The 57,418-nt window shown below is 64.9% G+C and carries 48 protein-coding genes, 1 tRNA gene and 5 pseudogenes (1 of these 54 cut by a window edge); 27 read left to right on the top strand and 27 right to left on the bottom strand.

The annotated features are described in order from the left end of the window. Positions 1–340: the beginning of an A/G-specific adenine glycosylase gene (mutY, locus tag AC1RQF_RS17855; protein WP_492872623.1), read on the bottom strand. 770 nt of this gene lie to the left of the window's left edge; only the first 340 of its 1,110 coding nucleotides appear in the window; it begins with the start codon at positions 338–340; its stop codon lies beyond the left edge, outside the window. 4 nt (positions 341–344) lie between these two features. Beyond that, a complete protein-coding gene (mutM, locus tag AC1RQF_RS17850; protein ID WP_273999191.1) occupies positions 345–1,175 on the bottom strand; it encodes a bifunctional DNA-formamidopyrimidine glycosylase/DNA-(apurinic or apyrimidinic site) lyase in 831 nt (276 codons plus the stop codon). Positions 1,176–1,263: 88 nt separating this feature from the next. Here mutM and AC1RQF_RS17845 point away from each other — a divergent pair, with 88 nt between their 5' ends. From AC1RQF_RS17845 to AC1RQF_RS17825, 5 genes are all read left to right on the top strand, one after another. Next, positions 1,264–3,090 (top strand): tetratricopeptide repeat protein, encoded by a 1,827-nt coding sequence (locus AC1RQF_RS17845; protein ID WP_492872622.1) that lies wholly within the window; start codon positions 1,264–1,266, stop codon positions 3,088–3,090. Continuing rightward, the gene (gene lolB, locus AC1RQF_RS17840; protein ID WP_492872621.1) at positions 3,090–3,719 is read left to right on the top strand and encodes a lipoprotein insertase outer membrane protein LolB; all 630 of its coding nucleotides are present in this window, start codon (positions 3,090–3,092) and stop codon (positions 3,717–3,719) included. The genes AC1RQF_RS17845 and lolB overlap by 1 nt, the downstream gene beginning before the upstream one ends. A 31-nt stretch (positions 3,720–3,750) precedes the next feature. Further along, complete coding sequence (gene ispE, locus AC1RQF_RS17835; RefSeq protein ID WP_273999195.1) at positions 3,751–4,632, top strand: 4-(cytidine 5'-diphospho)-2-C-methyl-D-erythritol kinase; 882 nt, start codon at positions 3,751–3,753, stop codon at positions 4,630–4,632. Between the two features lie 52 nt (positions 4,633–4,684). Next, positions 4,685–4,761 (top strand) — tRNA-Gln (locus AC1RQF_RS17830). A gap of 42 nt (positions 4,762–4,803) precedes the next feature. Next, positions 4,804–5,760: a ribose-phosphate pyrophosphokinase gene (locus tag AC1RQF_RS17825; RefSeq protein ID WP_492872620.1), complete on the top strand. Its 957-nt coding sequence runs from the start codon at positions 4,804–4,806 to the stop codon at positions 5,758–5,760. A 151-nt stretch (positions 5,761–5,911) separates the two neighbouring features. Here AC1RQF_RS17825 and AC1RQF_RS17820 read toward each other — a convergent pair whose 3' ends face one another. After that, on the bottom strand, positions 5,912–6,037 hold the full coding sequence (locus AC1RQF_RS17820) for a ribose-phosphate pyrophosphokinase (protein WP_407655512.1): 126 nt from the start codon (positions 6,035–6,037) through the stop codon (positions 5,912–5,914). Between AC1RQF_RS17820 and AC1RQF_RS17815 the strand changes: the two genes are divergently transcribed. The 3 genes from AC1RQF_RS17815 (at position 5,981) to hisC (ending at position 8,396) form a co-directional block, all read left to right on the top strand. Then, positions 5,981–6,532: a 50S ribosomal protein L25/general stress protein Ctc gene (locus AC1RQF_RS17815; RefSeq protein WP_443111600.1), complete on the top strand. Its 552-nt coding sequence runs from the start codon at positions 5,981–5,983 to the stop codon at positions 6,530–6,532. The two genes, AC1RQF_RS17820 and AC1RQF_RS17815, sit on opposite strands and share 57 nt — an antisense overlap. A 115-nt stretch (positions 6,533–6,647) precedes the next feature. Beyond that, positions 6,648–7,247, top strand: a complete 600-nt coding sequence (pth, locus tag AC1RQF_RS17810; protein WP_273999198.1) for an aminoacyl-tRNA hydrolase — start codon at positions 6,648–6,650, stop codon at positions 7,245–7,247. Between the two features lie 72 nt (positions 7,248–7,319). Continuing rightward, complete coding sequence (hisC, locus tag AC1RQF_RS17805) at positions 7,320–8,396, top strand: histidinol-phosphate transaminase (protein ID WP_492872619.1); 1,077 nt, start codon at positions 7,320–7,322, stop codon at positions 8,394–8,396. Positions 8,397–8,421: 25 nt separating this feature from the next. On the opposite strand, the gene AC1RQF_RS17800 is transcribed toward hisC, so the two are convergent. From AC1RQF_RS17800 to rsmD, 3 genes are all read right to left on the bottom strand, one after another. After that, on the bottom strand, positions 8,422–8,688 hold the full coding sequence (locus AC1RQF_RS17800; RefSeq protein WP_273999200.1) for a YfhL family 4Fe-4S dicluster ferredoxin: 267 nt from the start codon (positions 8,686–8,688) through the stop codon (positions 8,422–8,424). Positions 8,689–8,746: 58 nt separating this feature from the next. After that, positions 8,747–9,247, bottom strand: coding sequence for a pantetheine-phosphate adenylyltransferase (gene coaD, locus AC1RQF_RS17795; RefSeq protein WP_252983341.1), 501 nt, complete (start codon positions 9,245–9,247; stop codon positions 8,747–8,749). A gap of 96 nt (positions 9,248–9,343) precedes the next feature. Continuing rightward, on the bottom strand, positions 9,344–9,958 hold the full coding sequence (gene rsmD, locus AC1RQF_RS17790; protein WP_492872618.1) for a 16S rRNA (guanine(966)-N(2))-methyltransferase RsmD: 615 nt from the start codon (positions 9,956–9,958) through the stop codon (positions 9,344–9,346). A gap of 227 nt (positions 9,959–10,185) precedes the next feature. On the opposite strand from rsmD, the gene ftsY reads away from it, so the two are divergent. Further along, positions 10,186–11,355: a signal recognition particle-docking protein FtsY gene (gene ftsY / locus AC1RQF_RS17785; RefSeq protein ID WP_492872617.1), complete on the top strand. Its 1,170-nt coding sequence runs from the start codon at positions 10,186–10,188 to the stop codon at positions 11,353–11,355. A gap of 27 nt (positions 11,356–11,382) precedes the next feature. Here the strand turns inward: ftsY and maiA are convergent, their stop codons facing one another. Further along, positions 11,383–12,027 carry a maleylacetoacetate isomerase gene (maiA, locus tag AC1RQF_RS17780; protein ID WP_273999204.1) on the bottom strand — a complete coding sequence of 215 codons (645 nt, stop codon included), beginning with the start codon at positions 12,025–12,027 and terminating at the stop codon, positions 11,383–11,385. Between the two features lie 198 nt (positions 12,028–12,225). On the opposite strand from maiA, the gene ybiB reads away from it, so the two are divergent. Both ybiB and leuA read left to right on the top strand, forming a co-directional pair. Continuing rightward, positions 12,226–13,194, top strand: coding sequence for a DNA-binding protein YbiB (gene ybiB, locus AC1RQF_RS17775; RefSeq protein ID WP_492872616.1), 969 nt, complete (start codon positions 12,226–12,228; stop codon positions 13,192–13,194). A 421-nt stretch (positions 13,195–13,615) separates the two neighbouring features. Beyond that, entirely contained in the window at positions 13,616–15,268 is a 1,653-nt protein-coding gene (gene leuA / locus AC1RQF_RS17770) for a 2-isopropylmalate synthase (RefSeq protein ID WP_492872615.1), read from the top strand. A 124-nt stretch (positions 15,269–15,392) separates the two neighbouring features. Here leuA and AC1RQF_RS17765 read toward each other — a convergent pair whose 3' ends face one another. Both AC1RQF_RS17765 and AC1RQF_RS17760 read right to left on the bottom strand, forming a co-directional pair. Beyond that, positions 15,393–15,779, bottom strand: a complete 387-nt coding sequence (locus AC1RQF_RS17765) for a nuclear transport factor 2 family protein (RefSeq protein WP_273999207.1) — start codon at positions 15,777–15,779, stop codon at positions 15,393–15,395. Between the two features lie 46 nt (positions 15,780–15,825). After that, the gene (locus tag AC1RQF_RS17760; protein ID WP_492872614.1) at positions 15,826–16,395 is read right to left on the bottom strand and encodes an acyloxyacyl hydrolase; all 570 of its coding nucleotides are present in this window, start codon (positions 16,393–16,395) and stop codon (positions 15,826–15,828) included. A 360-nt stretch (positions 16,396–16,755) separates the two neighbouring features. Here AC1RQF_RS17760 and rpoH point away from each other — a divergent pair, with 360 nt between their 5' ends. The 8 genes from rpoH (at position 16,756) to AC1RQF_RS17720 (ending at position 25,665) form a co-directional block, all read left to right on the top strand. Next, a complete protein-coding gene (gene rpoH / locus AC1RQF_RS17755) occupies positions 16,756–17,691 on the top strand; it encodes an RNA polymerase sigma factor RpoH (protein ID WP_273999210.1) in 936 nt (311 codons plus the stop codon). A 304-nt stretch (positions 17,692–17,995) separates the two neighbouring features. Beyond that, the gene (gene cydP / locus AC1RQF_RS17750; RefSeq protein WP_273999211.1) at positions 17,996–18,262 is read left to right on the top strand and encodes a cytochrome oxidase putative small subunit CydP; all 267 of its coding nucleotides are present in this window, start codon (positions 17,996–17,998) and stop codon (positions 18,260–18,262) included. Then, positions 18,252–19,829, top strand: coding sequence for a cytochrome ubiquinol oxidase subunit I (locus AC1RQF_RS17745; protein ID WP_273999213.1), 1,578 nt, complete (start codon positions 18,252–18,254; stop codon positions 19,827–19,829). Before cydP ends, AC1RQF_RS17745 begins: the two co-directional genes overlap by 11 nt. A gap of 37 nt (positions 19,830–19,866) precedes the next feature. Then, the gene (gene cydB / locus AC1RQF_RS17740; protein ID WP_273999214.1) at positions 19,867–21,003 is read left to right on the top strand and encodes a cytochrome d ubiquinol oxidase subunit II; all 1,137 of its coding nucleotides are present in this window, start codon (positions 19,867–19,869) and stop codon (positions 21,001–21,003) included. Positions 21,004–21,056: 53 nt separating this feature from the next. Continuing rightward, positions 21,057–21,179, top strand: coding sequence for a cytochrome bd-I oxidase subunit CydX (gene cydX, locus AC1RQF_RS17735; RefSeq protein WP_273999216.1), 123 nt, complete (start codon positions 21,057–21,059; stop codon positions 21,177–21,179). A gap of 453 nt (positions 21,180–21,632) precedes the next feature. Continuing rightward, entirely contained in the window at positions 21,633–24,131 is a 2,499-nt protein-coding gene (locus AC1RQF_RS17730; protein WP_492872613.1) for a family 20 glycosylhydrolase, read from the top strand. Between the two features lie 462 nt (positions 24,132–24,593). Then, a complete protein-coding gene (locus AC1RQF_RS17725; protein ID WP_492872612.1) occupies positions 24,594–25,082 on the top strand; it encodes a hypothetical protein in 489 nt (162 codons plus the stop codon). Further along, positions 25,072–25,665 carry a hypothetical protein gene (locus tag AC1RQF_RS17720; protein ID WP_492872611.1) on the top strand — a complete coding sequence of 198 codons (594 nt, stop codon included), beginning with the start codon at positions 25,072–25,074 and terminating at the stop codon, positions 25,663–25,665. Before AC1RQF_RS17725 ends, AC1RQF_RS17720 begins: the two co-directional genes overlap by 11 nt. 222 nt (positions 25,666–25,887) lie before the next feature. Here AC1RQF_RS17720 and nagE read toward each other — a convergent pair whose 3' ends face one another. The 6 genes and pseudogenes from nagE to AC1RQF_RS17690 form a co-directional block, all read right to left on the bottom strand. Continuing rightward, complete coding sequence (gene nagE, locus AC1RQF_RS17715; protein ID WP_273999221.1) at positions 25,888–27,636, bottom strand: N-acetylglucosamine-specific PTS transporter subunit IIBC; 1,749 nt, start codon at positions 27,634–27,636, stop codon at positions 25,888–25,890. 81 nt (positions 27,637–27,717) lie between these two features. Next, entirely contained in the window at positions 27,718–30,321 is a 2,604-nt protein-coding gene (ptsP, locus tag AC1RQF_RS17710; protein ID WP_492872610.1) for a phosphoenolpyruvate--protein phosphotransferase, read from the bottom strand. 16 nt (positions 30,322–30,337) lie between these two features. After that, positions 30,338–31,345 (bottom strand): SIS domain-containing protein, encoded by a 1,008-nt coding sequence (locus AC1RQF_RS17705; RefSeq protein ID WP_274004383.1) that lies wholly within the window; start codon positions 31,343–31,345, stop codon positions 30,338–30,340. Further along, positions 31,338–32,441 (bottom strand): N-acetylglucosamine-6-phosphate deacetylase, encoded by a 1,104-nt coding sequence (gene nagA, locus AC1RQF_RS17700; protein ID WP_273999223.1) that lies wholly within the window; start codon positions 32,439–32,441, stop codon positions 31,338–31,340. The genes AC1RQF_RS17705 and nagA overlap by 8 nt, the downstream gene beginning before the upstream one ends. An 85-nt stretch (positions 32,442–32,526) precedes the next feature. Further along, on the bottom strand, positions 32,527–33,261 hold the full coding sequence (locus tag AC1RQF_RS17695) for a GntR family transcriptional regulator (protein ID WP_273999224.1): 735 nt from the start codon (positions 33,259–33,261) through the stop codon (positions 32,527–32,529). Positions 33,262–33,596: 335 nt separating this feature from the next. Then, positions 33,597–33,777, bottom strand: a pseudogene (locus AC1RQF_RS17690) (hypothetical protein); the annotation flags it as partial. A 153-nt stretch (positions 33,778–33,930) separates the two neighbouring features. On the opposite strand from AC1RQF_RS17690, the pseudogene AC1RQF_RS17685 reads away from it, so the two are divergent. From AC1RQF_RS17685 to AC1RQF_RS17655, 7 genes and pseudogenes are all read left to right on the top strand, one after another. After that, positions 33,931–34,223, top strand: a pseudogene (locus AC1RQF_RS17685) (transposase); the annotation flags it as partial. 221 nt (positions 34,224–34,444) lie between these two features. Next, positions 34,445–34,852, top strand: a pseudogene (locus AC1RQF_RS17680) (MFS transporter); the annotation flags it as partial. A gap of 98 nt (positions 34,853–34,950) precedes the next feature. Next, the gene (locus tag AC1RQF_RS17675; RefSeq protein WP_492872609.1) at positions 34,951–36,462 is read left to right on the top strand and encodes a TolC family protein; all 1,512 of its coding nucleotides are present in this window, start codon (positions 34,951–34,953) and stop codon (positions 36,460–36,462) included. A 243-nt stretch (positions 36,463–36,705) separates the two neighbouring features. Beyond that, positions 36,706–38,970 (top strand): type VI secretion system Vgr family protein, encoded by a 2,265-nt coding sequence (locus tag AC1RQF_RS17670; RefSeq protein WP_492872608.1) that lies wholly within the window; start codon positions 36,706–36,708, stop codon positions 38,968–38,970. Positions 38,971–39,075: 105 nt separating this feature from the next. Further along, positions 39,076–41,265 (top strand): type I secretion system permease/ATPase, encoded by a 2,190-nt coding sequence (locus AC1RQF_RS17665; protein ID WP_273999228.1) that lies wholly within the window; start codon positions 39,076–39,078, stop codon positions 41,263–41,265. Beyond that, entirely contained in the window at positions 41,262–42,752 is a 1,491-nt protein-coding gene (locus AC1RQF_RS17660; protein ID WP_273999229.1) for an HlyD family type I secretion periplasmic adaptor subunit, read from the top strand. Before AC1RQF_RS17665 ends, AC1RQF_RS17660 begins: the two co-directional genes overlap by 4 nt. Positions 42,753–42,932: 180 nt before the next feature. After that, positions 42,933–44,234 carry a hypothetical protein gene (locus AC1RQF_RS17655; protein ID WP_492872607.1) on the top strand — a complete coding sequence of 434 codons (1,302 nt, stop codon included), beginning with the start codon at positions 42,933–42,935 and terminating at the stop codon, positions 44,232–44,234. Between the two features lie 288 nt (positions 44,235–44,522). Here AC1RQF_RS17655 and AC1RQF_RS17650 read toward each other — a convergent pair. The 5 genes and pseudogenes from AC1RQF_RS17650 to imuA form a co-directional block, all read right to left on the bottom strand. Next, a pseudogene (locus tag AC1RQF_RS17650) lies at positions 44,523–44,789 on the bottom strand (hypothetical protein); the annotation flags it as partial. 304 nt (positions 44,790–45,093) lie between these two features. Further along, positions 45,094–48,243, bottom strand: coding sequence for an error-prone DNA polymerase (locus tag AC1RQF_RS17645; RefSeq protein ID WP_273999232.1), 3,150 nt, complete (start codon positions 48,241–48,243; stop codon positions 45,094–45,096). Between the two features lie 212 nt (positions 48,244–48,455). After that, positions 48,456–49,283 (bottom strand): annotated as a pseudogene (locus tag AC1RQF_RS17640) (PHP domain-containing protein); the annotation flags it as partial. Between the two features lie 6 nt (positions 49,284–49,289). After that, positions 49,290–50,768, bottom strand: a complete 1,479-nt coding sequence (locus tag AC1RQF_RS17635; protein ID WP_492872606.1) for a Y-family DNA polymerase — start codon at positions 50,766–50,768, stop codon at positions 49,290–49,292. Next, entirely contained in the window at positions 50,692–51,414 is a 723-nt protein-coding gene (imuA, locus tag AC1RQF_RS17630) for a translesion DNA synthesis-associated protein ImuA (protein ID WP_273999234.1), read from the bottom strand. The genes AC1RQF_RS17635 and imuA overlap by 77 nt, the downstream gene beginning before the upstream one ends. Before the next feature lie 204 nt (positions 51,415–51,618). Here imuA and AC1RQF_RS17625 point away from each other — a divergent pair, with 204 nt between their 5' ends. After that, the gene (locus AC1RQF_RS17625; RefSeq protein ID WP_492872605.1) at positions 51,619–52,635 is read left to right on the top strand and encodes a sensor histidine kinase; all 1,017 of its coding nucleotides are present in this window, start codon (positions 51,619–51,621) and stop codon (positions 52,633–52,635) included. Here AC1RQF_RS17625 and AC1RQF_RS17620 read toward each other — a convergent pair. The 7 genes from AC1RQF_RS17620 to AC1RQF_RS17590 form a co-directional block, all read right to left on the bottom strand. Next, positions 52,602–52,784, bottom strand: coding sequence for a hypothetical protein (locus AC1RQF_RS17620; protein WP_492872640.1), 183 nt, complete (start codon positions 52,782–52,784; stop codon positions 52,602–52,604). The genes AC1RQF_RS17625 and AC1RQF_RS17620 overlap by 34 nt on opposite strands. Beyond that, a complete protein-coding gene (locus tag AC1RQF_RS17615) occupies positions 52,733–52,966 on the bottom strand; it encodes an FkbM family methyltransferase (RefSeq protein WP_492872604.1) in 234 nt (77 codons plus the stop codon). The genes AC1RQF_RS17620 and AC1RQF_RS17615 overlap by 52 nt, the downstream gene beginning before the upstream one ends. After that, complete coding sequence (locus AC1RQF_RS17610) at positions 52,950–53,261, bottom strand: FkbM family methyltransferase (protein WP_492872603.1); 312 nt, start codon at positions 53,259–53,261, stop codon at positions 52,950–52,952. Before AC1RQF_RS17610 ends, AC1RQF_RS17615 begins: the two co-directional genes overlap by 17 nt. A 570-nt stretch (positions 53,262–53,831) precedes the next feature. After that, positions 53,832–54,626 (bottom strand): ABC transporter ATP-binding protein, encoded by a 795-nt coding sequence (locus AC1RQF_RS17605; RefSeq protein WP_273999240.1) that lies wholly within the window; start codon positions 54,624–54,626, stop codon positions 53,832–53,834. 1 nt (position 54,627) lies between these two features. Beyond that, positions 54,628–55,524, bottom strand: a complete 897-nt coding sequence (locus AC1RQF_RS17600; RefSeq protein WP_273999242.1) for an ABC transporter permease — start codon at positions 55,522–55,524, stop codon at positions 54,628–54,630. Positions 55,525–55,680: 156 nt separating this feature from the next. Then, positions 55,681–56,646 carry an ABC transporter substrate-binding protein gene (locus tag AC1RQF_RS17595; protein WP_273999243.1) on the bottom strand — a complete coding sequence of 322 codons (966 nt, stop codon included), beginning with the start codon at positions 56,644–56,646 and terminating at the stop codon, positions 55,681–55,683. Between the two features lie 172 nt (positions 56,647–56,818). Then, positions 56,819–57,418, bottom strand: a 600-nt coding sequence (locus AC1RQF_RS17590) for an ISL3 family transposase (protein ID WP_492872602.1), incomplete at its 5' end; no start/stop codon positions are given.

Raw genomic sequence — 57,418 nt, 5'->3', positions numbered from 1 at the left:
GCTGCTCGACCACCACCTGCGCGCAGCGGTGCAGGTTGCGCGCCCGCGAGTAGTAGCCGAGCCCGGCCCACAGCGCCATCACGTCGTCGGCGGGGGCCGCCGCGAGCGCCGCGACATCGGGAAAGCGTTCGAGGAAGCGCAGGTAGTACGGCACGACGGTCGACACCTGGGTCTGCTGCAACATGATTTCCGACAACCAGATCCGGTAGGGATCGCGGGTGTTCTGCCACGGCAGGTCGTGGCGGCCGTGCGCGCGCTGCCACGCGATCAGCCTGGCGGCGAACCCGGCATGCAGCGGGGTGACGGGAAACGGAGCGGGGGGAATGCGGGGTGGCTTCAAGTTTTCAACGCTGACAATTCGGACAGTAATAGGTCGACCGCTGTCCCTGCACGATCTGGCGCACCGGCGTGCCGCAGACCCGGCACGGCGCGCCCGCGCGATCGTAGACGAAACAGTCGAGCTGGAAATAGCCGCTTTCGCCGTTGCTGCCGACGAAATCGCGCAAGGTGCTGCCGCCGCGCTCGATCGCGGCGGCGAGCGTCTCGCGCACCGCGTCGGCCAGGCGTTCGTAACGGGGCAGCGACACCCGGCCGGCCGCGGTGGTCGGCCGGATGCCCGCGCGGAACAGGCTCTCCGACGCGTAGATGTTGCCCACGCCGACCACGATGTCGCCCGCCAGCAGCGCCTGCTTCACCGACACGCTGCGCCCGCGCGTGCGCCGATGCAGCAGCACGCCGTCGAACCCCGCCTCGAGCGGCTCGACGCCGAGGCCCGCGAGCAGCGGATGGGTGCGCACGTCGCCCGCGCTGCGCGGATGCCAGAGCACCGCGCCGAAGCGACGCGGATCGCGAAAGCGCAATACAAAATCGTCAAACAACCAATCGATGTGATCGTGCCGCGCGGCGGCGGGCACCTGCGCGAGGTCCGGCAGGATGCGCAGGGTGCCCGTCATGCCGAGGTGGACGATGAACCAGCCGGCGTCGACCTCGAACAGCAGGTACTTGCCGCGCCGCTCGACCCGGAGCACCTCGCGGGCCTCGAGCGTGCGCGCCAGTTCGGCGGGCACGGGCCAGCGCAACATGGCGGTGCGCACCTCGACGCGGCGCACGCGCTGCCCCGCGACGAACGGCTCGATTCCACGGCGCGTGACTTCAACTTCCGGCAACTCTGGCATGGTTCGGTGGTCTGTATCTTGCTGGTAACGATTCTGCGCGTATTGTAGCGGGCGCGTTACAATCGACTGAAACATCGAACGGATTTCCATGACCTTGCCCTCGAAGCTGTTCCAGAAGCGCCGCACCGCACTTGCGCGCGGCCCGCTCGCTGCCCCGGTGCGTCGCGCGATCGGCGCGGCCCTCCTCGCGGCAACGGCGTTCGCCGCCCTGCCTGTGCAGGCGCAGGATCCGGTCCCGGACGACGACGTCGCCGAGGGCCTGCAGATCCCCGCGCTGCCCGAGGAGAAGAAGGATCTCCCGAACCTCCCGCTGACGGCCCAGATCGTCTACCAGGTGCTCGCGGCCGAAGTGGCGCTGCAGCGCGGCCAGCCCGCGCCCGCATACCAGACCTACCTGGCGCTCGCGCGCGACACGCAGGATCCGCGCAACGCGCAGCGCGCCACCGAGATCGCGCTCGCGGCGCAGAGCCCGGCGGATGCGCTCGTCGCCGCGAACCTGTGGCGCAAGTACGCGCCCGATTCGAACCGCGCAGCGCAAGTCGACGCCGCGCTGCTCGTGCTCGGCGGCAAGCCGGCCGAGGCGCAGCCGATGCTCGCGCGCGGGCTCGCGCGCGCGACCGACGATACGCGCAGCGATGCGATCCTCGCGCTGCAGGCGATGCTGATGCGCGGGCCGAACCGCGTGGAAGGGCTCGCCGTCCTCCAGGACCTGCTGAAGAATGACCTGAACCGGCCCGAGGCACAGCTCGCGCTCGCCCGCCAGCAGCTGGCGACGGACGACAAGGCCGCCGCCGCGCAATCGCTGCGCCAGGCGCTGCAGCTCAAGCCCGACTACCTGCCGGCCGCGCTGATGCTGTCGCAGATGGGGCCGGACGAGCGCGCGGTCGGCATCGCGTCGTTCGAGAAGTACGTGCAGCAGAATCCGAAGTCGCGCGACGGGCGCCTCGCGCTCGCGCAGCTGTATCTCGCAGACGATCGCCTCGACGACGCGCAGAAGCAGTTCGAGGCGATGCGCAAGAACGACTCGAAGGATGCGACGCCGCTGATGGCGATCGCGCTGATCAAGATCCAGCAGAAGCAGCTCGACAACGCGACCACCTACCTGAAGCAGTACATCCAGGTCGCCGAGAAGAAGCCCGGCGCCGATGTCGGCCAGGCCTACATCTATCTCGCCCAGATCGCTCTCGATCAGGACAACGACGCACTCGCCGGCCAATGGCTCGACAAGATCGACCAGACGAGCCAGCACTACGTGCCCGCCCAGGTCACGCGCGCGCAGCTGCTGCAGAAGCAGGGCAAGACCGACGAGGCGCGCAAGGTGCTCGCCGACCTGCAAGTCGTCGATCCGCGCGATGCGGCGGTGATCGCGCGCACCGACGCGTCGATCCTGTTCACCGCGAAGCGTTACAAGGAGGCGTCGGACCGCCTCGCGCAGGCGGTCGAGGATTTCCCGGACGACCCCGACCTGCGCTACGACTACGCGATGGCGAGCGAGAAGCTCGGCCAGTTCACGACGATGGAAAAGCAGCTGCGGATCCTGATGCGCGCCCAGCCGGACAACCCGCAGGCCTACAACGCGCTCGGCTATTCGCTCGCGGACCGCAACCAGCGGCTGCAGGAAGCGAGCAAGCTGATCGAGAAGGCCAGCGCGCTCGCGCCCGATGATGCGTTCATCATGGACAGCCTCGGCTGGGTCAAGTACCGCCTCGGCGACAACGCGAGCGCGACGCGGATCCTGCGGCAGGCCTACGACCTGCAGCCGAACGCCGAGATCGGCGCGCACCTCGGCGAGGTGCTGTGGAAGAGCGGGTCGCAGGATCAGGCGCGCGCGGCGTGGCGCGAGGCCCAGAAGCTCGAACCCGACAACGACACGCTCGTGCAGACGCTCAAGCGCTTCCAGGTCAACGGGCTCTGATGATCGCAGCACCTTCGTCCTTCCGGTTCGCGCCGGCCCTGCGGCGTGCGGCGCTGACCGCCGCCGCCCTCGCGGCCCTCGTGCTTGCCGGCTGCGCCACCCCGCAGCGCCCTCCCGCCGCGACGCACGTCCAGGGCGCGCTCGCCACCGCCGCGAACCACGCCTACACGGGCCGTTTCTCGGTGCAGTACAGCGATCAGCTCGGCAACGCGCGCAACGTGTACGGCAATTTCGATTGGCAGGAAGACGGCGACGATGTCTCGCTCGAATTGCGCAGCCCGCTCGGACAGACGCTCGCGGTCGTGAAATCGTCGCCGCGCGAAGCGTCGCTCGAACTGCCGAACCGCCAGCCGCAATACGCGACCGACGTCGGCGAACTGATGCAGAATGCGCTCGGCTTCGCGCTGCCCCTCAACGGGCTGCGCTACTGGCTGCAGCCGACGCCCGCGCCCGCCACGCCGGCGACCACCGTGCGCGATCCGGGAAATGCGAGAATCACGCAGATCCGCCAGGACGGCTGGACCATCGATTACGTCGCGTACGCCGACGCACCGGCCACGGGCGTGAAGCGCATCAACCTGGTGCGGCAGGAGCCGCCGCTCGACATCAAGCTCGTGCTCGACCGCTGAACCCGCGCCTTTTGCCTGACTCTTTGCAAGCATGACCGATACGAACCGCTCGCTGCGGGGCTGCCTGGCCCCGGCGAAACTCAATCTCTTCCTGCACATCACGGGCCGTCGCCCCGACGGCTACCACGACCTGCAAAGCGTGTTCCAGCTGCTCAACTGGGGCGACCTGCTCGACTTCGCGCTGCGCGACGACGGCCGCATCGTGCGCCAGACCGACATCGAGGGCGTGCCGGCGCATACCGACCTGGTGGTGCGCGCGGCGATGCTGCTCAAGACCCATACCGGCTCGCCGCTCGGCGTCGACATCGCGATCGACAAGCGCCTGCCGATGGGCGCCGGCCTCGGCGGCGGCAGCTCGGACGCGGCCACCACGCTGCTCGCGCTCAATCGCCTGTGGCAACTCGATCTGCCGCGCGAGGAACTGCAGTCCCTCGCGGTCAAACTCGGCGCGGATGTGCCGTTCTTCGTTTTTGGAAAAAATGCGTTCGCAGAGGGTATCGGAGAAGAACTGAAGCATGTAGAATTGCCGACTCGCTGGTTCCTGGTTGTGACACCGCGGGTTCACGTTCCGACTGCTTCGATTTTTTCAGATAAATCGTTGACAAGAGATTCGAAACCCATCACAATTACGGACTTTCTTGCACGGCAAAGCTGCGATGCAGGATGGCCGGAAAGCTTCGGTCGGAATGACATGCAGCAGGTTGTGACAAGGCAGTACGCGGAAGTTGCGCAGGTGATCGAATGGTTGTATGATTTGACCCCCGCGCGGATGACCGGCTCCGGAGCTAGCGTGTTTGCAGCGTTCCGCAGCAGAGCTGAAGCAGAAGCGGTGCAAGCCAAACTGCCGGCAGGCTGGAACAGCGCGGTAGCCGAGAGCATGAACGAGCATCCACTCTTCGCTTTCGCGTCATAAGTTTTACTGTGTCGGATGTCCTGCACTTCCGGCAGAGTTCAAAGTTGAGTGTAGGGGAGTCGCCAAGTTGGTCAAGGCACCGGATTTTGATTCCGGCATGCGAGGGTTCGAGTCCTTCCTCCCCTGCCAAAATTTCTCGCATTTCCCGCCCAAGCCCGAAGCAGGTGCACGATGAGCAGCCATGACGGCCTGATGGTTTTTACTGGCAACGCAAATCCCGCGCTTGCTCAGGAAGTCGTCAAAATCCTTGGTATTCCCCTCGGCAAGGCAATGGTCAGCCGTTTTTCCGACGGCGAGATCCAGGTCGAGATTCAGGAAAACGTGCGCGGCAAGGACGTCTTCGTCCTGCAGTCCACTTGCGCACCGACCAACGACAACCTGATGGAACTGATGATCATGGTCGATGCGCTCAAGCGCGCATCCGCCGGCCGGATCACCGCTGCCATCCCCTACTTCGGCTACGCCCGCCAGGACCGCCGCCCGCGTTCGGCGCGCGTCGCGATCTCGGCGAAGGTCGTCGCGAACATGCTGGAAATCGCCGGCGTCGAGCGGATCATCACGATGGATCTGCACGCCGACCAGATTCAGGGCTTCTTCGATATCCCCGTCGACAACATCTACGCGACGCCGATCCTGCTGGGCGACCTGCGCAAGCAGAGCTACTCGGATCTGCTGGTGGTGTCGCCCGACGTCGGCGGCGTGGTGCGCGCCCGTGCGCTCGCGAAGCAGCTCAATTGCGACCTCGCGATCATCGACAAGCGTCGCCCGAAGGCGAACGTCGCCGAAGTGATGAACATCATCGGTGAAGTCGACGGCCGTACCTGCGTGATCATGGACGACATGGTCGATACCGCCGGCACGCTGTGCAAGGCCGCCCAGGTGCTGAAGGAGCGCGGCGCGAAGCAAGTGTTCGCCTACGCGACGCACCCGGTGCTGTCGGGCGGCGCGGGCGACCGGATCGCCGCTTCGGCGCTCGACGAGCTCGTCGTCACCGACACGATCCCGCTCAGCGAGGAATCGCTCAACTGCCCGAAGATCCGCTCGCTGTCGAGCGCCGGCCTGCTGGCCGAAACGTTCTCGCGGATCCGTCGCGGCGACTCGGTGATGTCGCTGTTCGCGGAATCCTGAACCGCCACTGCCGCAGCAAAGCATGCGTGAAAAGCGAAGCGTCCTGCTTCGCTTTTTGCACAATCGGCCCGGGCTGACGAAACCCTGGCCGTTCGTTCGGGGGTCCGACGTCATCGATGCGGACCCCGTCTTACTACCTGGTCGCGGGTAGTTATTGGAGATTGTTATGAAAGTCGTCGCTTTCGAGCGCCAACAGCAAGGTACGGGTGCGAGCCGCCGCCTGCGCAACACCGGTAAGACCACGGGTATCGTGTACGGTGGTGAAGCAGCGCCCCAAATGATCGAACTCGATCACAACGCCCTGTGGCACGCCCTGAAGAAGGAAGCCTTCCACGCGTCGATCCTCGACCTCGAAGTGGCCGGCCAGTCGCAACAGGTTCTGCTGCGCGACGTGCAATACCACCCGTTCCGCCAGCTCGTGCTGCACGTGGACTTCCAGCGCGTCGACGCGAAGAAGAAGCTGCACACCAAGGTGCCGCTGCACTTCCTGAACGCGGAAATCAGCCCGGCAGTGAAGCTGTCGAGCGCGATCGTCTCGCACGTCGTGAACGAAATCGAAGTCGAGTGCCTGCCGGCTGCCCTGCCGGAGTTCCTCGAAGTCGATCTGTCGAAGATCGAAGCAGGTCAGTCGCTGCACGCGAAGGACGTCACGCTGCCGGCAGGCGTCGCGCTGGTCGCGCACGTCGACGCTGAAAACCCGGTGGTCGCCTCGGCGACGATCCCGGCGGGCGCAGTCTCGGACGCGGCTGAAGGCGAAACGCCGGCTGCCTGAGCGCCCTTTCGATCCGTTTCCTGAAACGGTCGACGCAACCCGCCGCGGCTTGCCCGGCGGGTTTTTCTTTTTCCAGGACGGGCCGCCTCCGCGCGGACGCGCCCTTTCGAACATCATGATCAAACTGATCGTCGGCCTCGGCAATCCCGGGGCGGAATACACGGCAACCCGCCATAACGCGGGCTTCTGGCTCATCGACCAGCTCGCGCGCGAAGCCGGCGCGACGCTGCGCGACGAGCGGCGCTTCCACGGCTTCTACGCGAAGGCGCGCCTGCATGGCGAGGAAGTGCATCTGCTCGAACCGCAGACCTACATGAACCGCTCCGGCCAGTCGGTCGTCGCCCTCGCCCAGTTCTTCAAGATCCTGCCCGACCAGATCCTCGTCGCGCACGACGAGCTCGACCTGCCCCCCGGCGCGGCCAAGCTCAAGCTCGGCGGCGGCAGCGGCGGCCACAACGGGCTCAAGGACATCTCGGCGCACCTGTCGTCGCAGCAGTACTGGCGCCTGCGTCTCGGCATCGGCCATCCGCGCGACCTGATCCCCGAGGGCGCGCGCGCGGGCGCCAAGCCCGACGTCGCGAACTTCGTGCTGAAGCCGCCGCGCCGCGAGGAGCAGGAGGTGATCGACGCCGCGATCGAGCGCGCGCTCGCGATCATGCCGCTCATCATCCAGGGCGAACTCGAACGCGCCATGATGCAGCTGCATCGCAACTGAGCCCGTCGCGGCGGGCCGCGCGCCCCCGGCTGGGTTAAGCTCGTGGTTTTTCCCAGCGTCAGGAGCCAAGCGGTGAGCCGTTACTGGAGCGACATCGTTCAGGAACTCGTGCCCTACGTGCCGGGCGAACAGCCCGCATTCGCGCACCCGGTCAAGCTGAACACCAACGAGAATCCCTATCCGCCGTCGCCGCGCGTCGTCGAGGCGATCCGGCGCGAGCTGGGCGAAACCGGCGACGCGCTGCGCCGCTACCCCGATCCGGCCGCACGCGCGCTGCGCGAGACGGTGGCCGCGCATCACGGCATCGACCCGGCCCAGGTGTTCGTCGGCAACGGCTCCGACGAAGTGCTCGCGCACGTGTTCCAGGCCTTGCTCAAGCACGCGCGGCCGATCCGCTTTCCCGACATCACCTACAGCTTTTATCCGACCTATGCGCGCCTCTACGGCGTCGCCTACGAGACGATGCCGCTCGCGGACGACTTCTCGATCCGCCCCGACGACTTCCTCGGCGACAACGGCGGCGTGCTGCTCCCGAATCCGAACGCGCCGACCGGCCACGCGCTGCCGCGCGCGGACATCGAGCGGATCGTCGCGGGCAATCCGGATGCGGTGGTGGTGATCGACGAGGCGTACGTGGATTTCGGCGCGGAGTCGGCGCTGCCGTTGATCGGGCGCTATCCGAACCTGCTCGTGGTGCACACGGTGTCGAAGGCGCGTTCGCTCGCCGGCATGCGGGTCGGCTTCGCGTTCGGCGACGCCGCGCTGATCGAGGCGCTCAACCGCGTGAAGGACAGTTTCAACTCGTATCCGCTCGACCGTCTCGCGCAAGTCGCCGCGCAGGCCGCCTACGAGGATCAGGACTGGTTCGAGGCGACCCGCGGCCGGGTCGCGGCGAGCCGTGCGCGCCTCGCGGCCGAGCTGGCCGCGCTCGGCTTCGAGGTCGTGCCGTCGGCGGCCAATTTCGTGTTCGCGCGCCCTCCCGGCCGCGATGCGGCGACGCTCGCGGCCGCGCTCAGGCGACGGGAGATCATCGTCCGGCATTTCCGGCTGCCGCGCATCGAGCAGCATCTGCGCATCTCGATCGGCACCGACGCCGAATGCGACGCACTCGTCGCCGCGCTGCGCGAACTGCTCGCGCAGCCGGCCTGACGCGCCGGCCGGCGCGCCCCGCGCGTCAGGCGTCGCCGTCCTGCGCGGCGGCCGTCAGCGCGCGGTACTTCGCCATCAGCGCGTCATGGGTTTCCGGATGCTGCGGATCGCGCGGGATGCATTCGACCGGACACACCTGCTGGCACTGCGGCTCGTCGAAATGGCCGACGCACTCGGTACACTTGCTCGGATCGATCACGTAGATTTCCGGGCCCATCGAAATCGCGCCGTTCGGGCACTCGGGCTCGCACACGTCGCAATTGATGCACTCGTCGGTAATCATCAGGGACATACAGGTCTCGCTTCCGCCGGCGTGCGCCGGCGCTTGAATCAGCCGGCTGCGTCGCGTGTCACGCGGCCGGCCCGTGGCCCATCGCGGCCACTTTTTCCGTCAGCCATTTCTCGACCGACGGGAACACGAACTTGCTGACGTCGCCGCCCAGCTGCGCGATCTCGCGCACGATCGTGCCCGAGATGAACTGGTACTGGTCGGACGGCGTCATGAACATCGTCTCGACGTCGGGCAGCAGATAGCGGTTCATCCCCGCCATCTGGAACTCGTACTCGAAATCCGACACCGCACGCAGCCCGCGCACGATCACCCGCGCGTTGTTCGCGCGCACGAAATCCTTCAGCAGGCCGGTAAAGCCCATCACCTTCACGTTCGGGTAATGACCGAGCACTTCGTTCGCAATCTCCAGCCGTTCCTCGAGCGAGAAGAACGGCTTCTTCGCGCGGCTGTCCGCCACGCCGACGACCAGCGTATCAAAAATGCTCGATGCGCGCCGCACGAGATCCTCGTGGCCGCGCGTCAGCGGATCGAACGTACCGGGGTACACGGCGACTACCATGTCGCTCCTCCTGTCATCACGCAAATGGGGGCACGGCTACGCGCCGTGCCCGCCAGCCTGGACGCATCGCGCCCGGCGCCTCGTTTGGAACGCGCATTATTCATCATTTTCGCGTTGCAGCAAATGATAGTGGACTGCGCCCGCCTTGCCATGCCGCGCGACTTCCCACCCGGCCAGCACCTCATGCGCCTGCGGATCGAGTGCCTCGCCCGCCTCGACGTACAGCTGGCCGCCCGCGGCCACGAGCGGCAGGGCGAGCGCGAGCGCGCGCTCGAACAGCGCCGCGTCGCCGAACGGCGGGTCGAGGAACACCACGTCGAACGAGCCCGGCGCGAGCCCCGCCGCGAGCCGCAGCGCGTCGGCCTCCGCGACCTCGATCGCGCGCGCGGCCAGCTTGTCCTTGTTCGCGCGCAGCTGCTGCGCCGCGCGCGGATGGCGCTCGACCATCACCACGCTCGCCGCGCCGCGCGACGCCGCTTCGAAGCCGAGCGCGCCGCTGCCCGCGAACAGGTCGAGACAGCGCCGGCCGTCGAGGTCCTGGCCGAGCCAGTTGAACAGCGTCTCGCGCACGCGATCGGGGGTGGGGCGCAGGCCGTCCAGGTCGAGCACCGGCAGCGGTGTGCGCTTCCAGTCGCCGCCGATGATGCGGATCGTGTGCGGCTTGCCGCGCGCGGACGACGCGGACGGACGGGCGGAGGACGGACGGGACATACGAAAATTCGATTCGGAAAAGGTCGGCGAGAGGGCGGCGGGACGGGCCCGCCGCCGCGAACAGGCGCACGTTACCACAAGCCGCGCGCGGCTTCGCCGGTGGCGACGCGGCGCGCCTGATAAAATGGCGGGCTTCGGGCCTCCCGGCCCTGGACGCCAGCCGGCGCGCGCGCCGGCCCGGCCGTGCCGCCGGCAGCGCGGTGCGCCTTCTTCCTCCAAGCCAGACCATGTTCAGTTTCTTCAAACGCTTCAAAGGCAACCCGACGCAGGAAGCCACGCCGGACGAGTCGCCGGCCCCGGCGCAAAGCGCACCGGAAGCTCCCGCGCCAACGCCCGTCCCCGCCCCTTCGGCGCCCGCAGCCGCGCCGACGCCCGTCGCCGCGGCCCCGGTCGCGCCCGCCCCGGCCGTCGTCGTGACGGTCACGGCCGCCGACAGCGGCCCGGGCGAGGTCGTCGAGACGGTCGAGATCGTGCCGCCGCCCGTCATCGAGCCCGGCGCGCGGAAATCGTGGCTCACGCGCCTCAAATCCGGCCTGTCGAAGACGAGCGCGAGCATCACCGGCGTCTTCGTCAGCACGAAAATCGACGAAGACCTCTACGAGGAGCTGGAGACGGCGCTGCTGATGTCCGACGCCGGCGTCGACGCGACCGAGTATCTGCTCGGCGCGCTGCGCGAGAAGGTCAAGGCAGAGCGCCTGACCGACCCGCAGCAGGTGAAGGGCGCGCTGCGCGACCTGCTGATCGGGCTGCTCAAGCCGCTCGAGAAATCGCTGATGCTCGGCCGCGCGCAGCCGCTCGTGATGATGATCGCGGGCGTCAACGGCGCGGGCAAGACGACCAGCATCGGCAAGCTCGCGAAGCACCTGCAGCGCTTCGACCAGTCGGTGCTGCTCGCCGCGGGCGACACGTTCCGCGCGGCCGCGCGCGAACAGCTGTCGATCTGGGGCGAACGCAACAACGTGACGGTGGTCCAGCAGGAAAGCGGCGATCCGGCCGCGGTGATCTTCGATGCGGTCGGCGCCGCGCGCGCGCGCAAGATCGACGTGATGATGGCCGATACCGCCGGCCGCCTGCCGACGCAATTGCACCTGATGGAGGAATTGCGCAAGGTGAAGCGCGTGATCGGCAAGGCGCTCGACGGCGCGCCGCACGAGGTGCTGCTCGTGATCGACGCGAACACCGGGCAGAACGCACTCGCGCAGGTCAAGGCGTTCGACGACGCACTCGGTCTCACCGGCCTCATCGTCACGAAGCTCGACGGCACCGCGAAGGGCGGCATCCTCGCCGCGATCGCGCGGCAGCGCCCGGTGCCCGTCTACTTCATCGGCGTGGGCGAGAAGGTCGAGGACCTGCAGCCGTTCAGCGCAGAGGAATTCACCGACGCGCTGCTCGGCTGATCCGGGCCGCCGTGCGGCGGCCCCGCCTCACTCCGCGTCGGGCTGCTCGCCCGGCGCGGCCGCGCGGAACGCCTCGAGCGTCATCGCGTATTCGTAGATGCGCCGGATCGTCGGATACGGCTGCAGGTCGATCGAGAAGCGCTGGGCGTTGAACACCTGCGGCGCCAGGCACAGGTCGGCCAGCGTCGGGGTATCGCCGAAGCACAGCCTGCCCACGCGCGGATCGCCCGCGAGCCGCGTCTCCAGCGTCTTGAATCCCGCCTCGATCCAGTGCCGGTACCACGCGTTCTTCGCGTCCTCGTCGACGCCGAGCGCATGTTTCAGGTACTTGAGCACGCGCAGGTTGTCGAGCGGGTGGATCTCGCACGCGATCTGCAGCGCGATCGCCCGCACATAGGCGCGGTCGAGCGCCGCCTTCGGCAGCAGCGGCGGCTCCGGATAGGCTTCCTCCAGGTACTCGATGATCGCGAGCGATTGCTGAAGCGTCGCCTCGCCGTCGACGAAGGTCGGCACGATCCCGTCCGGATTCAGTGCGCGGTATTCGTCCTTCAGCTGCTGGCCGCCGTCGCGCAGCATGTGCACGGGCACGTACTCGTATGTGCGCTGCTTCAGGTTCAGCGCGATACGCACCCGATACGACGCCGAACTCCGGAAATAGCTGTACAGCTTCATCTGTCTGTCTCCTTGCGCCGGCCGGGCGGCGAACCCGGTCCGTATGACCGCCGCGCCGTGCGGCTGGGGGAGCCAAGTGTAGCCGCATTCCACGCCCGGTTGCGCGCGCCGTCAACTTGCCAGAACGCCGCAAATACGGTACTGAATGGAATCCCACTGACCCTCGCGACGCCCGCCGCCGCGCCGCCCCGCATGCCGATGACCGACTCCCACGACACCGCCCCCTTTCCGTGCGCCCGCTTCATCAAGGAAATCGGCCGCGGACCGCACGGCGCGCGCGCGCTGTCGGCCGACGACACCTTCGCGCTGTACCGGGCGATGCTCGACGGCCGGGTCTCCGACGCGGAACTGGGCGCGATCCTGATCGCGTATCGCCTGAAGGGCGAGACCGCCGACGAACTGGCGGCGATGCTCGCCGCCGCGCATGCGTCGTTCGAGCCGCTGCGGGTCCGCGACGGCGCGTTCCGCCCGGTCTCGATCCCGAGCTACAACGGCGCGCGCAAGCAGGCGAACCTGGTGCCGCTGCTCGCGCTGCTGCTCGCGCGCGAAGGCGTGCCCGTGCTCGTGCACGGCGTCGCCGAGGATCCCGGCCGCGTGACGAGCGCGGAAATCTTCGCCGCGCTGTCGATCCCCGCGGCGCGCTCGCACGACGAGATCGAGGACACCCTCGCCGAACGCCGCGTCGCGTTCGCGCCGATCACGCTGCTCGCGCCGCCGCTCGCACGCCTGCTCGCGATGCGCCGCGTGCTCGGCGTGCGCAATTCGACGCATACGCTCGTGAAGATCCTGCAGCCGTTCGAGCCGGCCGGCCTGCGGCTCGTCAACTATACGCATCCGCCCTATCGCGAGAGCCTCGCGCAGCTGTTCACCGGGCATCCCGAGGTCGCCGCGGGCGGCGCGCTGCTCGCGCGCGGCACCGAGGGCGAGGCGGTCGCCGACACGCGCCGCCAGGTGCAGGTCGACTGGCTGCACGACGGCCGCTGCGACACGCTGATCGAGCCGGAACGCGCGGCGGCCGATGCGGCGCCCGTCGACCTGCCCGCGGCGCGCGACGCGGCCACCACCGCCGCGTGGACGGACGCGGTGCTGCGCGGCGACGTCCCTGTGCCGGACACGGTCGCGCGCCAGGTCGAGCTGATCGCGCGACTCACGCGGATCGCCGCCTGATACGCCGGCCGCGCCGGCCACGCGGCCGTTCCGCGACATCCGTCGCCATTTTCTCGCGATGCAACGCGCACGCGGCGCGATTGACAGCATGCGCGGTCTTCGCATAGAGTTGCCCTATGCGTTCCTTCCAGAACACCCTCCGAATTACTTCCGGCCGCCTAGCGCGGCCGCTATCGCTACGACTAGCGTAAAGCTGTCGTAGCGCCGTGCATTTGTCCGCACGGTCCCTCCTTAGCAGTTCCTCGCAGTTCCTTCTCGCTGTTTTTTAACCCGTAGTCGTCAGCCTTCGTCCGTCTATCCGTCGGGCGATCCGCGAAGAAACCCTGCATCGCCGCGCGATCGAGCGCGACCTTGCGCAGGCCGCGTCCACCGACGCCCATGCCGCCCCTCTTCGCTCGCGACTTACCGCCACGAGGCCAAGATGAAGCGCAACCCCGCCGAGAAATACCGACCGTTCGAGCCTGTCCGTCTCCACGGACGCAAGTGGCCGACCCGCGCCATCGAACGCGCGCCGATCTGGATGAGCACCGATCTGCGCGACGGCAACCAGTCCCTGATCGAACCGATGAGCATCGAACAGAAGCTCGAATGCTTCGACATGCTGGTCGCGATCGGTTTCAAGGAGATCGAAGTCGGTTTTCCCTCGGCGTCGCAAACCGACTTCGATTTCGTGCGCAAGCTCATCGACGAACGGCGCATCCCCGACGACGTGACGATCGAAGTGCTCGTGCAATCGCGCGAGGACCTGATCGCGCGCACCTTCGAGGCCCTCGACGGCGTGCCGCGCGCGATCGTGCATCTGTACAACGCGATCTGCCCGTCGTTCCGGCGCATCGTGTTCGGCCTCTCGAAGGACGAGGTGAAGGCGCTCGCGGTCGACGGCACGCGGCTCATCAAGGAACACGCGCAGGCGCGGCCGGGCACCCGCTGGACCTACCAGTACTCGCCCGAGACCTTCAGCATGAGCGAGCTGCCGTTCGCGCGCGAGGTGTGCGACGCCGTCGCGCAGACCTGGCGGCCGACGCGCGATCACAAGATGATCGTCAATCTGCCCGCCACCGTCGAAGCCGCGATGCCGAACGTATTCGCCGACCAGATCGAATGGATGGACCGCAACCTCGGCTACCGCGACAGCATCGTGCTGTCCGTGCATCCGCACAACGATCGCGGCACCGCCGTCGCCGCGGCGGAGCTGGCGCTCCTCGCCGGCGCGGACCGCATCGAGGGCTGCCTGTTCGGCAACGGCGAACGCACCGGCAACGTCGACCTCGTCACGCTCGCGCTCAACCTGTACACGCAGGGCATCGACCCGGGCCTCGACTTCTCGGACATCGACGCGGTGCGCCGCGTGGTCGAACGCTGCAACCAGATCCCGGTCCATCCGCGTCATCCGTACGCGGGCGACCTCGTATTCACCGCCTTCTCCGGCTCGCACCAGGATGCGATCCGCAAGGGCTTCGCGCAGCAGCAGGCCGACGCGATCTGGGAAGTGCCGTACCTGCCGATCGATCCCGCCGACCTCGGCCGCAGCTACGACGCCGTGATCCGCGTGAACAGCCAGTCCGGCAAGGGCGGCGCGACCTTCCTGCTGGAACGCGGCCTCGGCTTCACGCCGCCGCGTCGCGTGCAGATCGAATTCAGCCACGCGGTGCAGGCGCTCGCCGATCGTTCGGGCGAGGAAGTGACGGGCGAGGCGATCTGCGCGCTGTTCGCCCGCGAATACCTCGAACCCGCCGGCCCCGCCGCACGCGCGGGCGGCACCGTGCGCTGGCACGATCGCGACATCTCGACCGCCTGCGCGGTGCCCGTCGACGCGACGCCGACCGTCGCGGCCGAACGCGCGGTCGCCGGCTTCGCGGCGGCGGGCGGCACCGCGATGGAGCTGGCGTCGTGCGAGGTGGTGCGCGCGGCGGATGGCCGCACGGCGGTCTTCGTCGGCTGCAAGGTGCGCGGCGCGCCGCTGCGCCACGGGGTCGGCGTGCACGAGCACGCGGTGGTCGCCGCGATCGACGCGGTCGCGAGCGCGATCAACCGTTCGGAATGGAGCCGCGCGGATCGCCGCGCGGCGGCTTGAGCCCGGCTCGAAGCCGGCCCGATGCGCGCCTCCCGCGCGCCGCGTCACCCGCGGCGCATGGGCACAGGACAAGCGGCCGAACCGGCCGCTTCGCGCGAGACATGAGAAGAGGCGCGACGAGCGCCTATGTCTCGGTCGCGCATCGGGTCGCCTGCCATGCCAGGAGACGCCACTTGCCGCTCTCCTGGGTCTGCACGGCGGTGTACGCGATCGGGAACACGAGGCCGCCGTTGTTGGCCTCCATCTCGATCAGCGCGCGGCCCGTCACGATGAAGGTCTCGTCGCCGACCGGCAGCACGTCCTGCGACTGGATCTCGATCTGGCGATAGCGGCGACGGCCCGCCGTGATCGCGTCGATGAACTGCTGCTTGCTCTCGCGCTTGCCATTCGTATGGACGTAGCAGACCTTGTCCGACAGCAGGACGTCGAGCGCCTCGCCGTCGCCGTCGACCATCGCGCGGAACCGGTCGCGCTCGAGCGCGCGTATCGCATCGATCACCTTCGCCACCATCGCCACACTCCTCGCCTGCAACCGCGCTGTCGCGCGTCGATCGGAATCAGAAGTTGTATTGCACGTAGAGCTGGCTGAAATTTATACCAGGATTCGGCTCTTTGATACCCGCATTGGACAGGTGCTGGAAGCGGAAGCCGGCCTGATACTGCTGACGATTGCCGAATTGCGCGCCGATTCCGACCATGTCCGCGAACTGGAACGAGGACGACATCGTGAAGTGCGTGGAGATGGTCGGATGCGACAGGAAGCGGATGCCCGCGCCGGCCTCGAGGAACGGGCGGATCGCGCCCGAGCTTTTGATGAAGCGGAACACGGGCGTCGCGCCGACTTCGACGATATTGCCGTGGACCGCATGATCGCCCTGATACCACCAGTTCGACACGTGCCCCTCGAGGACGAACGCGAAGTGCCAGCCGCCGATTGCCCACCCGTTCCAGCCCGGATCCCAGACCACGCCGAGATCGGCTGTCTTCACGTCGTGGTTGGCGATCCCGCCGCCGGCCTGCAGGCCCCAACGATCGGCAAAAGCGGCGCCGGAGCCGCTCAAGAGCGCGAGTGCCGCGGCCGCCTGCGCCGCGTACCGTCCCGCCCGGATCAGGTTCTTGTTCTTCATCCGTCCCACTCCAGCTGCTTGAATTGCATAGAGCCTCGCCGCTGCTTGAGCACGGGCTCGAAACAACTGAATCTTATGGTAAAGGACTTTTTCGATCGGTGTCGTCAGGCGAAATGGTTTGCTTCCAAATCATCAAGAATGAAAACGCTTTGCCTTTTCTCCCGAATATTCCTCCACCATTTACCCCGCTCGCCCAATCTCCGTCGAGCTGCTATCGGAACTCAAAAATCGATAGCAAAATGGGAACTCGAATGCCCCGGTCGCCTCTAAGGATTAGCACTCAATTGGCGAGAGTGCTAAGATGAGCCGCGGAATCGCCCAATAACGGGGCTAGTCCCTGATTCCCCAGGAGTTTTCTACGTGAGCAACGCACTGACCCTTCCGAACACCCTGAGCCCGGCGTCGGCTACGGCCGCTTCGGCAGGCTCATTGACGCTCGCTTCGCAGTCGCTGCTGCCCGGCCAGCTCGGCAACATCGACGCCTACATCCAGGCGGTCAACCGGATCCCGCTCCTGAGCGCGGAAGAGGAACGCCGGTACGCCACCGAGTTCCGCGACCAGAGCAACCTCGATTCCGCGCGCCGGCTGGTGCTGTCGCACCTGCGCCTCGTGGTGTCGATCGCGCGCAACTACCTCGGCTACGGGCTGCCGCACGGCGACCTGATCCAGGAAGGCAACATCGGCCTGATGAAGGCGGTCAAGCGCTTCGATCCGGAGCAGAACGTGCGCCTCGTGTCGTACGCGATCCATTGGATCAAGGCCGAGATCCACGAATACATCCTGCGCAACTGGCGGATGGTGAAGGTGGCCACCACCAAGGCGCAGCGCAAGCTGTTCTTCAACCTGCGCAGCCACAAGAAAGGCATGCAGGCGTTCACGCCGGAAGAGATCGACGGTCTCGCCCAGGAGCTGAACGTGAAGCGCGAGGAAGTGGTCGAGATGGAGACCCGCCTCTCGGGCGGCGACATCGCGCTCGAAGGCCAGGTCGAGGACGGCGAGGAATCCTACGCGCCGATCGCCTATCTGGCCGATTCGCACAGCGAGCCCACCGCCGTGCTCGCCGCGCGCCAGCGCGACACGCTGCAAACCGACGGCATCGCGCAGGCGCTCGACGCGCTCGACGCGCGTAGCCGCCGCATCATCGAGGCCCGCTGGCTGAACGTCGACGACGACGGCTCGGGCGGCTCGACGCTGCACGACCTCGCCGCCGAGTTCGGCGTCTCGGCCGAGCGGATCCGCCAGATCGAGGCCAGCGCGATGAAGAAGATGCGCACCGCCCTGGCCGAATACGCGTAAGCCTCCCGGCTCCCGCACCGCAACCGCTGCCCTCCGGCAGCGGTTTTTTTTCGCCCGATTCACTCGCCGGCTTGAGCAGTCCGGCCGGCCGTTGCAACCGGCGCGCGCCTTTCTCCCCAATCGTTGAGCCACCTCAAATTCCCGCGCCGGTTTCGCGACCGTGTGCCGCACTGCAGCACTAAGAGATTTCGCGGTCCGCTCGTAAAATTGGTATATCCGGACAAAAGGCGCTACAAATGCATGGAGTGGCCCCCGAACCGGAATAATCGGCAGGAATCTGCCTGAACCAAGCATCCGATACGCCGTGATACTCATCAACAAGAAAGCCGCGCCGCGCGCGGGCCCGTCGGGGTGGCGGACGCGCATGGCGGCCTGGGCCCGGGGCCCCACCCTCGCCCGTGACATCGCGATCGTGCTCGCCATCAAGCTGGTCTTGCTGATGGCGCTCAAGTACGCGTTTTTCAATCACCCGCAGGCGCGGCACATGTCGTTGCCCCCTGCCGCCGTCGCCGAGCAGCTGCTCTCGGTTCCGGCCTCCGATTCCTCTCAGGGAGACCACCATGATAAGTAGCGAAGTCGTCGATCTGTCGCGTCTGCAGTTCGGCATCACGGCGCTCTACCACTTCCTGTTCGTTCCGCTGACGCTCGGCCTGTCCTGGGTCCTCGTCATCATGGAAGCCGTCTACGTGATGACCGGCAAACAGGTCTACAAGGACATGACCCAGTTCTGGGGCAAGCTGTTCGGGATCAACTTCGCGATGGGCGTGACCACCGGGATCACGCTCGAATTCCAGTTCGGCACGAACTGGTCCTACTACTCGCACTATGTCGGCGACATCTTCGGCGTGCCGCTCGCCGTCGAAGGGCTGATGGCGTTCTTCCTCGAATCGACCTTCGTCGGCCTGTTCTTCTTCGGCTGGAACCGCCTCTCCAAGGTCAAGCATCTGCTCGTCACCTTCCTCGTCGCGCTGGGCTCGAACCTGTCCGCGCTGTGGATCCTGGTCGCGAACGGCTGGATGAACAATCCGGTCGGCGCGGAATTCAACTACCAGACCATGCGGATGGAGCTGACGAGCCTGTTCGACGTGCTGTTCAACCCGGTCGCGCAGGTCAAGTTCGTGCACACCGTGTCGGCGGGCTACGTCACGGCCGCGATGTTCGTGCTCGGCGTGTCGTCGTGGTATCTGCTCAAGAAGCGCGACACCGATTTCGCGCTGCGCTCGTTCGCGGTCGCGGCGGGTTTCGGCCTCGCCTCGACGCTGTGCGTGATCGTGCTCGGCGACGAATCGGGCTACACCACGGGCGAAGTGCAGAAGGTCAAGCTCGCGGCGATCGAATCGGAATGGGAAACCACGCCGGCGCCCGCGGCCTTCACGATCATCGGCCTGCCGAACCAGCAGGAAGAACGCACCGACTACGCGATCAAGATCCCGTACGCACTCGGCCTGATCGCGACGCGTTCGATCGATGAGCCGGTGATCGGCCTCAAGGACCTGATCAAGCGCAGCGAAGACCACATCCAGAGCGGCATGATCGCGTACGGCGCGCTGCAGAAGATCAAGGAAGGCGACGCCGGCGCCGAGACCCATGCGCTGTTCGACCAGCACAAGGCCTATCTCGGCTACGGGCTGATGCTCAAGCAGTTCACCGCGAACGTCACCGACGCGACGCCCGAGCAGATCAAGGCGGCCGCGAAGAAGACCATCCCGCCCGTGGCGCCCGTGTTCTTCTCGTTCCGCATCATGGTGTTCCTCGGCATCCTGTTCCTCGCGACCTTCATCGCGGCGTTCTGGTTCTGCGCGCGGCGCGAGCTGCTGCAGGAAAACCGCCGCTGGTTCCTGCGCTGGGCCGTGTGGGCGATCCCGCTGCCGTGGCTCGCCGTCGAATTCGGCTGGGTGGTCGCGGAACTGGGCCGTCAGCCGTGGACGATCGCCGGCATCCTGCCGACCCATCTGTCCGCGTCGAGCCTCACGCCGTCCGATCTGTATCTGAGCCTCGCCGGATTCATCGCGTTCTACACGGCGCTGTTCGTCATCGAGATCAAGCTGATGTTCAAGTACGCGCGACTCGGCCCGTCCTCGCTGCACACCGGCCGTTACTACCACGAGCAAAAGGCGATCGCCGATGCGACCGTCTGACGACGACCGCGTCCCCGCACTCGCATAAGGAATCGCTATGGACTACGCAACCCTCAAAGTGATCTGGTGGCTGCTCGTCGGCGTGCTGCTGATCGGCTTCGCCGTCACCGACGGCTTCGACATGGGCGCAACCGCGCTGCTGCCGTTCCTCGGCAAGACCGACGAGGAGCGCCGCATCATCGTCAACACCGTCGGCGCGACCTGGGAAGGCAACCAGGTCTGGCTCATCACCGCCGGCGGCGCGATGTTCGCGGCCTGGCCGCTCGTCTACGCGGCCTCGTTCTCGGGCTTCTACTTCGCGATGCTGCTCGTGCTGTTCGCGCTGTTCTTCCGGCCGGTCGGCTTCGACTACCGCAACAAGCGCCCCGACCCGCGCTGGCGCGCCGGCTGGGACTGGGGCCTGTTCGCGGGCGGCTTCGTGCCGTCGCTGGTGTTCGGCGTCGCGTTCGGCAACCTGCTGCAAGGCGTGCCGTTCTCGTTCGACACCGACCTGCGCGTCACCTACCACGGCGGCTTCTGGGCGCTCCTGAACCCGTTCGCGCTGCTGTGCGGGCTCGTCAGCCTGTCGATGCTCGTCGCGCACGGCGCGGCCTTCATCAAGATGAAGACCGACGGCGTGGTCGCCCGGCGCGCCTCGATCGCACTGCGCGTCGCCTCGCTCGTCGCGGTCGTGCTGTTCGTGCTGGCCGGCGTGCTGATCGCCTCGTTCATCGGCGGCTATCACATCACCCAGGCCGCGCCCACCGACTCGGTCGCGAACCCGCTGCTCAAGCAGGTGGCCGCCGGCTCGGGCCTGTGGCTCGCGAACTACGTCGACTACCCGTGGATGATCGCGGCGCCCGTGGTCGGCATCGCAGGCGGCCTGCTCGCCATGCTGCTCGCCGGCTCGAAGCTCGAAAAGACCGCGTTCGTCTGCACCGGCCTGATGGTGACCGGCGTGATCCTGACCGCGGGCTTCTCGATGTTCCCGTTCATCATGCCGTCCTCGCTCGACCCCCGCAGCAGCCTGACCGTGTGGGATTCGACCTCGAGCAAGCTGACGCTCGAAGTAATGCTCGGCGCCGTGATCGTATTCCTGCCGCTGATCCTGCTGTACACCACCTGGGTGTATCGCGTGATGCGCGGCAAGATCACCCCGCAGTTGCTCGAGGAAAACAAGCACACGATGTACTGACGCCGCGCCCGGGCGATCCGCCCGGGCCGGCACGTTTCGACAGGAGTCTGATCATGTGGTATTTCAGCTGGGTTCTCGGCATCGGCGTCGCGCTCGCGTTCGGCATCGTCAACGCGATGTGGCTCGAAGCCCGCCAGAAGGACGGGCCGCCCAAGGCCAAGCCCGCGCAGCACTGAGCCGCGCGTCGCGTCCGAACGAAGCCCCCGCCCGGGGGCTTTTTTACGCCCGCCGCGCGCCCGCCGGCCGGCGCCTCGCCTCATCCCGGACAGTGCCAATCAAATTCCAGATTAATACCACTTGAACACCAATCATCGGTTTTGTAAGATCTTCTGGAAAGCCGACGACAGGCCCCATCCACTCGAGTGGAGGAGACGTGAAGAATTCCCTTGCGGTGCGCTTCGTGCTGTCCTCCGCATCCGCCGATGCGCGGGGCGCGCCGCGCGCGCGTCCTGATGCCGCCTCCCCGCGCACGCACCCATGAGCGCGCGCCCGTCCGCACGCCGGCATCGCCGGCGCGAGCCCGACCCATGAGCGCGCGCGGCGTCCCGGCCGCGCCCCATCGCAGTTCCTGGATTCGTCACGGCATCACGCTTTCGGCGCCGAATCGCCGACCTCTCTAAGGAATACCCATGAACCGAATGCACGCTGTCGCTGCAGGGCTCGTTGCGTCCCTCGCATTCGCATGCGCTGTTGCGCATGCCCAAGCCGCACCGGCCGCCGCGCCGCAAGCGGGCGCGCCCGCCGCGGCCGCGGCCGGCCGGCCGCCCGTCAATCCGCTCGCGCTCGCCGCCGCGCTGTCCAACAACCTCGCACTGCGCGTCGCGGTCGACAACAACAACGCCGCGGCCGCGGGCGTACCCTGCGCCAATCTCGGGGCCGACTGGGCCGGTTGCGCGACCGGCCGCCTGATCCTCGTCAACCGCGGCCAGACCCGGATCGACGGCGCCGGCTGGAAACTCTATCTGCACAGCATCCGCCGCCTGCTGCGCATCGACCATCCCGGCTTCGCGCTGCGCCACCTGACCGGCGACCTGTACGAGCTGACGCCGCGCGCGGGCGCGGTGCAGTTCGCGCCGGGCGCGCGCATCGAGGTGCCGTTCGTCGCCGAATACTGGCTGCGCCGCTACAGCGACGTGCTGCCGCGGCCGTACGTCGTGGTCGCGGGCGCGCCGCCCGCCGTGCTGCGCTACGACGACACCGACGACGAAACCCGCTACGTCGAATCGCTGCCCGCCGACGCGCAAAGCAATTCGACCGGCAACGCACCGCCCGCGGTCGCGCAGCCCGTGGCGGCGCGCGCGCTGCCCGCGGTGCTGCGGCAGCAACTCGGCGACGCGACGCTCGACGTGCGCGGCGTCGATCTCGCGCTGCCCGACCTGTCCTGGGCGCACCTCGCCGCGCTGCGCGAGCGCGCGGGCACGCTCGGCCTCTACGGCGGCGGCGTCACGGTGCGCGGGCGCATCGCGCCGCGCCGCCTGCCCGCCGACATCGCGGTGCCCGGCGGCTACCGCCTGACGATCGGCCGCCAGGGCGTGACCATCGAGGGCTACGACGCGGCCGGGCTCTATTACGGCGTGCAGACGCTGTTCTCGCTGACGCCCGCGGGCGGCGGCGCGATCCCGTCGATGGTGGTCGAGGATGCGCCGCGCTTCCCGCACCGCGGCATGCATGTCGATCTCGCGCGCAACTTCAAGCACCCCGCGACGCTGCGCCGCCTGATCGACCAGATGAGCGCGTACAAGCTCAACCGGCTGCACCTGCACCTGTCCGACGACGAAGGCTGGCGCATCGAGATCCCGGGGCTGCCGGAGCTCACCGCGATCGGTGGACGCCGATGCCACGACCCGAGCGAATCGGTGTGCCTGCTGCCGCAGCTCGGCTCCGGTCCCGACAACCGTTCGGGCGGCGGCTATCTGCGTCGCGACGAGTACATCGCGCTGCTGCGCTACGCGGCCGACCGCTTCGTCGACGTGATCCCGGAAATCGACATGCCCGCGCATGCGCGCGCGGCGGTGATGTCGATGGAGGCGCGCTACCGGCGGCTGCATGCGCAGGGACGCGAGCAGGAAGCGAATGCGTACCGGCTGCTCGATCCGCAGGACACGTCGAACACGCTGTCGGTGCAGTTCTACGATCGCCACAGCTATCTGAACCCGTGTGCGCCGGGCGCGCTCGCGTTCGCGACGAAGGTGATCCGCGAGATCGCGGCGATGCATGCGGACGCGCAGGCGCCGCTGCCGATCTGGCATTTCGGCGGCGACGAGGCGAAGAACATCCTGCTCGGCGCGGGCTTCCAGCCGCTCAACGGCACCGATCCGGGCAAGGGTCGCGTCGACCTCGCCGCGCAGGACAAGCCGTGGGCGCGCTCGCCGATGTGCACCGCGCTGCTGCAGCGGGGCGAGATCAAGTCGATCGACGAGTTGCCGACGCGCTTCGCGCAGCAGGTGAGCACGGTGGTCAACGCGAACGGCATCGGCACGATGGCCGCGTGGCAGGACGGGCTCAAGCACGCGAACGGGCCGCAGGACTTCGGCACGCGCAGCGTGATGGTGACGCTGTGGGACACGCTGTTCTGGGGCGCGGCCGACAGCGCGCGGGACTGGAGCGCGAAGGGCTATCGCACGGTGCTCGCGCTGCCCGACTACCTGTACTTCGACTTCCCGTACACGACCAATCCGCGTGAGCGCGGGTATTACTGGGGTTCGCACGCGACCGACGAGTACAAGGTGTTCTCGTTCGCGCCCGAGAACCTGCCGCAGAACGCCGAGGTGATGGCGGACCGCGACGGCAATCCGTTCGAAGTCACGGGCACGGGAGCCGCGCCGAAACTGGAAGGGATGCAAGGGCAGGCGTGGGGCGAGGTGATGCGCAACGACCAGTTGCTCGAATACATGGTGTATCCGCGCCTGCTCGCGCTCGCGGAACGCGCCTGGCACCGGGCGGGTTGGGAACGGCCGTATCAGGCGGGCGTGCGCTACAAGCTCGGCGATACGCATCTCGTCGACAAGAACGCCCTGCAGAACGACTGGGCCGGCTTCGCGACGGTGCTCAAGCAACGCGAGCTGCCGAAGCTGCAACGAGCGGGGATCGGGTATCGGCAGCCGACGTTCGAGTTGGCTGATCACTGACGGAGGGCGTGATCGGCTGCGAAGCCGGTCATGCACACGCCGGGCGCATGCGATATGCCCGGCGTGTGCGTCGGACAAACTGCCCACGCTGTTCGACGTTGAACACGCCATGCCGGCAACGCGCTTCGGCAAGGCGTTCCTCATCGAGCCTCGCCCCAAGTCCATACATCCCTCGCGCATCACGCCTGTCGACGGGAACCCCTCTCCGTATTTCATCCAGGCGGCCATGCCGATACGGAACGTATCCGATCGTCGCAAGGCATCGGGATCCGCGTCCGAGCGTCAGGATGCGCGGCCCCGTCAACTCGGTGGATCGGCCGCTTTTTTGCGATGAATTCGACGGTACGCTGAAGCCACGAATGCACGCCGACGAGCTCTCGCGGGCACGGGCGAGTGTGTGGAAGATACCGGCATGCACGGGCGTGTCGCGAGGTGCGCGTCGTGTTGCCAAAGGGACGGACCATGACTGAACAGGAAACCGAAGACGCCGGCTTGTCTTCCACCGAGTATGTGAAGTGCGTCACCGCCTTCATGGACGATGTGAGCAGGTGGTGCGGAGACTGCGGCCTGGCCGTGGAACGCAACCTCGTCACACTGTGGGAGGAGCACATGGACAAATACGACGTCCCCGGCCTTCATATATCGAAAGACGGTGCGTCGTTGGGCAGGGTCGTGCCGACCGGATCAAGAATCATCGGTGCGGACGGGCGCGTGGACCTGAACGGTCGGATCACGAGGCATTCGCTCCTTTTCTATAGGGGAAGAAGCCCGTCGCCCCCGGCGCGGCCGATCGTCGGCCGACGCGCCGCGGCGGCGTCATCGATACGCACGCGCCCCGGAGTGGACGAAGACGGCTGGTATTGGATCGAGGCGTCCGTGCGCAGGTCGATGCGCGTCGACGAGAGTCTGTTTCTCGATCTGCTCACGGACGTTTCCGACTATGAGTTTTGATAACCCGCTCGATCCGGTCTATCGGTCATTTTCCATAGCGAGCGACTGTTTCAGGGTCGTTGCGCGAACGGTCCAAATGCAGCACGAGGAACTCATCGGACGCACGCACTTCGCCAGGGTGGCGCCGGAGGAGGCCAGTCCCGCCCTCGAAGGCGCAGCAAGACAAGCGGCCGACCTCGCCGTCCTGGCGCTGTTCGCTTCCTTCGAGCGGTTCGTCATCGCGCATCTGCAGGCGGCAAGCCATCTGCTCGCGGCAGGATACCCGCAGCAGTACGCCACCAGGCTGGCGGATAAATTCACGGATGAGGTCGAGTACTGGCGCTTCGGCGAGATCCTCAATCTTTTCAAGGCGGAGGTCGATCCTCACCTCATCGGCCAAGTGAAGCAAATCAAGCGCTATCGTGATCGCATTGCGCACAAGCAACCCAGGCAAGCCAAGCGCGACGCAGGTCACGCCCGAGAAGACATTCGATATCCTGACCATGATGATCGAACGGATTCGACAGGCCCACGTACCGCCCGCCGGCAACGGGATGGGCGAGGCTCGCGCACCGGAATCCGCTCGATAAGCGCGAGGCGCTGATTGCGGCCTGCTTCCCGCACTCTGCAGCGCATCGCCGCCGAGCCGCCCAATCGGGGCGACAGATCCGGCACGACGATTCGTGCGTGTCCATGAAGCGGGTGGACGGAATCCCCGCCGCCGAGCCGCCCCACCGTCAAGACTCAAAAAAGAAGCGGCTTGCGTTCCCGCAAGCCGCTTCCTCACCTCATGCCTCACAGGGCCGGACACGTCCGGCCTGGTCGATCACGCCGGCTGCGCCGCCGCCCCGCTGCCGTCCGTCGACGGCAACCGCGCCGCCAACTGCTGCGCATACCGCTGCGCCGCCTGCCCGCAGACGATGTGGAACGTATCGACCGACACCCACGCGACATCGAGCGCCGCCAGCCGCTGCCGGTCCACCGCCGACGGATCGCGCACGACCACGCGCAGACGCGTCGTCGCCACCGCATCGAGCGCCGCGACGTTGGTCGCGCCGCCGAACACCGCGAGCCAGCGCGCCGGCTCCGGATCGAGCGGCCCCGCATCGCCCGCCGCGACCGGCGCGGCAGCCGCCGCCGATGCCGTCGCCGCCGCACCCGAGCCGATCTCGCTGCGGATCTCGTCCGCGATCAGATCCGCTTCCGGCCCGATGATCACCTGCACGCTGCTGCCGCCGCGCTTGAGCACGCCGCGCGCGCCGATCGTCTTCAGATCCGCCTCGGACACCTTCTCCGGATCGACCACCGACAAACGCAGCCGCGTCGTGCATGCATCGACGACCGACAGGTTCGCCGCGCCGCCCAGCGCCGCGATGTAGTGCTGCGCGCGCGACACCGCGGCGCCCGCCGTCGGCGACACGAAGCCGCCGCTGCCGAACGAGGCCGCCTGCGCCTGTTCCGCGCCCGGCTCGCGGCCCGGGGTCGCCATGTTGAAGGTGCGGATGAAGAAGCGGAACAGCCCGTAGTACGCGACCGCATAGGCCACGCCGAGCGGAATCGCGATCCAGCCCTTCGTCGACAGGCCGTAGTTGAGCACATAGTCGATCGCGCCCGCCGAGAACGTGAAGCCGAGCTTCACGCCAAGCAGTTGGCAGATCGCGAGCGAAAGCCCCGTCAGCAGCGCATGGATCACGTACAGCACCGGCGCGAGGAACATGAAGCTGAATTCGATCGGCTCGGTCACGCCGGTCAGGAACGAGGTCAGCGCCATCGAGAACAGCAGGCCGCCGACCACCGCGCGGCGCTCCTTCGGCGCTTCATGGAACATCGCGAGACAGGCGGCCGGCAGGCCGAACATCATGATCGGGAAGAACCCGGCCATGAAGCCGCCCGCGGTCGGATCGCCCGCGAAGAAGCGATGCAGGTCGCCCGTCACCGCCGCGCCGCCCGCCGGCGTGAAGGTGCCGAACACGAACCAGGCGAGCGAGTTGATGATGTGGTGCAGGCCCGTGACGAGCAGCAGACGGTTCAGGAACCCGAACACGAAGGTGCCGATCGCGCCCGCGGTCGTGAGCCACTGGCCGGCCGCGTCGATCGCGTGCTGCACCGGCTGCCACACGTAGCCGAACACGATCCCGAGCACCACGCACACGAGCCCCGTGATGATCGGCACGAAGCGTTTGCCGCCGAAGAACGCGAGGTAGTCCGGCAGCTTGATGTCCTTGTAGCGGTTGTACAGCAGCCCCGCCGTGACCCCCGCGATGATCCCGGACAGCACGCCCATGTTCAGCTTCGGGTCGATGTCCTTCATGATCGCGACTTCGATCAGATAGCCGATCGCGCCCGCGAGCGCGGCCACGCCGTTGTTGTCCTTCGCGAAGCCGACCGCCACGCCGATCGCGAACAGGAGCGGCAGGTTGTCGAAGATCGCGCCGCCGGCGTCGGCGATCATCTTGATGTTGAACACATCCGGCTGGCCCAGGCGCAGCAGGATGCCGGCGACCGGCAGCACCGCGATCGGCAGCATCAGCGCCCTGCCCAGGCTCTGTATTTTCAGAAACGGGTTCCCGTCCATTCAGTCCTCCAATCCTTATGTCTCGTCGTTGATTTAATAGCTCTGTTGCCTGCAGCGGATGCGATTTCGTCGAACGCCGGTTCAGTCCAGCGGCCAGATTTCGCGGCTTGCAGCCCTTACCGCCTGTGCCGATTCCAGCGCGAGCGCGTCCTGCGCGCGTTGTCGGCACAGTTGATAATCGAGACGGCGCACACGCGCCTTGATGCCCGGCACCGACACCGGGTCCACCGACAATTCCGTGACGCCGAGGCCGACCAGCAGCGGCACCGCCACCGGATCGCCGCCCAGCGCGCCGCACACGCCCACCCACTTGCCGTGTTTCTCCGCGCCGCGCACGGTCGCGTCGATCAGGCGCAGCACGGCCGGATGCAGGCCGTCCGCGAGCGCGGCGAGATCCGCCTGGCAGCGGTCCATCGCGAGCGTGTACTGGGTCAGATCGTTGGTGCCGATCGACAGGAAGTCCGCGTGCGCCGCCAGCTGATCCGCGAGCAGCGCGGCCGACGGCACTTCGATCATCACGCCCACCTCGATCGGATCGGTGCGGCCGAGCGCGCGCGCGAATTCGTCGATGCGCGTGCGGATCCGCACCAGCTCGCCCACGTCGGTCACCATCGGCAGCAGGATCCGCACCGCGCCGAACGGCTTCACCGAGAGCAGGCCCTGCAATTGATCGTCGAGCAGGTCCGGCCGGACCTGCGCGAGCCGGATCCCGCGCAGGCCGAGCGCCGGATTCGGCTCGGGCGGCAGCGTCAGGTAATCGACTTCCTTGTCCGCGCCGACGTCGAGCGTGCGGATGATCGCGGTGCGGCCCTGCAGCGCGTCGACGATCGACTGGTAGCTCTGCTGATGCTCGCTCGTGGTCGGCGCAGCCTGGCGATGAATGAACATCAGCTCGGTGCGCAGCAGGCCGACCGAGTCGGCGCCGTTGTCGACCGCCACGTTCGCGTCGTCGAGCGTCGCGATGTTCGCGGCCACCTCGATGGTGCGGCCGTCATGCGTGACGGCGGCTTCGCGCGAGGTGCGGCGATTCACCTCGCGCACGCCCGCGAGTCGCCGGCGTTCGGTGCGCGCGCGCTCGACGTCGAGCGCCGTCGGCGCGTGTTCGAGCCGGCCCGCGCTCGCGTCGACCACCACCTGCGTGCCTTCCGGAATCGCGTGCAGCGCGTCGCCCACGGCCACCAGCGCGGGAATGCCGAGCTGGCGCGCGATGATCGCCGCATGCGAGGTCGCGCCGCCGCGCGCCATCACGAGTGCGGTCACGCGTTCGCGATCGAGCGTCGACAAGTCCGAGGGCGTGAATTCCTCCGCCGCCAACACGGCCTCGTCGGGCAGTTGGCGCGCGGTCGTGTTCGCATAGCCGAGTGCGCGCAGCACGCGCTTGTCGATGTCGCGCAGGTCGGCCGCGCGTTCGGCGAGCAGCGCGTCGTCGACGTTCGACAGGATCGCGATCTGCGCGCGGATCGTCTCGCGCCAGGCGTGGCCCGCGCTCTTGCCGAGGCTGATCAGGTCGCGCGCGGCGTCGATCAGCGTCGGGTCTTCGAGCAACACGCGGTGCACGGCGAAGATCCCGGCCTCGCCCACCGCGCCGCGTTGCGACGCGCTGCGCACCGTTTCGTCGAGCTCCGCGTCGACGTCGGCCAGCGCCTTGTCGAGCAGGCGACTCTCGGCGGCGGACGTGCCGCTCGCCCGCTCGGGCGGCGTCGGGTCGGCGTCGTCCCAGCGCACCAGCGCGCCCACCGCGATGCCGGGCGCCGCGCATACGCCCGCGAGCGTGTTCGGATCGAGCGGCACGCCGGCGCCGCGCCCGACGGCAGGCGCTTGGGCGAAACCGGCGGCGCGCGCCGGCTTCTCCTCGACCTCGCCGTGCGCCTCGCGCAGCAGTTCGACGGCGACCGCATCGACCGCGCGCGCGGCCTGCGGGCCGCTGCCGACCAGCTCGATGGTCGCGTGCTCGCCGGCACCGAGGCCGAGCAGGCCGACGACGCTCTCGATCGCCGCGCGGCGGCCTTCGAAATACACCTCGACCTTCGCGTCGAGGCCGCGCGCGGCTTCGCGCGCACGCGCGGCGGGCCGCGCATGCAGGCCGCCCGGCTGGCTCAGCGTGAGCGCGCGGCGCACCTCGGTCGAGGTCGAAGTCGCGGTCGCGGCGGGCGCGGCCTCGACGGGCTGCGCCGGCGCCGCGCCCTGCGCGCGCAAGGTGAGGAGCGTGGTTTCGCCCGCCGTCACGAGGCCGCCGCCCACGCGCCCGACGACCGCGAACGCATCCGAGTTGGCGACCGCGATCACCGACACGAGGCTGTGCGCTGCGCGCGCGACCGCGTCCTGGTCGAATTCGATCAGGAGGTCGCCCGTGCGCACCTGCGCGCCCTGCTCGACCTTCGCGGTGAACCCGCTGCCGGCCAGCTCGACGGTGTCGATGCCGATATGCAGCAGGATCTCCGCGCCCTGCTGCGTCGTGATCGTCACCGCGTGGCCGGTGCGCGCGAGATGCGACACCACGCCGTCGCACGGCGCGACGAGCCGGCCGTCGAGCGGATCGATGCCGATGCCGTCCCCGAACATGCCGCCCGAAAACACCGGATCGGGCACCTCGGCCAACGGGACGACCGGGCCCGTCAAGGGCGCCAGCAGGACAATCTGGTCGTGGGATGCATTCTTCAACAGGGACTCCTCGGCACGTCTCATCGCTTATCTCGGCTGGTCAATGCGTTTCGGTGACTTTGTTCAGGTGGCGCGGCGTGTCCGGATTGCGGCCGCGCGCGACGGCGAGGTCCGCAGCCATCACGTAGAACGAAAGAATGGCGGCGATCGGATCGAGCGCCGGGTGGGCGGACTGCGCAAGCGGCAGCGTGGCGTCGGGCGTGCCGGCGGGCGCGGCGAGCAGCACCCGCGCGCCGCGCGCGCGCATGTCGCGCGCGAGCTGCAGGAGGCCTTCCTGTTCCGGCCCGGGCGGCGCGAACACGAGCAGCGGATAGTCGCGGTCGATCAGCTCCATCGGCCCGTGCCGCACTTCCGCGCTCGAGAATGCCTCGGCCTGGATGCCCGAGGTTTCCTTGAGCTTGAGCGCCGCTTCCTGCGCGATCGCGAGACCGAGCCCGCGACCGATCACGATCATCCGCTCGACGTCGCGCAACTCCGCGACGGCGCTCGACCAGTCGAGCCCGCCCGCCTGCACGAGCACGTCGGGCAGGCCGCGCAGCGCGGCGAGCAGCGCGGCGTCCTGCTGCCAGAACGCAACGATCTGCGCGGACAGCGACAGCATCGCGATATAGCTCTTGGTCGCGGCCACCGACAGCTCGGGGCCGGCCAGCAGCGGCAGCTGGTGCTCGCATGCGTCGGCGAGCGGCGACGGCAGCACGTTGACCGCCGCGACCGTGAGCGCGCCCGCGTCGCGCAGCGCCGCCATCGTATTGACGAGATCCGGGCTCTTGCCCGACTGCGAGAACGCCAGCGCGAGCTGCCCGGCCACGCGCAGCGGCGCCTGTTGCAAGGTGGCGACCGACATCGGCAGCGATGCGACCGGCACGCCGAGACGGCTCATCGTGAGGCTCGCGAAATAGCTGGCGGCGTGATCGGAACTGCCGCGCGCCACCGTCAGCGCGACCTGCGGCACATGCGCGGCCAGGTGCGCGGCGAGCACTTCGACGCGGCGGGTGTCGGCGAGTTGCGCGGCCACCACCTGGGCGGCTTCGCGCGCCTCGTTAAGCATATTCGACAATCGATTCTCCTTCGACATAGGTCGCGGTCAGGTTCAGGTCGCGGTCGAACACCGCGACGTCGGCCCACGCGCCGCGCGCGAGGCGGCCGCGATCGGCGACGCCGAGATAGTCGGCCGCGTAGCGCGACATGCGGTTCGACACGTCGGCGATCGGCAGGCCCAGCGACACGAGGTTGCGCAGCGCCTGGTCCATCGTCAGCGTGCTGCCGGCGAGCGTGCCGTCGGCCAGGCGCACGCCGCCCAGGCACTTCGTCACGTGCTGGCTGCCGAGCCGGTATTCGCCGTCCGGCATGCCGGTCGCGGACGTGCTGTCGGTCACGACGTAGAGCCGCGGGATCGCGCGCAGCGCCGCGCGGATCGCGCCCGGATGCACGTGCAGCAGATCGGGGATGATCTCCGCGTACTCCGCATGCGCGAGCGCCGCGCCGACGAGGCCCGGATTGCGGTGATGCAGCGGCGACATCGCGTTGAACAGGTGGGTGAAGCCGCATGCGCCGTGCTTGAGCGCGGTGACGGCGTCGTCGTAGGTCGCGAGCGAGTGGCCGAGCTGCACGCGCACGCCGCGCGCCGCCATCTCCGAGATGATCTCGATGTGGCCGGCGATCTCGGGCGCGAGCGTGACGACACGGATCGGCGCGATCGACAGGTACTTGAGCACTTCGTCGAGCACCGCCGACACGGCCGCGTCGGGCTGCGCGCCGAGCTTGCCCGGGTTGATGTAAGGACCTTCCAGGTGGACGCCCAGCACGCGCGCGCCGCCCGGCGTGCGCGTGCGCGCGACGTCGCCCAGGCCCGCGACGACGTGCATCAGTTCGTCGCGCGGCGCCGTCATCGTGGTGGCGAGCAGGCTGGTCGTGCCGTAGCGCGCGTGCGTGCGCGTGATCGCCTCGATCGCGTCGCCGCCTTCCATCACGTCGGCGCCGCCGCCGCCGTGCACGTGCAGGTCGATGAAACCCGGCAGGATGTACTGCGCGTCGTTCTTCGCCGGATCGACGCGGTCGCCCGACAGTGCGGTAATCCGGCCGTTCTCGAAATCGAGCGTGCCGTGGATCCAGCCTTCGGGGGTGAGTATGTTTCCGGTCAGCATGACTGTCTCTTGATGGTCTCGATGGCGCGTAAAAGGGTGCTGCTCTTGCTGCGAGAGAGTGGGTGGCCAGGCCGCGCGTAGCGCGTCAGCGTTTCAGTTCGGCCACGAAATCGTAATAGTCGTCACGGCAGTAGCTTTCGGTCACCTCGATTGCCCGCTGGTCGGCGCCGTAACCGATCCGCGTGATGAGCAGGAGCGCCGCGCCCGGCGCGACGCCCATCCATTTGGCGATCTCGCGCGTCGCGTTGACCGCGCGAAAGTGCTGCAGCGCGCGCACCACCGCTGCGCCGCGCATTTCCAGGTAGCGGTACAGCGACGCGCCGAGCGCCTGCGGATCCGGCACGAACGCCGCGGGCAGCGTCGAATGCTCGACCGCCATCACGATGCCGTCCGCGCGGCGCAGCCGTTCGAGCCGCGCGACCAGCGCGCCGGGCGCGAGCCCGAGATGCGTGAGCTCGTCGCGGCTGGCGGCGCGCAGGGCCCGCTTGAGCCATACCGAATCGGGTTGGAAGCCGCGCTGCTCCATCTTCGCCGTGAACCCGACGAGGCGCGACAGCGGATCGGCCACGCGCGGCGTGATGAAACTGCCCGCGCCGCGCGCGCGCCGGATCAGCCCTTGTTCGACCAGCAGCGACAGCGCGCGCCGCGCGGTGATCCGCGACACACCGACCGACACCGACAGCACCCGTTCCGACGGCAGCGCCTCGCCGGCCTGCCACGCGCCGCCGTGAATCGCGCTCGCGAGATTGCGGGCGAGCTGCAGATAGAGCGGCGTGTCACTGTGAACGTCGGGCGCGAGGGCCGACCAGCCGATTTCCATGGGTATCCGTCGATCGAGAAGCGAACGCGGGGGCGTTCCGATGCGAGGCAATTATATAACCAAACTAATACCAGTCAATTCGACTGGGCCAGACCTCGCCGATACGCGGGAAGCGTTGCCTGGCGGGCGAATCGGCGCGCCGAAACCCTTTATTTACAACGTTCTCCGGGATAGGGATTTACCCGTATCGGCTTGATCGGGGTCAGGAAACGCGCGGCGGGAGCAAACGTTTTTGCACCTGGATGAGACCGGAATAGCACCAGTCGAAGGCACTGGTATGCAACGTGGTGCGCAGGGGAATGGGGCGACGCCGAGCGCCGGCGACGCCCCTGCCCTTTCGCAACGCGGTCGATCAGCATCGGATCGACGCCGAGCGCCTTGCCGGTTTCACGCAGCACGCCGCGCGCGGCGGTAGGTCGAGACGGCGGCCGCGAGCGCGGCGCGCTCGTGTCCGTATTTCCTGTAGATATGTTGAATCACCTCTTCCCGACGCTGGTGTTCGAAATCCACGTCGATATAGTACCCATGTGCGCTCTACTGATTTGCGCGCATGCGCGTCCAGCCGATCCGTTCTGACATATCAAGGTGTGACCCTGACCCAAGAAATAGTCCGGATCAAAAGTAGAGAAATTCGGCATGAAGTGTCCAAGCTGACACGAAGGCCATGCCATGAAGACGAGCGAGTTCACCGAAGAGCAGATCGCGTTTTCACCGAAGCAGGCGGAACTGGGCACGAAGGTCGAAGAGATATGTTGCAAGCTCGGGATCAGCGAAGCGACGTGCTACCGCTGGAAGAAGAAATTCGGAGGGCTGGGGCCCTCCGAACTACTCCGGTTGCGACAGCTTGAAGAGGAAAACGCGAGGCCGAAGCGGCTCGTAGCGAGCCTGAGTCTTAATAAGGCCATGTTGCAGGACGTCCTGGCAAAAAAGCTCTAAAGCCGGCCCGTAGGCGCATGTTGATCGTGAGGATTGCGGCGTGCTGGCACGCGTGACAGGACTTCTCCGCGCGGCCATCGTTCATATTGGCGCATAGGTTTTGCCCCTTTCCTGGCAAGGTCCCGGCAGAGAGCTACGCCAAACCGACGCTCGACGTTTTCTGGGGTGCCCGCCCCCGTCCCACGAGAAAAGCCGCAGTCTCTACGGCGCTCGTTGCGTCACCGACCATGCATCGTGTCGGGTCTTCGTGTATGCAGTGACAGGACTTGCGGTCGCTGCTATGTACCACCGGTTTCCGAGCACCGAGCCGCGCCACACAACTGCCACTGCGCCGCTTGGCCCTTCCTGGTGGATCGTCACACGCTTGGCACTGCTCAGCGTCGACGCATTCGCCGGCGGCCTGTTCGTCAATTCGTTGCTGTCGCTCTGGCTGATGCAACGCTCCGGCCTGTCGATCGGCTCGGCGGGACAGTTCTTCTTCTGGACCGGACTACTCTCAGTTGGCTCCCAACTCGTGGCGCCACCGCTGTCGCACAGGATCGACCTGCTGAACACGATGGTGATTACGCACATCCCGTCGAGCCTGTGCCTGATCGGTGCGACGCTCACGCCGTCGCTGCCGGCGACGCTAGCGCTGCTGCTGATGCGCAGCGCCGCAATTGCACAATGCTCGGATTCCCATGACTCAATTTTCAGGATGCCAAAACAATTTAATCTGACAAAAAGTGAGAATTCCATGGATTGGCACATTGTATGATGAATATCTCATCAGGGAAACTACTGATTTATATGAGTATTCGCGTTGGCTCTACGTCGTCGATGTTCGTTCGAGTGGTAGCCAACGCATGCCTGTTCGCGATGGCATGCGGCGTGTCGTCAGTCTGGGCGTTCGATCCGTTGTGGGTCGAGCATTCCGTGTCGACAACACCCGCTGCAGGCGTCCTTGGATCGGATCGCGCGGCGGTATGCGTGTTTGACGCATTGCCAAGGCTACTGCGACTGCAGGACGCGATTGAGCGATCTCTATGCCTCAATCCGAAAACACGTGAGGCGTGGGCAAATGTCAAGATACAGGCGTCCGCGGTCGGCGTCGCGCGTGGAGCGTTCCTGCCAACGCTCTCGGCAAACTGGCAGGGTACGCGTGACAAGACAGTGAATCATGTCATCGGGTACTCCCAATACGACTCGGGTTATCGAACCAACCTGCAGAACGCAGGCGTGTCATTGAGCTGGGTTTTGTACGACTTTGGTAGTCGCGCCGCGGCGCTCCGAAATGAAGCGAATCTGCTAGCTGCCGCGCAGGCGAACCAGCAGGCAACCCTTCAGGAAGTGTTCGCAAAGGTCGCCAGGGATTACTACGCCGCTCAGGCGGCACGTGGTGCGCTCGCGGCCGCCCGTGAGATTGAACAGACGGCACACGATAGCGTCGATGCGGCCACTGCCCTGTTCAATGCCGGCAGGGCTGATGTCAGCGACCAGTTGCAGGCAGAGACAACCTACACGGATTCGATGATGAGTCGCGTCAAGTCCGAGGAAGCATGGAAAGTCGCAGAGGGAACGCTGGCAGCGGACATGAATCTGTCTTCGGACATCGAATTATCGCTACCTGATGTTGGGGATGGCGTCGCGCCGACCCGTCAGTTTACCGATTCGGTCGCTGAACTGATGAAGGAGGCGCAACGAACGCATCCCTCTATCGTCGCGGCTCAGGCACGGGTTGCCGCCGCCCGCGCGAAGGCCAGGCAGATCCGTGCAGATGGCTTGCCGCGCCTGAGTCTGGTTGCACAGTACAACTACAATAACCAGCCGACAAGCCTGCAGCTCGGCTATCCCGTGTTCCCTGCCAGGCATAGCGAGTGGTATTTGGGCATCCAGGTGACAATCCCGATCTTCGAAGGTTTCACGCGCACCTATCTGACGCACGGTGCCGAAGCGCAAACGGATCTGCAGGCCGCTCTCCTTGAGGAGACCCGTCAGCAGGTGGGTCTGGAAGTCTGGAACAGCTATCAGGCGTTGCAGAGCGCGACCTCGAATCTTGGCAACAGTGCAAAGCTGCTTTCACTCGCGCAACGTTCACAAAAAGTGGCGAGGCAGCGCTATAAGATGGGTGTTGGCAACATCCAAGAGCTACTCAACACACAGTCATCGCTAGCCACCGCGAAACAGAAGCGGATTCAGGCACTGACAGATTGGCGCTCGACGCGGCTGCAACTGGCAGCAAAGCTCGGCAATCTTGGTATGTGGAGTCTGGATGGCGCTCAATAGTTTGCCGGGTCCTCGTTGTAGTGAATTGCACGCTCAAAGAGCGCTTTGGTCCTAAGTATGGAGCAGGAATAAGTCCCGTCAAACGGGAATGATAGTTAGATGAACTAAATGTGAATCAAGATGTAACTTATCCTGTTCATCGCCGGCATTCTTTCGCAGAGTGCGACTAAGAGGGCCAAATTCCAATCGTCGTTGGGGCACGATATGTCCGCGCGACAAATTTAAAGTGAGCGAGGGCTTCTGATGCGCCTGATCGAATTGCAAAGCGACTTCTTGGATGAGAGTTGTAGCGCGCTAAGTTTTAAGGCCCAGGAGCGCCTTTCGGTGGAACCGTTCTACAGGCTCGAACTGGTATCTCCCGACCCAGGGCTGAACTTCGAAGATCTGCTGGGTACCGGGCTATCGGTGTATATCGATATGGGTACGGACAAGGTGCGTCCGTTTAGTACGAACGTGTTCGCTGGCTACGATACCGGGCAACTTGGAAACCAGTATACCTACACGCTTGAGTTGGGAAGCTGGCTGTCCTTTATGGCCCAGACTCGCAACTGTCGCATCTTTCAGGGTCTGTCGGTGCCGGACATCGTTGCCCAGGTGTTCGAGGAACACCAGTTCACAAACTTCTATTTTGCGCTGGAGAACAGTTACGAGCCGCGTGAGTATTGCGTGCAGTTTCAGGAAAGCGATTTGGACTTCGTCAAGCGGCTACTGGAGGACGAAGGGATTTATTTCTGGGTGGAACATGCACTCGACTATCACGTGATCATGATCTCGGATACGCGGCGGTTCGTGGACCTGGATGCGCCTTACGGACAGATGTATTTTCTGCCCGATGGGGAGGAGTCGCGGGCAATTCAAGGCCGCGAGGGAATCCAGCGGCTCCAGCGCACGCGGCGGATCCGGCCGAACAATGTGGCGCTGCGGGACTTCAACTATCTCGCCCCGGGCAACCGGCTGGACATTGATGCGCAGGTGCCGCAGGCAAGTCCACCGCCGATCGCACTGGAATACTACGACTACGGTGCGGGTTACAACGAGCTTGAGAGGGGGCAACGGCTGGCCCGCCTGAGGCTGGCCGCGCTGCAGGCGGAGTCGCACCTGCTGGTGGGACAGAGCAATGCCCGGGCGCTCGCTACAGGACACGCATTCACGCTGTACGGCCACCCCGATACGCAGCGTAACCGGCGCTACAACGTGGTTAGCACCGAGCTTTCGTTCGTGCAGGGCGAGCCCGACAGTGGGGCGCAAGGTCCCAATGTTGCCGTCACGTTTGAAGTGCTGGCGGACGATCAGCCGTTCGTGCCGTTGTGGGTGACCCCGCGCCCCTCGGTGCCCGGCATCCAAAGCGCTACTGTGGTGGGGCGGCCGGGTGATGAGGTGTATACGGACCAGTTCGGTCGCATCCGGGTGCACTTTCACTGGGACCGCTACAAGACAGTGGAGGCGGATGCGTCGTGCTGGATTCGGGTGTCACAGGCGTGGGCGGGCAAGGGCTGGGGGGTACTTGCACTACCACGCGTGGGACAAGAGGTGCTGATCACGTATGTGGACGGTGATCTTGATCGTCCGCTGGTGGTGGGCACCGTGTACAACGGTGAGAATCCGACGCCTTATGAGTTGCCGAAAGACATTCGCTACACGGGGCTGGTCTCGCGCTCGTTGAGAAACGGCAACTGCCAGAACGCCAGTCAACTTACGTTCGACGATCTTCGTGGCGCAGAACGGTTATTGCTCCACGCGGAGCGCGACATGCAGCAGACGGTCGAGCGCAACAGTTCGACGGCTGTCGGTCAGGATCTGAACCTTTCAGTTCAGGGAACCTACACATCTGTGACGGGTATCTCATATAGCTATACCGGCATCTCCGTGTCGTACACGGGGATCAGTGCGAGCTTTACCGGCGTGTCCACGAGCTTTACTGGAACATCAGCAGACTTCACCGGTGTGAGCACGTCGTTCACGGGCGTGAGCACATCGTTCACCGGCGTAAACACCGGCTTCACAGGCGTGTCCACCAGCGGTACGGGCGTATCCACAAGCTTCACTGGTGTATCCACGGACCTCACCGGCATATCCACCAGTGTGATAGGTGCAAGCACGTCCGTCACTGGGACGGTGACCAGCATGACGGGCGTCAGTTCATCGATAACCGATACCAGCACTGACATGACGGGCATCTCCATCTCCTACACCGGAACCTCCACGAGCGTGACGGGCACCAGCACATCGATCACTGGAGAGTCGAAGAGTGTGACCGGCACATCTGTCTCCGAAACCGGCACATCCGTTTCTACGACGGGCAGTTCGGTCAACGTTACAGGTACCGACGTTTCAACTGTCGGTTCGAGCACGTCGACCACGACGTTTGCGAGTAACTTCGTTGGCACCCAAATCGCCGTCACTGGAATCAATATCTCCAGTACGGCTCAGGACATTAAAGTTGGGGAAACCAAAATGTCAAATATCGGCTCCGATCTCATGAGCCGGGGGATGCTAGTCGTAAATTAGTTTTTCAGACTCAACATTCTCTCTTGATTCTTGGCGGAACACGTTCTTCAGGCGCATGACAATTTTTTTCATCGCTAAGGACTGCTACAGATAAGGTGGCTGAATTTGTCTACAACCGCATCCCTGTCAGCGCTATGTGCTCTGGCAAGACTTCATCGCATCTCGGCCGATCCTGACATCCTGTCGCATGAACTTGGGTTGTCGCGTAACGCTCCCGTCCCAGATGAACAGTTGTTGCTCGCATCCAGGCGACTAGGTTTAAAGGCGAAGATCAGGCTCACCCAGGCCCAGCGTCTGCCACTTGCGCCTCTGCCGGCGTTGGCCCGTATCAGGAATGCCGACGGTTCTGTAGGCGCCAGCAGCGACGACGAGCAACACCGGTGGGTGGTCTTATCCGAATGTGATGGCCAGCGCGTCGTGCTCCTGGACTCTGAGGCGGAAGGAAGTCGCGTCGTCGAGCCCCTCAGCAGCTTCATTGAGCGGTGGGCACCGTCAGGCTCAGGCGAATTGCTCCTCGCCACCAGCCACGCCAGCCTGGCCGGGACATTGGATCAGTTTGACTTTACCTGGTTCATACCCAGCATCGTCAAATACCGCAGGTTTCTGGCCGAGGTGCTGACCGTATCCGTTGTTTTGCAGCTTTTTGCGCTTGTCAGCCCCTTGTTTTTCCAGGTGGTGATGGACAAGGTACTCATACACCGCGGTCTCACCACGCTTGATGTGCTGGTGACGGGCCTTGTCATGGTGATTGTGTTCGAGAGCCTGCTTAGTGGCTTATGTGCTTATGTGTTCAGCCACACAACCAGCCGCATTGACGTGGAATTGGGTTCCCGCCTGTTTCGCCATCTTTTGCAGCTACCGCTGGCCTACTTCCAAGCTCGGCGGGTCGGCGACTCGGTCGCCCGCGTTCGCGAACTCGAGAACATTCGCAGCTTTTTGACGGGGCAGTCCCTCACGCTCGTACTGGATGTCGCTTTTTCGGTGCTTTTCATTGGCGTGATGCTGCTCTACAGCGTGCCGCTCACACTTATTGTGCTCATCAGCCTGCCTCTGTACGCCGTCCTGATCCTGAGCGTGGTGCCAGTACTTCGTAGGCGCCTGAACGAAAAGTTTGCCCGCGGCGCTGAAAGCCAGTCCATGGTGGTTGAAACCATCACCGGAATACAGACCGTGAAAGCCAACGCCCTGGAACCGGCCATCGCCCTGCGCTGGGAGAACCAGCTGGCAGGCTATGTAGCGGCCAGCTTCAAGACCCAGAACCTCACCACGTGGGCCCGCGAAGGTATCAACCTGATCGGCAAGCTGGTCAGCGCTGCGACCATGTGGTTTGGCGCCCGGCTGGTAATGGATCACCAACTCAGCGTGGGCCAGTTCGTGGCCTTCAACATGTTTGCCGGTCATGTCGCCCAACCCATCGTGCGGCTGTCGCAGATATGGACGGACTTCCAGCAAACAGGTATCTCCATGCAACGCCTGGGTGACATCCTCAATACGCCCACCGAAGTGCCCCCCAGCACGCCTGCTCCGTTGCCCACGCTCAAAGGGCACGTCACCTTTGACAACGTCACCTTCCGCTACCGGCGCGACGCCACGCCCGTTTTGCAGTGCGTGAGCATCGATATCAGCCCTGGCGCGGTCCTCGGCATTGTAGGTCGATCGGGATCGGGCAAAAGCACGCTGACCAAACTTGTGCAGCGTCTCTACCTGCCCGAGCAGGGACGTGTCCTGGTGGACGGGATCGACATCAGCTTGGTCGACGCCGGCCACCTGCGTCGCCAGATTGGCGTTGTGCTGCAGGATAACTTCCTGTTTAACCGTAGTGTTCGAGAAAACATTGCGATTGCCGATCCGGGTGCCCCCATCGAACGGGTGATGCACGTGGCCCGGATGGCCGGTGCGCACGAGTTCATCTGCGAACTGCCCGAGGGCTATAACACCGTTGTGGGCGAACAGGGAGCGTCGCTGAGCGGCGGACAGCGACAGCGTCTGGCGATTGCCCGTGCCCTGTTCACCGATCCGCGCATTCTGATTTTTGATGAAGCTACCAGCGCACTGGACTATGAAAGCGAGGCCATCATCCAGCGCAACATGGCCACGATTGCACTGGATCGTACTGTGATCATCATTGCCCATCGCCTAAGCGCGGTGCGCCATGCCGACTTCATCATTGCCATGGATAAAGGCCAGATTGTGGAAGGTGGTTCGCATGACGAACTGGTTCACGTTCCCAGCGGCCTATACGCGCATCTGTGGAGCATGCAGCAAAATAATTCTCCGTCGGAACAGATGGCATGAGTGATGCGACGAACCGCAATGCCTTCCAGCGCCATCCGCTATACGCGCTGCTCGTGCGCTACCGTTCCGCATTTCAGGCCGCGTGGCGACAACGGCACGAACTTGCCGGTCCGGTTCGGATGGCTGACGAAGCGGCCTTCATGCCGGCTGCTCTGAGTCTGCAGGTCACTCCGCCGCATCCAGCTCCGGGACGGATCATGTGGATCATCATCGCGCTGTTCGGGTTGGCCTTGCTATGGGCTTGCCTGGGTCAGGTTGACATTGTGGCCGAGGCTTCAGGACGCATCGTGGTGAGCGAGGGTACCAAGCTTATCCAGCCACTGGAGAGCAATGTAATCAAAGCGATCAAGGTAAAAGATGGCGATAGGGTCAAGGCTGGCCAGACGCTGATTGAACTGGATCCGGTCAGCGCGCAGGCCGACAACCATCGTGTCAGTCAGGAGCGCGAAAGTGCCTTCTCCGAACTGTGGCGCACCCAGGCCTTGATGCAGGCCGTGAGCGAAAACCTGGCGCAGCCTGTGTTGCCAGCGCAAGGCAGTCTGCCGGCGCAAGATCTGGTCACGATCCAGACCCAACTCAAGTCGGACTGGCAAGATCTGACGGCTCAGCGAGCCCGGCTCGACGCCGACGTGCATGCTAAACAGGCCGAGCTGGACGTCGCGCGCGCGGAGATTGCCAAAATCACGGCCACCTTGCCGATCGTCAGGCAACGCGAAACGGACTTTAACCGTCTTGCAAAACAAGGCTACGTCAGCCGGCATGACGATCAGGACCGTATCCGGGATCGCATTGAAATGGAACATGACCTGGCCACGTTGCGGGCCCGGCAGGAGGAAGCCGAGGCCACCATTGAGCAGGCCAGACAGACCCTTGTGGCCTGGCAGGCTGACACCATCAAGGCCCTGCATGAGCGCCATGCCAAAGCCGAGCTGCAACAGCGCCAACTGCAAGCGGAAGGCATCAAAGCCGAGCAGCGCGTCCATCAAACGACGCTCACTGCTCCGGTTGACGGCACCGTACAGCAGCTGGCCGTTCATACAACCGGAGGGGTGGTGACCCCAGCTCAGGTGTTACTTGTGGTCGTGCCCGAGAAAGACCAGGTCATGGCCGACGTGACGCTGGAGAACAAGGATGTGGGTTTTGTGAACGTGGGGCAGCCGGCGGAGATCAAGCTGGATGCCTTTCCCTACACGCGCTATGGGACGGTGCCATCCAGGGTAGCCATCATCACGGCGGATGCCGTAATACAGGACCCCGGCGCGCAAGCGTCGGGAACTGGCGGCAAGTCGACCAATCCTGCAGGCGGGGCGGTATTTCCGGTCACGCTGGCACTGGCGCAAAACTTCATTGAGGTGGGCGGCCGGCGAATCACGCTTAAGCCCGGCATGAACTTAACCGCTGAGATCAAGACGGGTAGGCGCCGCATCATTGATTACCTGCTCAGTCCGATCCGAACCTATACACGGGAAAGCCTGCGAGAGCGATAAATATTTCGCTGGAGTGAACGCGCCAATTCAAGAAACCGGATGACCGTATTGATTACGGCCCTATCCTGACGTAGACCGTTCGACAGCGTCAGGTAGGTTCCCGTCAATACGGTTTCCTGTCGTGGTCAGCACCCTCACCGTGCTGGCATTTTTCTGAAACCGTCCTAAGGAGACAGGCACATGCCTAATCCCCAGATCCGTCGTACCGTCGCTGTACATTCTCCTGCCGTCGAAGTAACTGGTGGTACATCTCGCGTAAGCACCCAGCGGAGCGATGCCTCCCCTCCCAGTCCCGTGTACCAGAATCATGCCGTTTCCGAGCCCCAAGCACCGGCAATCGTCAGTCCGGTGCATCAACCACAGGTCAGCGTCAAAAAAAGTGTCTCGGCGGTAAGCGTCGAGACGAGCCACTCTGAGGGGCCTACCTCATCGGTCAAAATTTCGTCTAAAGCACCGAATAGTTCCGCGCCAGATACGAATCCGACCTCAAATATCAATACCGACGCCCCCTCGACTGGTATTGTTGTTAACACAAATACCAGCAACACCGGTTCGCGGGCCGGTCTGGAAGGGGTCAAGGCCAGCGCCACTTTAAATAATAATAAGTCATTGGCGAATTCCGCGAACAACGTCATCGTCGCTCACTCGGTAACTTCGGCTCCTTATAATTTATTTAACGCGATCACCTCGACGCCTCTCGAACAGTTCAAAGCGACCACGGGCCTTGTTTCTGATGCAAAAAACATCACCGAGGAGATTTCCAAAAACAGCAGCCCGAATACACTTAAGCCGATCTCGAGCGGAAACATACAAAAAATTCCGTCAAACAAAATCGTTAGACTCGGCGGACAAGGAGTGAATATCGGAAGTAAAAACTCAAACGTATTCGAAGTAACGCCTTCAAAAATCAATGTGGCCAGCAACACTATTCTGCCGGTTCTAAAAGTTGCTTCTTCAGCAAGCAAGACCGCCACTGGGCCAATCACTGTCGCCCAGGGTATTGGGAATATCCAGGAAAACAAGCCCATTGATGGCGCTCTCCAGGTAGTCGGAGGTACAGCCAAAACCGTGGAAGGTGGCAGCGAGCTGTACCAGCTAGCGAAGCCGGCGTCGAAAACGGCTGGCACGATCGCCAATACCACGAAAATTGTCGGATCCGGTGTCAGCGCGGTTATCTCCGCAAAAGATACATATGATGGGTTTTCTCAAGCCTTTGATACAACGGCGTCTGATGAGCAAAGAGCTTCGGCAACCATTCAGGGCAGTGTGGGAGCCGCCAATACGATTTTGAATGGCGCTGAATTAATTGGTGCAGCAACGGGCTCCTTTGGTGCCGCGGCAGTAGGCGGAGCCGGGGCCATCCCAATTGCAGTAAATCATGTGCTGCTGAACCACATCAACAATACCATTTCCGACAATCCCAACAGCCAAAGAGCTAAAATTTATCTCAATTCGTTTGCACATCCACAAAACTTCGGATGATCTGTTTTTGGCATTAGTTGATACGGCAGTTGGTGTGTGAAGTTGATCTTTCGAAGCTGCCATTTCAGCCCGGGCAAATTGCCCGGGCATCAGTTAATTGAACCGCAAGCCGACGCGTGATCCACCTTAGGCCTCCCTTTGATCTTGATGCGCTTTACCGTAGCAGCCTGATCCAGGCGCGACAAGGATTTACGATTTTCAAAAAAATATCTAATAGAATTAAATTCTTTTTCTATGAGCCGCACCGGGAATCGTGGAGGCTGGTTGGTTTAAGTTAATGCGGACACGTCAGCGGCATTTCTGAGTTGCCTGTCGTAGTTCAGCAGTCGGGATATAGCCAAGCGGTTCCATCAGGCGATGATGGTTGTACCAGGCCACCCATTCCAGCGTTTGCCAGTTCGATGGATTCCCTCGTTGAGATCCTCTGTCGGAGTGATGAATCAAGGTTCCGTCCTCGCCAGGTTGGCGGGCATACAGCGCCTGTTCAAGTGCATCCAGAACAAAGTCCGTGGTCATCGACGAGCTGACGCGCCAACCAACAATAGTAGAAGCCCAATGTCTTTCTGGGCCTCTCATTGAGCCGCGCTGCGATCTTGTTCAGTTGTGCCAGCTCGTATTGATCAAGTTGCGTACCGTGAGGCAAGGTTTGCGGCGTGCAGCCGATCATCGGTGCAATCGATTCGACTGCCGCCCACATCGACGGGGGCTCGGCTCGCTACGCTGCCCGCGTACCACGCGCACTGCGCGCTCTCGGACTTCCGGGGAAAACTTGCTTGGCTTCTTGTTCATGGCCCCATTCTCTCAAGAGTTGGAGCCTCCACAGAACTCGGCGCGGTTCAGTCCCTTCCTAGACTTCTCTCTAATGAAAGTTACGACTGACTGTCGGCAACTCGCCTAGAAGATGTGACAGATCTACCAGACGTTTGGCGACCAGGTGCTGAACCCCTTCAACGCTTTGCCAGACGCCCAACGCCGCCAACAGCTTAGCACCGAGGATTTCTTTACGCTGTCTCTCCAGCAACTTGGGCCAGATAATAACGTTCACGTTTCCGGTTTCGTCCTCAAGCGTGATGAAGATTACGCCTTTCGCAGTGCCCGGCCGCTGTCGTACCGTAACCAACCCGCATCCGCGCGCAAGCCTTCCGTTTGGGTAGGTGTTTAACGTCGTGGCCGGCATGAGCCTCTTCGCATGCAACATCGGACGCAGCAACGCCAAAGGATGTCGACGAAGCGTCAACCCCATGGACTGGTAATCACTCTGTATCTCGTTCCCTTCGGATGCCCATCCGAGATCCGGTGTTTCATCAACCACATTTGCTGAAGCAAGCAGATCCTTGTCGGGAACAGCGGCAACGGATTCCCACAGTGCACTTCGGCGGCTGCCAGCCAGAGACGCAAGGGCATCGGCCCTAGCCAGAACATGCAAATCATGTCGATCCAACTGAGCTCGCCGAGCCAAATCGACCGTCGACGAAAAGGCCTCAACGGATCGTGCCATTTCAATACGATCAGCCGCCTCCGCTCGCATCCCATGCAGAAGAGAAAGACCAAGCCGAACAACCGGGCGTCCCCCCTGCTCGCGATACTCCAGTGACGATTCCCAGTTGCTGATCGTGACGTCTGCAGGCAAGACCGTGACCCCATGGCGCTTCGCATCCTGGATGAGCTGCGATGGAGAGTAGAACCCCATTGGCTGGCTATTAAGCAACGAGACAAGGAACGCCTCGGGCTCATGACACTTCAACCAGCTACTGACGTAGACAAGCAACGCAAAGCTTGCCGCATGACTTTCCGGGAAGCCATAGTCGGCGAACCCCTTGATCTGGGCAAAAATCGCTTCGGCAAATTCTCGTTCATAGCCACGTATCAACATGCCGCTCACCAAGCGGTCGTGGTAAGGCTCCAGCCCTCCTTTACGCTTCCAAGCTGCCATCGCGCGCCTCAGCCCGTCTGCCTCGCCAGGAGAGAAGCCGGCCGCAAGAATTGCAACCTGCATCACTTGCTCCTGAAAAATCGGCACGCCAAGCGTTCGAGCTAATGCTGTTTCCAGATCCTTACCTGGATAGCTGACCGGATCGATTCCTTGACGTCGCTTCAAATATGGATGAACAGCACCACCTTGAATCGGGCCAGGCCGCACGATCGCCACCTCAATCACAAGATCGTAGAACGTCCGTGGTCTCAATCGCGGCAACATCGACTGTTGCGCTCTCGACTCGATTTGGAATACCCCGACTGTATCTGCCTTCGAGATCATGTCGTACGTTTCCGGATCCTCTGACGGGATATCCTGCATCTCAAATGGCTGATCGCGGTCCAGGGATATGAGGTCAAGCGCCCGACGAATGACGCTCAACATTCCCAGCGCCAGCACATCCACTTTGAGCAACCCGAGCGACTCGAGATCATCCTTATCCCACTGGATCACGCTACGATCCTGCATTGCCGCGTTCTCAATCGGTACAAGGCGTGACAACTTGCCTCGGCTGATGACAAAGCCACCGGAGTGCTGAGAAAGATGCCGAGGAAAACCACACAGCTGAGCGGCAAGCGATGCCCATGTCTGAATGACGGGTGCTGATGGATCCAACCCTGACTCTGTAAATCGCTCGAGTAAATCTGCCGTACCGTCGAACCAGTGATGCGCCTTGGCAACTCGATCGACAATCTGGGCATCAACACCGACTGCTTTCCCTACATCCCGAAGCACGCCTCTTGCACGGTACGTCGATACCGCGGCAGCAATAGCCGCACGGTCACGACCATACTTTCGATAGATGTACTGCATGACGGCTTCTCTCTTTTGATGTTCGAAATCGACATCGATGTCCGGATGACTATTACGTTCCCGGCTGATGAACCGTTCGAACAACATCGTTGATCGTGCAGGATCCACCTCCGTTATGCCAAGGCAATAACAGACTGCAGAATTCGCAGCTGATCCACGCCCCTGGCAGAGAATTCCTTCGCTACGAGCAAATTTGACGATGTCATATACGGTCAAAAAGTATGGCTCGTAGCGCAACTCCGTGATCAGTTCGAGCTCATGTTCGAGCTGCGCTTGCACGTTGAGAGGGATGCCGCTCGAGAAGCGACGATGCGCTCCCATGTACGTTTCCTGTCGCAGATATTCAGTTGGTGTGAGTCCAGCCGGTACTAGCTCATCGGGATACTCGTAACGCAACTCATCGAGCGAGAACCCGCAACGCGAAAGGATCGCGACCGTCTCGCTTAATGCGTTTGGATGATAGAGATGCGCCAGACGTATCCGCGCCCGCAAATGCTGCTCGGCATTCGGTGCAAGCTCATAGCCGCACTCTGCAACAGGCTTACCTATACGGATCCCCGTCATTGTGTCCTGCAGCGGCTTCCTGGAACGGACATGCATGGTTACATGCCCGACTGCAACAACTGGGACACCATTGCCATACGCTATGTGTTCGACAACACCAGCATGAAGATTGTCCATGGCGCGCTGATGCAGACATAGGCCGACCCATGCACGCCCGGGGAACGTCTCCCATAGCCACTCAACTTGGGCATCCAACACTTCCGGATCCGCGGGGAACTTGGGAATCAAGATTGCGAGGCACCCTGGCATTCCTCTCAGATGGGCATGCACCTTCTCCGGTTTCAAGAGGTCCTGTGGCATGAGGCGATATCCACCTTTGGGTGAGCGCATGCGTGCCAGCGTGATGAGCTCGGAGAGATTGCCATACCCTTCGCGGTTCTGTGCAAGCAAGATCAGATCAAAAGCCGGCGACGAATCGGCCTGAGTCAGCTTGAAGTACGACCCGATGACCAACGGAAAATTTAGATCCTTGGCTGCTACATGTGCCCGTACAACTCCCGCCAAAGAGCATTCGTCCGTGATGGCAATCCCAGAGTAACCCAGCTGGGCGGCTCGCTTGACCAGCTCCTCTGCATGCGAAGCCCCCTCCAAGAAAGTGAAGTTCGATAAGCAAAAGAGCTCGGCATATGCCGGCAACGAGAGAGGCAATGTGTCCATGAGATTTACAACCGATGTAGAACATTTCCGTTGAACAGGACATCCGTCAGACATCCGAGCGCTCTGTGTGGCCGGCGCTCCGGGAAGCGATGCTCTTTCGCGCTATCCCGATTGATTCCGTATATCTACCGATTCATCTAAGGGGGTGAAGTACCGAGGCAAAAGGCTGGCAGGCAAGCGTGCCGCTCATCGGTAGAAAAAAGGGGGCTATATACGTCGATATCGGGCGGCTCGCCGCGCTCGCGGCTGATGAAGCGCTCGAACAACAGCGTGCTGCGCTCGGGATCGACCTCGGTCACGCGCAGGCAGTAGCACACCACCGAGTTCGCGGCCGAGCCGCGCCCCTGGCACAGGATGTCGCGGCTGCGCGCGTAGCTGACGATGTCGTAGACCGTCAGGAAGTACGCCTCGTATTTCAGGTCGGCGATCAGCGTCAGCTCGTATTCGATGCGCTCGCGCACCTTCCCGGGCACGCCGTACGGATAGCGCGCCTGCGCACCCTTCCAGGTTTCCTGCGCCAGATAGGTGGCCGGCGTATGGCCGGGCGGCACGATCTCGCGCGGATATTCGTAGCACAGCTGATCGGCCGTGGCCGGATAGCGCGGCACGAGGACCGCGAAGCAGCCGGGCATGCCGCGCAGGTGCGCGAAGGCCTCGGGCGGCGCCGCCAGCTCCTGCCGCGCGAGCCGGTAGGTGCCCTTCGGCGCGCGCATCCTGAGCCAGGAAATCAGCTCGGACAGGTTGCCGTAGCCATCGCGATCGCGCGCGAGCAGCACGAGGCCGAAGCCCTGCCCGTCCTCGTCGGGCGTGACCTCGAAATACGCGCCGACCACGAGCGGCAGCCCCGCCGCCTTCGCCGCGACATGCATGCGCACCGCGCCCGCGAGCGAGCACTCGTCGGTGATCGCAAGGCCGCGGTAGCGCAGCGCGACCGCGCGCTCGACCAGTTCGTCGGCCGTCGACGCGCCGTGCAGGAACGAGAAATTCGAGCGGCAGAACAGCTCGGCGTAATCGGGCGGCGCCGGCAGCGTGCTCAGCATCGCCGCCTACCCGAAGAAACCGTGCAGAAACCAGCCCGGCTCGCCGTCATGCGCCGTCCGGCCGTGATAGACCCAGTAGCATGCGCCCGCGTCGTCCTGCGCGACGTAGTAGTCGCGCGCGCGCGGCGCGCCGTCGAACCAGCCCGCCTCGATCCGCTCGCGCGCCGATGCGAGCGTGAGCGGCGTGCGGTACACCGGGCGGTTGTCGCGCTCCGCGAGCGGCAGCGGCTCGGCCAGCAGCCAGGCCGGCCGGGGCGCCGCGTGCGCGGGCTCGCCGGCCCGGCCGGACGGCTCGCCGAGCGGAATCCAGCGGTTCGCGACCTCGGGCCGGTAGTCGTCGACGGGCGCGGCGCGCAGCACGTTGTGCGCGCCGAGCCGCGCGCCCAGCAATTCGAACAGGCGCGCGCGCGCCTCCGGCGTGCCGCCCGGCTCCGGGAACAGATCGTCGGGCGGCGGCGCGGCCTCGACCACGCGCGTGGCGACGAGGCGCACCGCGATCACCGCGGCCGGCAGCGGCACACGCGCGAGCCGCTCGCCCAGCACCCGCACGCAGTGCGCTTCGTCGCGCGTCGGCGCGGCGAACGCGAGTTCGAGCACGGTCGGCGGCAGCGCGTGCCGCCCGCGCTCATGTTCGAGCCGGCATTCGAACGCCGTGAGCGACAGCTGCCGCGCGGCCAGCCAGCCGCCCAGCTGCACGATCAGCCGCCGCGCGACGAACAGCACCGCCTCCGCGTGCTCGACCCGCTCCGGCAACTCGAGCCGCGCATCGAACACCGGCGGCACCGGCAGCCATTCGAACAGCTCCGGCGCATCGCCGTAGGCGCGGTCGAGCGCGCCGCTGAGCGCGGTGCCGCAGCGCCGCTGCAATGCGGCGCGCGGCAGACGGCGCAGGTCGGCGAGCGTACGGCAGCCGAGCCCGTCGAACCAGGCCGCGAACGGCCGGGCCGCAGGCAGCAGCGCGCACGGCACGCAGGCGAGCGCACGCTCGAGCGACGCGCGCCGCAACACCCGGCGCGGCCGCCGCAGGCCGGCGCGCGCGAGCAGCCACGCGCCGCCGCCCGTGGGCGCGACGCCGATGCGCGCGCGATAGCCGAGCGTCGCGAGCGCCGCGCGCGCGGCGCGGCACAGCGCAGGCAGGCCGCCGAACAACCGCAGGCTCGCGCCGATCTCGGCCAGCAGCGTCGCCTCGTCCTGCAGGGTCACGTTCGGCGCGAAGCGCAGCAACGCGAGCGCGACCGCGCGCAGCGCGTCCGCCTCGCGCGCCGGATCGCGTTCGAGCAGCCGCACGGCGGGTGCGACGGTCAGCACGCCGCCGCGCTTCATGCCCACGCGCACGCCCGCCGCGCGCGCCGCCGCGTCCGCGCGCAACACCACGCCCTGCTCCAGCACTGCGCAGCCGGAATCGGACTCAGGCGGCATCGGCTGCCGCGGCCGGAACACGTCCAGCGGCAGGGACGGCAGATGGACGCCGAGAAAAACGCGCATGACGGCTCCCCAGGATCGGCGACGGCAGCAGCGCGAGCGACAGCGCGCCGCTCGTCGCCGGCCCGCGGCGCTTGATGATGTCGACCGCGATGCCGCCGGGCTCGGGCCGCAGCGCGACGCGCAGCGGCGCCGGCGACGGCTGCTGCGCGGCGGCCAGCGGCCGCAGCATGATGAACAGGGTGGCGGACGCGCGCGCGGCCGCGAGGTGCAGCCGGCGCAGCGCCTCGGGCCGCGTATCCAGCTGCCACAGCAGCAGCGCGCCGCAGCAGCCGGCCTTGAGGATCTGCTCGGCCGTCCACAGCGCATCCGCGCTGCGCGCGGCGCGCAGCCACAGCAGCGCGTCGCGCGGCAGGCCGAGCCGGGCCAGCGCGCGCGCTTCCGGCACGTGAGGCGGCTGCACGAGCGCGAGCGGCCGCTGCGCGCTGACGGCCCGGACGAGCGCCGGCGCGAGCAGGCGCAGCTCGCCGCAGCCGGCCTGCGGCACGAGCAGCTCGGTCAGCCCGCCGAGCGGCCAGCCGCCGCCGGGCAACTCGGCCGACAGCGACGGATGGCCGGTCTCGATCGTGCGCGGCACGCCGCGCGCGAGCTGGGAGCCGCGCCACAGGGACGGATGAAGGGTTTCGGGAAGAACGGAGGATGCGGGCATGACGCCACCCATAACTGTATATTTATACAGTATAGGACAATGACGATGTTGCGCACAGTCCATGCCGGCCCCGGGTTTGCTGGCGACTCCCGCCCTTGAAATCCTGCAGGTCCCGTCGCTCGGCACCGCGACATCTTCGCGGCCTGGCCGACCTCATCGATCATTCAGGATCTCAGCCATGCCGTCTCCGAGATGGATGCGTTGATGGCTCGCTTTCCGGCGGGCGGAGCACCCGTGACCGATTCATTGATCGATACGTCCGCCATCTTCGAGACGGCCTACGCCCGCTTCGTCAGCGTGATCGGACTCTCCGAAGTCAGACGGCGCGATGCGCTGCCGGCCCAGGCGCTGCGGAACAGAAACATTCTGCTCTACAGCAACATCGGCGTCTCCGTGCTGTTTTTCGTTGCAATCCTGATCTTTTCCCGATCGATCCAGAACTTCGGCCGGGCGCTGCGAACGGCCCATCAGGTGTCGCACACCAAGCAGGTGTTTCTCGCCGCGATCAACCACGAACTCCGCAACCCGCTGCAGACGATCGTGTCCGCCACGGAAAACATCTCGCACTACGCCACCAGCCGCGAATTGATGCTCGCCGTGATCAACATCGACCAGGCGGTGAAGCACATCGAAACCCATATGCGGGATCTGACAGACTACCTGCGGTTCAAGACGCACAAGATCAACCTGCGCACCGCCCCGATCGATCTTCGCTCGATCGCCGCCGAAGCTGTCCGCCGATTCAAGCCGATGGCCGATAAAAAGGACATCCGGCTTCAGGCCACGTTTTACACGTCCCTATCGACATTCCTCTCCGACGAGCAACGCGTGCAACAGATCATCGACAATCTCGTCGAGAATGCGATCAAGTACTCGCCACATGGCGTCGTCGAAATAAGATGCGGGATTCTTGCGGAGTCAGGCCGTTCGCACGCAAAAATTGAAGTCATCGACGAGGGAATCGGCATCGACAGGAACAAGATCAATTTCCTGTTCTCGCCATTCTTTCAAAGCCAGTTTCAGGATAGCCCGGGGGTCTCCGGATACGGCATGGGCCTCGCGGTCGTGCGAGGTCTCGTGGAAGTCCTGGGTGGAGATATTTCCGTGGAAAGCGACGTCGGCAAGGGCACGGCCTTCATGGTCACGCTCCCCTGCCAATCGCTCGTCACGCACGATGCGCAACCCGGTCAGGCGTCGCCGGACGGGGGTGATTCGAACTGAGCGTCGATCAAGGCGCGGATTTCCCGCGATGCCGGCTCATCGCTCGATACTGCGAGAATGTTGGGGCCGAGATCATGGATGTCGTATTTGAAATCGATCAGCGTCCGATGCATGCTGCCGAGGTTCGACTTGATCTTCTCGATGAACAAGACCGGGCGGGACGCCGCAAGGTTTCCAGCCCGCCGGCAATGACCGCCTCCTCCATGCCCTCGACATCGATCTTAACGAGGTCGACATGCGGCTGGTCTAACGAGTCGAGCGTGATTAACGGAACGTCGTACCCCGCGCCGTAGTTGATTTGCTGGCCGATATCCTCATTCTTTTTTACCATGCACCAGCTCCAGGCTGCCGAAACTGGATTTCCGGTGGTAATCGACGAACGGCACCTTCAACGATCCGACCTCGCCGCCGATCGCCGCGTTTCTGGCGTCGACATTGAAGCAATTATTGATGGCGATGTTTCCGCACAGCGCATAGTAAACCGGCTTTTGCGCCTTGATCGAGATGACGCTGCCCGCATCGCCCAGCGCCCGCGCCCGCGCAAACTCTATCGTGTGTACGCCGATATTCGCGCCGCAGTCGATTGCCACGACAGGCCGCCGGCCGCCGAGCGCGCGCACCTTCATCCTCAGGATCGAATTGAGCAGTTCGACGTCGCTCTTATAAAATCCCCCGGTCTCCAGAATCCCACCCTACACCGTAGGTGCCGTACGCTTCGCTACGATTTTCGTCATTTCTGTTGACGATAAGCGTTCCGTGACTCGTTGACGCCAATATGTAAGCAACTTTCACGAACATCCCTCGTTGAATATTTATTCACGCACCTTCGCGCAGGATTTCAATAATACACAGCGAGGCCCGGGAGATTTTCGACGCCCGGGCTTCGCCCGGCGTGAATCATATCCGCGCCCGGTTACGTCTCGCCTGTAATCGGTGGCCGCCAGTCGGAAGACGAGGGCAGATCCACGCGCCTGTCGTGCACTATTCGCACCCGCAGCGAATCATGGATGTTCGGCGTCGAATGCCGCCGAAGAGTCTGTTCGTTTAATTTATTCCACCCTCTTCGGATCACGCCTGCATCACCGATAAGTCCCGCAGGAAAACCTTTGAAGATCAGTCCGGAGCCGCCTCTTTCATGGAGCGAACGCCCGGCCCGACACCGTGGGGACGCACCACGCGCGCCCCCACGGTGCGCTTCACCCCAGCAGCAGCGCGTCGTCGTCGAGCCGCTCGTGCCGCACCTTCTCGAACATCTGCAGCAGGTCGGGCACGTCGAGGCCCTTGCGCGCGTCGCCGGCCACGTCGAGCACCACCTGCCCCTGGTGCAGCATCACCGTGCGATCGCCGTAGTCGAGCGCCTGCCGCATGCTGTGGGTGACCATCATCGTCGTCAGCTTGCCCTCGGCGACGATGCGCGCGGTCAGCTCCAGCACGAACGCGGCCGTCTTCGGGTCGAGCGCCGCGGTGTGCTCGTCGAGCAGCAGGATCCGCGACGGCCGCAGCGACGCCATCAACAGGCTCACCGCCTGCCGCTGGCCGCCCGACAGCAGGCCGATGCGATCGGCCAGGCGGTTCTCGAGCCCGAGGTTCAGGAGCCGCAGCTTGTCGCGGAACAGCTCGCGCGACGCGCGGTTGAGCGCCGGGCGAAAGCCGCGCCGCACGCCGCGCGCGGTCGCGAGCGCCATGTTCTCCTCGATCGTCAGCGCCTCGCAGGTGCCCGCCATCGGGTCCTGGAACACGCGCGCGACGAGGTGCGCGCGATCCCACGCCGGGCGGCGCGTGACTTCGGCGCCGTCGATCGAGATGCGGCCGGCGTCGACCGGCTGGTCGCCGCTGATCGCGTTCAGGAAGGTGGATTTGCCGGCGCCGTTCGAGCCGATCACCGCGACGAACTGGCCGTCCGGGATCTCCAGCGACAGGCCGCGCAGCGCGCGGGTCTCGATCGGCGTGCCGGGATTGAAGGTGAGTTTCAGGTCGTGTGCGGACAGCATCTCATGCCCCTCCGTTCTTGCGCGCGAACAACTTCTTGCGGGTTGCGGGCAGCACCAGCGCGACCGTGACGAGCAGCGCGGTGACGAGGTTCAGATCCTGCGCCTTCAGGCCGATGAAATCGCTGTTGAGCGCGAGCGCGATGAAGAAGCGATAGAGAATCGCGCCGATCACGACGGCCAGCGTCGTCAGCACCAGCCGGCGCGCGGGCAGGAGCGTCTCGCCGATGATCACGGCGGCGAGGCCGATCACGATCGTGCCGATCCCCATCGAGATGTCGGCGCCGCCCTGGGTCTGCGCGAACAGCGCGCCCGCCAGCGCGACGAGCGCGTTCGACAGCGCCATCCCGGCGAGCGTCGCGCGGCCGGTGGCGATTCCCTGCGCGCGCGCCATGCGCGGATTCGCGCCGGTCGCGCGCATCGCGAGGCCGAGCTGCGACGAGAAGAACCAGTCGAGGCCGAGCTTCGCGACCACCACGACCACGCACAGCAGGGCCGGGCGCAGCACGTAGTCGGGCATCCAGTCGGGCTGCAGCACCGAGAAAATGGTCGGCTCGGTGATCAGCGGCACGTTGGGCCGCCCCATGATCCGCAGGTTGACCGAGTACAGCGCGATCATCATCAGGATGCTCGCGAGCAGATCCATGATCTTGAGGCGCACGTTGAGCCAGCCGGTGATGAAGCCGGCGCACGCGCCCGCGGCGATCGCGACGAGGGTCGAGGTGAACGGATCATGGCCGGCCGCGATCAGCGTCGCGGCGACGGCGCCGCCGAGCGGAAAGCTGCCGTCGACGGTCAGGTCGGGAAAGTTGAGGATGCGGAACGAGATCAGCACCCCGAGGGCGACGAGGCTGAAGATCAGGCCGATCTCCAGCGCGCCCAGCAACGAAAACAAAGACATGATGGGGAATCCTGTTGCGGGCGCGGCACGCGTGCCGCGCCCGGTCGGCATCGGCGGCGGGCCCGGGTCGGGCGCGCCGTCCGCCTGTTCTATCGTGGCCCGGTAGGGCCCGCGCAACCGCGCCGCCCGCTCGCGCGGCGGCGCATGCGTCGCGTCTTACTTGATGACCGTCTTCGCTTCCTTCACGAGGTCGGGCGAGAGCGTGACGCCCTGCTTCGCGGCCGCGTCCGTGTTGACGAACAGTTCGAGGTTGCTGCTCGTCTCGGACGCGATCGCGCCCGGCTTCTCGCCCTTCAGGATCCGCACCACGATCTTGCCGGTCTGGCGGCCGAGATCGCCGTAGTTGATCCCGAGCGCCGCGATGCCGCCGCGCTTCACGCTGTCGGTGTCGCCCGCGACCAGCGGGATCTTCGCCTCGTTCGCGACCTTCACGAGCGCCTCGTAGGCGGACACGACGTTGTTGTCGGTGTTCGTGTAGATCACGTCGACCTTGCCGATCAGGCTCTTCGCGGCGGACGCGATGTCGACGGTGCGCGGCGCGGCCGCCTCCTTGAGGCTCATCCCCTGCTTCGCGAGCAGATCCTTGAGTTCCTTGACGACCACGACCGAGTTCGCCTCGCCCGGGTTGTAGACCATCCCGACCGTCTTGGCCTTCGGCACCACGCGCTTGATCAGCGCGACCTGGCGGTCGAGCGGCAGCTTGTCGGACACGCCCGTCACGTTGGTGCCCGACGGCCCCCAGCCCTTCACGAGCTGCGCGGCGACCGGATCGGTCACGCCCGAGTAGACGACCGGCACGTTCTTGGTCGACGCGACCACGGCCTGCGCGGCGGGCGTCGCGATCGCGACGATCACGTCGGGCTGGTCGCCGATGAACTTGCGGGCGATCTGCGCGGCGGTGCCGGTATTGCCCTGCGCGCTCTGGTATTCCCACTTGAGCTTGTCGCCGTCGTAGCCGGACGCCTTCAGCTCCGCGCGCACGCCGTCGCGGATCGCATCGAGCGCGGGGTGGTCGACGATCGACAGGACCTTGACGGTCTGCGCGTGTGCGCCGGACAGCATCGCGAGCGACACCGCGCCCGCCAGGATCGATTGGACGGCCACTGCCTTGAAACGCTTCATGTATGAGTCTCCCCCGGTATCGGTTCTGGGTTTTGGGTTCTATAGGGTGAATCGGGCCGCGTCGCATGACGCGCGCGCCTGTCATGCGATCGTCAGCCAGCGCACGAGCATACCATTCCATTAATATGAATTTCGAGGCGCGCACCCATCCGGCGCGCCCATGAAAAAAGGTTCATCGCGGATTACCGGGGAAGGCAGCGCGGATCTTGAGGAAGAAGTATTCCTCATCCCGGTAGCCGTAGGCCCGACGCTTGATAACCTTGATGGTGTTGTTGATGCCTTCGACGACGCTGGTATTGAGCGGGTGTTTGCAGCGAGCCAGAATGCCGTGCCAGTAGCTTTGCAGGCGTTCAGCGAACAGTTTGAGCGGCGTAATGCCGCTCTGCTGAGCCTGCCTGATCCATTGTCCCCATGCCTTCTGAGCCCAGGCGGGTCTCTGGTAGAACCAGAGTCGCTTGAGTTCATCGCGTAGCAGATAGACGCACAGCAACGGCTGGTTGGCTTCCAGCAGTTCATTCAGATGTACCGCCTGATCTGCCCGCAAGTTCTGGCGATTGCGCAGCAGCAGCCAGCGGCTCGACTTCAGTACTTTGCGCGCAGGACGGTCGTGCCGAAGCTGATTGGCCTGATCGACTCGTACCCGGTCAATGACTTCACGTCCGTACTTGGCCACCACGTGGAACAAGTCATAGACGACTTCCGCCTGCGGGCAGTTCGCCTTGATTTCCAGCTCATAGGCGGTCGTCATATCGATGGCGACCGCCTCGATGCG

Source organism: Burkholderia sp. GW821-FHT14F03 (assembly GCF_058803765.1).
This window is presented reverse-complemented; position numbering and strand designations above follow the sequence as displayed.

What these genes read in the sequence shown, in the direction of transcription:
- nagE (WP_273999221.1), bottom strand. Translation starts at nt 27,636, where the DNA reads ATGGACGGGAACCCGTTTCTGAAAATACAGAGCCTGGGCAGGGCGCTG.
- ptsP (WP_492872610.1), bottom strand. Translation starts at nt 30,321, where the DNA reads ATGAGACGTGCCGAGGAGTCCCTGTTGAAGAATGCATCCCACGACCAG.
- AC1RQF_RS17615 (WP_492872604.1), bottom strand. Translation starts at nt 52,966, where the DNA reads ATGGTAAAAAAGAATGAGGATATCGGCCAGCAAATCAACTACGGCGCG.
- ybiB (WP_492872616.1), top strand. Translation starts at nt 12,226, where the DNA reads ATGACCGACTCCCACGACACCGCCCCCTTTCCGTGCGCCCGCTTCATC.
- AC1RQF_RS17825 (WP_492872620.1), top strand. Translation starts at nt 4,804, where the DNA reads ATGAGCAGCCATGACGGCCTGATGGTTTTTACTGGCAACGCAAATCCC.
- AC1RQF_RS17730 (WP_492872613.1), top strand. Translation starts at nt 21,633, where the DNA reads ATGAACCGAATGCACGCTGTCGCTGCAGGGCTCGTTGCGTCCCTCGCA.
- AC1RQF_RS17605 (WP_273999240.1), bottom strand. Translation starts at nt 54,626, where the DNA reads ATGCTGTCCGCACACGACCTGAAACTCACCTTCAATCCCGGCACGCCG.
- ispE (WP_273999195.1), top strand. Translation starts at nt 3,751, where the DNA reads ATGACCGATACGAACCGCTCGCTGCGGGGCTGCCTGGCCCCGGCGAAA.
- leuA (WP_492872615.1), top strand. Translation starts at nt 13,616, where the DNA reads ATGAAGCGCAACCCCGCCGAGAAATACCGACCGTTCGAGCCTGTCCGT.
- nagA (WP_273999223.1), bottom strand. Translation starts at nt 32,441, where the DNA reads ATGCTGACCGGAAACATACTCACCCCCGAAGGCTGGATCCACGGCACG.
- imuA (WP_273999234.1), bottom strand. Translation starts at nt 51,414, where the DNA reads ATGCCCGCATCCTCCGTTCTTCCCGAAACCCTTCATCCGTCCCTGTGG.
- AC1RQF_RS17610 (WP_492872603.1), bottom strand. Translation starts at nt 53,261, where the DNA reads ATGAAGGTGCGCGCGCTCGGCGGCCGGCGGCCTGTCGTGGCAATCGAC.
- AC1RQF_RS17675 (WP_492872609.1), top strand. Translation starts at nt 34,951, where the DNA reads ATGATGAATATCTCATCAGGGAAACTACTGATTTATATGAGTATTCGC.
- AC1RQF_RS17760 (WP_492872614.1), bottom strand. Translation starts at nt 16,395, where the DNA reads ATGAAGAACAAGAACCTGATCCGGGCGGGACGGTACGCGGCGCAGGCG.
- AC1RQF_RS17595 (WP_273999243.1), bottom strand. Translation starts at nt 56,646, where the DNA reads ATGAAGCGTTTCAAGGCAGTGGCCGTCCAATCGATCCTGGCGGGCGCG.
- AC1RQF_RS17600 (WP_273999242.1), bottom strand. Translation starts at nt 55,524, where the DNA reads ATGTCTTTGTTTTCGTTGCTGGGCGCGCTGGAGATCGGCCTGATCTTC.
- AC1RQF_RS17800 (WP_273999200.1), bottom strand. Translation starts at nt 8,688, where the DNA reads ATGTCCCTGATGATTACCGACGAGTGCATCAATTGCGACGTGTGCGAG.
- cydX (WP_273999216.1), top strand. Translation starts at nt 21,057, where the DNA reads ATGTGGTATTTCAGCTGGGTTCTCGGCATCGGCGTCGCGCTCGCGTTC.
- pth (WP_273999198.1), top strand. Translation starts at nt 6,648, where the DNA reads ATGATCAAACTGATCGTCGGCCTCGGCAATCCCGGGGCGGAATACACG.
- AC1RQF_RS17655 (WP_492872607.1), top strand. Translation starts at nt 42,933, where the DNA reads ATGCCTAATCCCCAGATCCGTCGTACCGTCGCTGTACATTCTCCTGCC.
- mutM (WP_273999191.1), bottom strand. Translation starts at nt 1,175, where the DNA reads ATGCCAGAGTTGCCGGAAGTTGAAGTCACGCGCCGTGGAATCGAGCCG.
- AC1RQF_RS17645 (WP_273999232.1), bottom strand. Translation starts at nt 48,243, where the DNA reads ATGGACACATTGCCTCTCTCGTTGCCGGCATATGCCGAGCTCTTTTGC.
- AC1RQF_RS17670 (WP_492872608.1), top strand. Translation starts at nt 36,706, where the DNA reads ATGCGCCTGATCGAATTGCAAAGCGACTTCTTGGATGAGAGTTGTAGC.
- cydB (WP_273999214.1), top strand. Translation starts at nt 19,867, where the DNA reads ATGGACTACGCAACCCTCAAAGTGATCTGGTGGCTGCTCGTCGGCGTG.
- AC1RQF_RS17765 (WP_273999207.1), bottom strand. Translation starts at nt 15,779, where the DNA reads ATGGTGGCGAAGGTGATCGATGCGATACGCGCGCTCGAGCGCGACCGG.
- AC1RQF_RS17695 (WP_273999224.1), bottom strand. Translation starts at nt 33,261, where the DNA reads ATGGAAATCGGCTGGTCGGCCCTCGCGCCCGACGTTCACAGTGACACG.
- AC1RQF_RS17625 (WP_492872605.1), top strand. Translation starts at nt 51,619, where the DNA reads ATGGCTCGCTTTCCGGCGGGCGGAGCACCCGTGACCGATTCATTGATC.
- AC1RQF_RS17845 (WP_492872622.1), top strand. Translation starts at nt 1,264, where the DNA reads ATGACCTTGCCCTCGAAGCTGTTCCAGAAGCGCCGCACCGCACTTGCG.
- AC1RQF_RS17705 (WP_274004383.1), bottom strand. Translation starts at nt 31,345, where the DNA reads ATGCTTAACGAGGCGCGCGAAGCCGCCCAGGTGGTGGCCGCGCAACTC.
- AC1RQF_RS17660 (WP_273999229.1), top strand. Translation starts at nt 41,262, where the DNA reads ATGAGTGATGCGACGAACCGCAATGCCTTCCAGCGCCATCCGCTATAC.
- maiA (WP_273999204.1), bottom strand. Translation starts at nt 12,027, where the DNA reads ATGAAGCTGTACAGCTATTTCCGGAGTTCGGCGTCGTATCGGGTGCGT.
- AC1RQF_RS17720 (WP_492872611.1), top strand. Translation starts at nt 25,072, where the DNA reads ATGAGTTTTGATAACCCGCTCGATCCGGTCTATCGGTCATTTTCCATA.
- rsmD (WP_492872618.1), bottom strand. Translation starts at nt 9,958, where the DNA reads ATGTCCCGTCCGTCCTCCGCCCGTCCGTCCGCGTCGTCCGCGCGCGGC.
- lolB (WP_492872621.1), top strand. Translation starts at nt 3,090, where the DNA reads ATGATCGCAGCACCTTCGTCCTTCCGGTTCGCGCCGGCCCTGCGGCGT.
- AC1RQF_RS17725 (WP_492872612.1), top strand. Translation starts at nt 24,594, where the DNA reads ATGACTGAACAGGAAACCGAAGACGCCGGCTTGTCTTCCACCGAGTAT.
- coaD (WP_252983341.1), bottom strand. Translation starts at nt 9,247, where the DNA reads ATGGTAGTCGCCGTGTACCCCGGTACGTTCGATCCGCTGACGCGCGGC.
- ftsY (WP_492872617.1), top strand. Translation starts at nt 10,186, where the DNA reads ATGTTCAGTTTCTTCAAACGCTTCAAAGGCAACCCGACGCAGGAAGCC.
- AC1RQF_RS17745 (WP_273999213.1), top strand. Translation starts at nt 18,252, where the DNA reads ATGATAAGTAGCGAAGTCGTCGATCTGTCGCGTCTGCAGTTCGGCATC.
- AC1RQF_RS17635 (WP_492872606.1), bottom strand. Translation starts at nt 50,768, where the DNA reads ATGCGCGTTTTTCTCGGCGTCCATCTGCCGTCCCTGCCGCTGGACGTG.